This window comes from Marvinbryantia formatexigens DSM 14469 (genome assembly GCF_025148285.1).
In the GTDB taxonomy this organism is placed as follows: domain Bacteria; phylum Bacillota; class Clostridia; order Lachnospirales; family Lachnospiraceae; genus Marvinbryantia; species Marvinbryantia formatexigens.
On record NZ_CP102268.1, the window covers coordinates 2,601,209 to 2,658,879 of the forward strand.

The window sequence follows — 57,671 nt, forward strand, 5'->3', positions numbered from 1 at the left end:
TACAAAAGCCCAGGAAATGCTGGCAAAGCCGGCGGAGGCGAAGCACAAAGAGGCGATGATGCTGATGGGCGAGGTGTATCTTGCGCTGGGCGACAGCGTTCACGCGCGCAATGTATATCAGCAGTATATGGAAGAGTACGGCGAGGCGGCGGAGGCTTACAATGGAATCGTGCTGTGCGAGCTTGCGGACGGAAACTATGACGCGGCAATCTCGTCGGCGGAGACGGGGCTGGCGCTGGAGGCGGACGAGAGCACAAAGCGGGACCTTCTTTATAATGAAATCGTTGCCTATGAGCGCAAGGGAGACTTTGCGACGGCAAAGACGGTAGCGGCACAGTTTGCAGAGCTGTATCCGGATGATGAAGAGGGAAAGAAAGAATACGATTTTCTGAGTACAAGATAAGGAGCGTTTCATGACAGGCATAGAGATTTCAACACCCGAAGAGCGGGTTATTCTGCTGGGGGTCAGTGTGACGGACGCAGACGGGGCAAAGCAGTCTCTGGACGAGCTGGAGGAGCTGGCGAAGACGGCGGGAGCGGTTACGGTCGGAAAAATGCTCCAGAACCGTGAACAGATACATCCGGGCACTTACATCGGCAGGGGGAAAATAGAAGAAGTAAAACAGATGGCATATGCGCTGGAGGCGGATGCCGTCATCTGCGATGACGAGCTGTCGCCCGCCCAGCTTCACAATCTGCAGCAGGAGCTGGATATGAAGGTACTGGACCGGACGCTGATTATTCTGGATATTTTTGCGGCGCGCGCCTCCACCAGCGAGGGAAAAATCCAGGTGGAGCTGGCGCAGCTCAAATACCGGCAGGCGCGTCTGGTGGGACTGCGCAATTCCCTGTCCCGCCTTGGCGGCGGCATCGGCACCAGAGGTCCCGGTGAGAAAAAGCTGGAGATGGACCGCCGCCTGATCAAAGACCGCATCGCACAGCTTAACCGGGAATTGTCAGAGGTGAAGCGGCACCGCGAGGTGACAAGAAGCAGGCGGATGAGGCAGCAGACACCGGTGGCGGCGATTGTCGGCTATACCAACGCGGGCAAGTCGACGCTGCTGAACACACTCACCGGCTCGCAGGTGATGGAGGAGGATAAGCTGTTCGCCACGCTCGACCCGACGACACGCGTGCTGGAGCTGCCCTCCGGGCAGGAAATGCTGCTGACAGATACGGTCGGTTTTATCCGGAAGCTGCCGCATCATCTGATTGATGCGTTCCGCAGTACGCTGGAGGAAGCGAAATATGCGGATATCATTCTGCATGTGGTGGATGCCTCCAATCCGCAGGCGGAGCAGCAGATGGCGGTGGTGTATGAGACGCTGGAGAACCTCGGCGTTTCCGGAAAGACCGTGATTACGCTTTTTAACAAACAGGACAAAACGCTGACGGGGGAGACCCTGCGCGACAGCAGGGCAGACCGGGTGATTCCGGTGTCTGCAAAATATGGCAGCCGTCTGGAAGAACTGAAGGCGGTGCTGGAGGAAATCCTCAATGAGCGGAATGTGCTGATTGAGCGGCTGTATTCCTATAGCGACGCCGGTCTGATACAGCTCATCCGCAGGCACGGGCAGCTTCTTCAGGAGGAATACCGTGCGGACGGCATTTATGTGCGCGCTTATGTGCCGATGGAAATATACGGCGCAGTATCGCCCTAGAGAGATGCGAATTGTACTGATATTCGCAGCACTCCACTCACATGCGCAGTCGTCGCCTCTTTGAGGCTCCAGTTCCGCTCCTTACGGAGCTAAGACTGCTTATGTGGGTGGAGTGTCTGCTTCGCAGACTTGATGTGGCTATACAGCCAGTCTCTTACATGCAAGCATGACGAGCCTGACTGTATAGCCACATCGGCTGCGAATAGTAACTCTTTAGCCAAAAAATTTTCTTGACAATGGTATCCCCGTCGTCATATAATGCAGATGTAGCTACATTCTACAATTTTTTATTTATTTATGGAGGTACCGAAATGAACAAGGGTACAGTTAAGTGGTTCAACGCAGAAAAGGGTTATGGATTTATCACAGGCGAAGACGGAGCAGATGTATTTGTACATTTCTCAGCTATCCAGGGTGAAGGATTCAAATCTCTGGAAGAAGGTCAGGCTGTTTCTTACGATTTGACAGAAGGCGCTCGCGGAATGCAGGCAGCTAACGTTGTTAAATTATAAATGACAGAGTAATTCCTACTAGCGTAAAAAAGGAGCTGCCGCACAGTTGATGAGGTCAACTGCGGCAGCACTTTTTTGTTGCCAGGCATACGACAAAAACGTCCGCTGGACGTTTTGTGGTTGTCATGCATCCGAAAGGAGCTGCCAGCGGCAGGTCCTGCAGGTTCTATTTGATTTTGATAAACAGCCGTATAGGCGGGGAGACATTATGCCGGATATTATATATGAAGATAAGCAGCTTCTGGTCTGCCGAAAGCCTGCCGGGCTTGCCGTGCAGAACGCTTCGTTTGGCAGGATGGATCTGGAGAGCATGGTGCGCAACTATCTTATGGAAAAGAGCGGAAAGCCGAATCCATACCTTGGCGTGGTACACCGTCTGGACCAGCCGGTGCAGGGACTGCTCGTTTTTGCGAAAACACCGGCTGCTGCGGCAGCTCTGAGCGCCCAGGTACAGGACGGGCGGATGACAAAGGAATATCTTGCCGTCGTCTGTGGAAAGCTGCCGGAAAAAGAGGGAGAGCTGGTTCATTTTCTGAAAAAGGAGCCTGCCGGAAACTGTTCGCGCGCGGTGGGAGAAAAGACGCCGGGCGCAAAACGGGCGGAGCTGTCCTACCGGGTGCTTGCGGAGGCGGACGGACGCGCGCTCGTGCGGATAAAATTGAAGACGGGGCGGCATCATCAGATTCGTGTGCAGATGGTGGCCTGCGGCGCGCCGCTTTACGGGGATGCAAAATACAATCCGGGGGCGCAGCGCGGGGAACGGCTGGCACTGTGCGCGGACAGGCTGTCCTTTGTGCATCCGGCGGGCGGAAAGAGAGTGGAATTTACCTGCCGCCCGGATAATTTTCCGGCTCCCTGGGAAGGCTGAAAGCAGGCGCCGGAACCTGGAAAGACGGGCAGGCTGAAAGTAGGTGCCGGAGCCTGGAAAAATGGGAAGGCTGAAAGCAGGTGCCGGAGCCTGGAAAAACGGGAAGATAGAAAACAGGCAATGGAAATCAGAAAAACGGGAAGACAGAAAATAATACCGGCAAGCTGGCGGGAAGGAGAAAGGGAACGATGATAAAACTGGCGGCATCGGATATAGACGGGACGCTGGTCCCGGAGGGAACAAACGAACTGAATGCGGATATTTATGAGGTGATCCGCAGGCTGCAGGAAAAGGGCGTCCTGTTTGCGGCGGCGAGCGGACGGCATTACAGCAGCATGCGGTATCTCTTCAATGAAATTGCAGACGATATCTTTTTTGTCACCGAAAACGGTTCCTGTGTGCTGAAAAATGACAGGATTATTTCTGTGACTTACATTCCGGCGGAGACGGCGGAAGCGATTGTGCGGTATCTGCACAGCCGCGGCGAGACGGAAATCATTCTCTCCACACCGGAGACGCTCTATACAGAATCTCCGAGAAAGGAGTTCCAGGACGGACTGAGAGCGCTTCACATTCATTTGAAAGTGGTCCCGGACCTGCTTCCCTATTGTAAAAAGACAAACAAAATTGCCGTCTACCGGCAGGAAAATCCGGAGGAGCTGGAGGAGGAGCTGCAGAAGCGGTTCGGGGAGGCGCTGAACGTGGTGAAAGCGGGAACCTGCTGGATCGACTGTATGGACAAAACGGCGGACAAGGGCATCGCTCTGCGGCGGCTGCAGGAAACGCTGCATATTACGAAGGCGGAGACGATGGCTTTTGGAGACAACTGCAATGATATCGGTATGATAAAGCAGGCGGGCGAGAGCTATGCAGTGGCGAACGCGCATCCGGCGCTGAAGGCGGCGGCAAGGTACGTGGCGCCCTCGTACAGAGAGGACGGCGTTCTGCGCACCTTAAAAGAAAAAGTGCTGGCAGAGGACGGGAAATAAAAGCCTCTGCTACAATCACGACACATGGCTCATTGCCCGCGGGAATAAAGGAAAGAACCTGCCTTGCGGGAATAAACAGAAAGAATACCGTGCATACTAAGGAAAACGAAAAACGCCGCTTTTGATAAACGCTGCGGAACCGGAAAAGATGGGGGATGAGTATGCACAAGCCATATAAGGATGCCATAAAACTTACGGGAATTGCCATCGCAGTATTTCTTGGAATGAAGTACATACTGCCGGTCGCGATTCCTTTTTTCATTGCCTGGGTGCTGGTGCGCTTTCTGATGCCGGGAGCGGTTTTTCTGGAAGAAAAGCTGCATCTGAAAAAGGTGCTGGCGGGCGGGATTCTGCTGGTGCTGCTGACAGGCGCGGCGGGAATCGCGCTGTATCTGCTCGGAAGCACGCTGATCCGGCAGGTATGCAATCTGGCGGCTAATTTTGACATCTATATGCAGAAAGCGGAAAATCTGCTGAAGGTGTGCTGCAGCGCTGTGGAGAAAAACACCGGCATCCACGCGCAGGCGGTGGAGAATTTTATCTACGACAATATGCTGGTGGTGGAGCAGCGGCTCCAGACCTATGCGGTGCCCGATGTTCTGAAGAATTCTATTTCGTATCTGATGTCAATGCTGGAATGGCTCGGCGTGGTGCTGATTGTATTTGTATCCTACATGCTGATTTTAAAGGACTACGAAAAACTGGGAGAGGTGCTGAAAAAATACGGCATCTACGAGCGGACGCGCAAAATAAATGCGGCGATGATGTCACTGGGCGGCGCCTGGCTGCGCGCGCAGCTTCTGATTATTCTGACGGTCACGATTATCTGTGTGGCGGGTCTGGCGCTCCTGGGATATCCTTACGCGCTGCTGCTGGGAATTGTCATCGGGCTTCTCGACGCGCTCCCCTTTATCGGCACCGGAACCATCCTGGTGCCGTGGGGCGTAATCCAGATGTTTACCGGAAAATTCTGGCTTGGCGTCTGTCTGATCGTATTGTTCCTGATTATCAATACGCTGCGGGAGTTTCTGGAGCCGAAGCTGATTGGCGACCGCATGGGGATTTATCCGATTGCGATGGTAGCCGCCGTCTATGTCGGAATCTGCGTGTACGGCGTTGCCGGGGTGGTGCTTGGTCCCATCAGTCTGATGCTGATAATTGAGATATTCCGGGAAATGCGGGAAGAAAAAGATATGAAATAAAACCGTAAACGAAGGATACCGCCGGAAGCCGGGGAGGTATCGCGAAAATGGCAGATAGACGAAAATGATGATATGCACAATTTTCAGACGAAGAAGCGAAATTATCCGGAGGATTTTTGAAACTTAACTGGACATTTTGCTTAAAATGCATTAGAATGAGAACCAAATGAAAGGGAGGAGCGTGTATGAATTTTAAGAAAGATGTATACCGGAACATCGCAATGATCACCCAGATAGGCATCAGCATGCTTGCCCCTGTTATTTTATGCGTCTTTATAGGGACACAGCTTGATGAGCATTTCGGCTGGAACACGGTGCTGCCGCTTCTGATTCTGGGGATTCTGGCAGGCTGCCGCAATACCTGGATGCTGATGCAGGAAATGATACCGAAGGATAAAAAATCCGGAAAGAGGGATAGAGGCGATGGAGCGGATTAAGCGTTTTTGTAAAAACTTACATCCGACGCTGAAGGAGCTGCTCTGCGGGATATTTCTGTGGGGACTGCTGCTTGCTCTGGTGCTTGTCTGGTTTTCGGATTCGAAGCCGGCGTTTCTGCTCAGTCTCTTTGCGGGTGTCCTTGCAGCCGCAGGCATGGCGTTCCACATGTGTCATTTTATCGAGGATTCCCTGGAGCTTACGCAGGAGGATGCCTCCAGACACATGAAAAAAGGCACTGTTCTGCGCATAGCGGCGGCAATGGTGCTGGCGGTGCTGGTATGGCTGCTCGACGGGGATATCGTCGCGGTATTTCTCGGACTGCTTACGCTGAAGCTGGGGGCTTACACACAGCCACTGATACACAGGCTCACCGGCAGGGCGAAAAAAGCATAATGGCGCATGATTAATTACAGAAAGAAGGTGAGAAGGTGGAAAGTGCTGGTTTTAGCGGAGGATTCCTGCTGTCGGGAGGAAACGATGTAGACTTTATGGTACATGGTCTCATCAAATACGAGCTGTTCGGTCAGGAACTCTGGATTACCACGACCCATGTCAGCGTCCTCATTGTGATGGCGGCGCTTCTGATTTTTGCCATTGCGGCAAACCGCAGAATGAAGCGTGCCGAGGAGATTCCGGGAGGCTTTCAGAATGTGGTGGAGCTGATCGTGGAAATGCTGGACAAGATGGTTGAGGGCAGTATGGGCAAATATGCCGGGAAATTTGTCAATTACATCAGTGCCCTGTTTTTGTTTATCTTTGTCAGCAACATATCCGGTCTTTTCGGACTGCGACCGCCCACTGCGGATTACGGCGTTACATTGCCGCTCGGTCTGATTACGTTTGGGATTATCCAGTACAACAATATCAAGTACAATAAGGCCGGGGCTTTTACAGGGCTGTTTCAGCCGCTGCCGCTTTTGTTCCCAATCAATCTGATTGGTGAAATCGCAGTACCGTTTTCACTGTCCCTGCGTCTTTTCGGCAACATCCTGTCGGGTACGGTTATGATGTCCCTGATCTATCAGTTGCTCACAAAATTCGCAGTTGGCTGGCCGGGCATTCTGCATATTTATTTTGATGTGTTCTCCGGAGCAATCCAGACATACGTATTCTGTATGCTGACGATGGTATTTACCAGAGACAAGATGCCGGGAGAAGATTAAAGGAAAAAATTTAAACAGGAGGAATAAAAAATGATTACAAACGAAGGTTTAATTTTAGCGTGTTCTGCAATCGGGGCAGGTCTGGCAATGATAGCCGGTGTTGGTCCTGGTATCGGACAGGGTATCGCAGCAGGTTACGGTGCAAACGCCGTTGGAAGAAATCCGGGCGCAAAATCCGACATTACCTCCACGATGCTTCTTGGACAGGCTGTTGCCGAGACGACCGGTCTGTACGGTCTTGCAATCGCGTTCATTCTGCTGTTCGCAAACCCGCTGCTGGGCAAACTGTGATGCCAGGGGCAAAGGTCAGAAACCACGTCGTGCCTGCACGAAGGTGGTTGAATGACTCTGGGACCCGCTAAAATATCACAATATATAAAAGCAGGCAGAATTAAAGAAAAACGCTGCCGCAGTTCCGCGAGGTGTTTCGACCGGAAGGGAGAAACCTGAGATATGTGGCGCCGGACGAGGTCCGTGTGCATCGCGAAGCGGTTCTGCGAGCGCAGCGAGCAGAAAGGAGGCGAAACCGTGGAAAGGTTATTTAATCTGGATCCGCAGCTTCTGGCGGATACCGTGCTTCTGATGCTTGCCATGCTGGTAATGTACACGCTTCTGTCCTATCTGCTTTTCAATCCGGCAAGGGATTTCCTGAAAAAGCGGCAGGAGAGAATCAAAAATGACATTGATACAGCGCAGGCGGACAAGGAGCAGGCAAAGCTGCTGAAGGAAGACTACGATGCCAGAATTAAAAATATCAACAAAGAAGCAGACGAGATTTTAAGTCAGGCGAGACAGAAGGCCCTGCAGAACGCGGAGGACATCAAGGCGCAGGCAAATGAAGAGGCGGCGCGCATCATCGCGCGGGCGCAGGCGCAGATCGAGCTTGATAAAAAGAAGGCTGCGGACGATATGAAGAAAGAAATGATTTCCATTGCTTCGCTCATGGCAGGGAAAGTGGTTGCTGCATCCATCAATACGGAGGTGCAGGAATCCCTCATGGAAGAAACCTTAAAGGAAATAGGTGATGATACATGGCAAAGTTAGTATCCAAAACATATGGCGATGCCCTGTTCGACCTTTCCGTAGAGGAAAACAGTGTGGATGCCATGATGCAGGAGGTGCTTGCCGTCCGGGAAGCATTGGCGGAAAATCCGGATCTGGCACAGGTTCTGCGTAATCCGGACATCGGAAAAGAAGAAAAGCTGAACCTGGTGGAAAAGGTATTTAAAGGCCGCGTCAGCGACAATCTGACAGGCTTTCTGCGCATCGTTGTCGACAAACAGCGATACGGCGAGCTGGATGCCATATTGGATTATTTCGTGGCAAGAGTAAAGGAATACAAAAAAATCGGCATGGCACATGTCACCTCGCCGATGGAGCTTTCCGAAGAATGGAAAGCGCGGATCAAAGAAAAGCTGCTGGCGACGACCGGCTATGTGGAAATGGAAATGACCTATGCCGTCGACCCTGGATTGATCGGCGGGCTGGTTATCCGCATCGGCGATACCGTGGTGGACAGCAGCGTCCGCAGCAGGCTGGCAGACGTTGTCCGCAGGCTGCAGAGAACGTCACTGGAACCGCAGAAGGAAATGCGGGAATAAGATAGAAAGGACACAAACCTCATGAATTTAAGACCAGAGGAAATCAGTTCTGTAATTAAGGACGAGATAAAAAAATATTCCTCCAAAATGTCTGTTTCAAATGTGGGAACGGTCATGCAGGTGTCGGACGGGATTGCCCGTATTCATGGTCTTGAGAGCGCAATGCAGGGCGAGCTGCTGGAATTTCCGGGAGAAGTCGAGGGCATGGTGCTCAACCTGGAAGAGGACAATGTCGGCGCCGTACTGCTCAGCGATGCGACCAGCATCAGCGAGGGCGATACGGTAAAGACGACCGGACGGGTGGTTTCCGTGCCGGTCGGCGATGGTATGCTCGGCAGAGTTGTCAACGCGCTTGGTCACCCGATTGACGGAAAGGGGCCCATCCCTTCCGACAAGACAAGGGAAATTGAGCGTGTGGCTCCCGGCGTTATCACCAGAAAATCCGTAGACACGCCGCTGCAGACGGGTATCAAGGCGATCGACTCGATGGTGCCCATCGGACGCGGACAGCGTGAGCTGATTATCGGAGACAGACAGACTGGAAAGACTGCCATTGCGATTGATACGATCATCAATCAGAAAGGGCAGGGCGTAAAATGTATTTATGTGGCAATCGGACAGAAATCTTCTACCGTTGCCAATATTGTAAAAACTTTGGAAGAATACGGGGCGATGGATTATACGACCGTGGTTGCTTCCACTGCCAGCGAGCTTGCGCCGCTGCAGTATATTGCACCGTACAGCGGCTGCGCGATCGGTGAGGAATGGATGGAGAACGGCGACGACGTGCTGATCATCTATGATGATTTATCTAAGCATGCGGCGGCTTACCGTACGCTGTCCCTGCTGCTGAGGCGTCCGCCAGGCCGTGAGGCATATCCGGGAGACGTTTTCTACCTGCACTCCAGACTGCTGGAGCGTGCGGCGAAGCTCTCGGACGAGCTGGGCGGCGGTTCCCTGACAGCGCTCCCGATTATCGAGACGCAGGCGGGCGACGTATCCGCATACATTCCGACAAACGTTATCTCCATCACGGACGGTCAGATCTATCTGGAGACCGAAATGTTCAATTCCGGCTTCCGTCCGGCGGTAAACGCGGGTCTTTCCGTATCCCGTGTAGGCGGCGCGGCGCAGATCAAGGCAATGAAGAAGATTGCGGCGCCTATCCGTGTCGAGCTGGCACAGTACCGCGAGCTGGCGGCGTTCTCACAGTTCGGTTCCGAGCTGGATGCCGACACCAAGGAAAAGCTGGCACAGGGCGAGCGTCTGAAAGAAATTCTGAAGCAGACGCAGTATCATCCGATGCCGGTTGCGGAGCAGGTTATGATTATTTATGCCGCCACCAGAAAGTATCTGCTGGATATTGCGGTGGAGGATATTCTGCCTTTCCAGGATGCGCTGTTTGAACTGGTGCATACCAAGTATCCGGAAATACCGAAGGCGATCAACGAAACGAAGGAGCTTCCGGAGGAGACGGAGAAGCTGCTGGTGCAGGCAATCGGAGAGTGCAAGGAAAATTTTAAAAAGTAAGGGGTGATACCAAATGGCTTCCATGAGAGACATACAGAGGCGTAAAAGCAGTGTATCGAGCATCGGACAGATTACAAAAGCCATGAAGCTGGTATCTACCGTAAAACTGCAGAAGACGAAGCAGCGTGCGGAGCAGGCAAAACCATATTTCGACAAGATGTACCGCACGGTTGCGCATATCCTGTCACATTCCGGACAGATACAGCATCCTTACCTGCAGGGCGGGGAGAGTAAGAAGAAATGCATCATCACCATTACCTCCAACCGTGGACTTGCGGGCGGCTACAATTCCGGCGTGGAAAAGCTTATCACCGGAAGCGGCTTTGCAAAAGAGGATGTGGAGCTGATTACCATCGGAAGAAAGGGCAGGGAGTTCCTGGAGCGGAGAGGCTATACGATTCGCGCCGACTACAGCGATGTCATGAACAACCCGATGTACTCGGATGCGCATGAAATCAGCGAGGCGGTGCTGAAAGCGTTCACGGACGGCGAGATCGGTGAGATTTATGTGGCGTACACGGCTTTTAAAAATACAGTCGTGCATGTTCCGACGCTTATGAAGCTGCTTCCTGTGAAGTTTACCGACGAGGAGCTGGAGGCGGGCACCGAAAAGACCCGCCAGCGCGAGGCGGATATGAATACGCCGATGAATTACGAGCCGGCGGAGGAGCAGTCGCTGGATATCATCATTCCGAAATATGTGACCAGCATTCTGTTCGGCTCGCTGATCGAGGCGGCAGCCAGCGAAAACGGAGCCAGAATGCAGGCGATGGATTCGGCGACCAGCAATGCGGAGGAAATGATAGAAAGCCTGTCTCTGCAGTATAACCGGGCGCGTCAGAGCTCGATTACGCAGGAATTGACAGAGATTATTGCCGGTGCGGAAGCAATCAGCTAGGCACCTGGCGGATAAGGAGTGAGAGAAAAAGAATGTCAGAACAAGTAAAAGGCAAAATCACTCAGATTATCGGTGCGGTACTTGACATTAAGTTTCCGGAGGGCAAGCTTCCGGGTATATACGACGCTATCCATATCCCGACGGCGGACGGCAAAACACTGGTGGTGGAGGTTGCCCAGCATCTGGGCGACGACACCGTAAAGTGTATCGCTATGGGACCGACGGACGGTCTGGTGCGCGGAATGGAGGCAATCTCCACGGGAGCGCCGATTATGGTGCCGGTAGGAGAAAAGACCCTCGGACGCATCTTTAATGTGATTGGTGAGCCGATTGACAATAAGGAAGCGCCGAAGGACGTGCAGTATCTGCCTATCCACAGGGACGCGCCGGATTTTGAGGAGCAGGCTACCTCAACAGAAATGCTGGAGACCGGCATCAAGGTGGTCGACCTGCTCTGCCCCTACCAGAAGGGTGGAAAGACCGGTCTGTTCGGTGGCGCTGGAGTGGGAAAAACGGTCCTGATTCAGGAGCTTATCCGGAACATCGCGACCGAGCACGGCGGCTACTCCGTATTTACCGGTGTAGGCGAGCGTACCCGTGAGGGAAACGATCTGTACCACGAAATGTCTGAGTCGGGCGTTATTAATAAAACCACGATGGTATTCGGGCAGATGAACGAGCCGCCCGGAGCCAGAATGCGTGTGGGACTTACAGGTCTTACAATGGCGGAGTATTTCCGTGATGAGGGCGGCAAGGACGTGCTGCTGTTCATCGATAATATTTTCCGTTTCACACAGGCAGGCTCCGAGGTGTCCGCACTTCTTGGTCGTATGCCTTCCGCCGTTGGCTACCAGCCGACGCTGCAGACGGAAATGGGCGCTCTGCAGGAGCGTATTACATCTACAAAGCATGGTTCCATCACCTCCGTTCAGGCGGTTTACGTGCCTGCGGATGACCTGACGGACCCGGCTCCGGCGACGACCTTCGCACATCTGGATGCGACCACCGTATTATCGCGTTCCATCGTGGAGCTCGGTATTTATCCGGCGGTAGACCCGCTGGAATCCACGTCCCGTATCCTCGACCCGCGCATCGTGGGTGAGGAGCATTACAAGGTGGCGCGCGGCGTGCAGGAGATTCTGCAGAAGTATAAGGAGCTGCAGGATATCATCGCGATCCTTGGTATGGATGAGCTTTCCGAGGATGAAAAGCTGATTGTCAGCCGTGCGAGAAAAATCCAGAGATTTTTGTCACAGCCGTTCTATGTTGCACAGCAGTTCACCGGAACAGAGGGACGTTATGTGCCGATTGCCGAGACCATCCGTGGTTTCCGTGAGATTCTGGAAGGGAAGCATGACGACATACCGGAGAGTATGTTCCTCAATGCCGGTACGATTGACGATGTTCTTGCCCGTGTGAAGTAGGTGAGCGTATGGCAGATGATAAATTGTTTCAACTGAATATCATTTCACCGGAGCGCATTTTCTATGAGGGAAAGGCGGTTATGGTGGAGCTGACGACCAGTGAGGGAGAGGTGGGTATTTACAAAAACCATATCCCGATGACGCTGCTGATCGTTCCGGGCATTGTCACCATCACGGAGGAGGACGGCAGCAAGAGGCTCGCCGCCATTCACAGTGGTTTCATGGAGGTGCTTCCGGATAAGGTCACCATTATGGCGGAGGTGGCAGAGTGGCCGGAGGAAATCGATGTCAACCGGGCGAAGGAAGCGCAGGTCCGCGCGGAGCGCCGCCTGCAGAGAAAAGACCCGATGCTCAACCTCAACCGCGCCGAAATGGCGCTGCGCAAAGCGCTTGTGCGTCAGGAGCTGGCGGACACCGTGAAAAATACAAAATAAAAATACAGTACAGGAATTTAAGGAGGCGGGATAACCGTCTCCTTTTTGCAATGCATACGACAAAAACGTCCGGTGGATGTTTAGTTGCCGTGCATCCGGAGGGCAGTTTTTTAGATATTTTGTGTTGATATTTCAATAGACAGCCCTGGGGATTTTTGCTAAGATAAGTAAAAATCGACATTATAGCAGTTGAGCAGGAGGTGTTTCTTTATGAAGCTTTATGTAGATGTAAATGCAAAATGTGATGGAAACGGAACCGCCGGGATGCCGTTCCGCCGCATCAATGATGCCGCGAGGGTTGCGCAGCCGGGGGATGAGGTGCTGGTTGCGCCCGGCGTTTACCGCGAGTATGTCAACCCGGTTCATGGAGGAACGGAGGACGCGCGGATTACCTACCGCAGTACGGAGCCGCTTGGCGCAGTCATCACCGGCGCCGAGCAGGTGCAGAGCTGGGAAAAATATGAGGGCAATGTCTGGGTATGCCGCATCAGCAACAGCATTTTCGGCGGATACAATCCATATACGACCTTTGTATACGGCGACTGGTATTTTGCGAAGGCGGACAAACATACCGGCTGCGTATATCTGAACGACAGGGCGCTGTATGAGACGGAGAACCTTGAGGACTGCATAAAAGGCGAAGTCTATGAGTGCAGCTGGGTGCCGGAGGAATCGGTATATAAATGGTACACGCAGCAGGATGAAGAGAAGGACGAGACGATTATATACGCGAACTTCCAGGGCAGAAATCCGAATGAGGAAAATGTGGAGATTAATGTCAGACGGGAATGCTTCATGCCGGCGGAAACAGGCGTTGGGTACATAACCGTCAGCGGGTTTAACATTAACAAGGCGGCGACGACCTGGGCTCCTCCCGCCGCATTCCAGGACGGCATGATCGGTCCGCACTGGAGCCGGGGCTGGATTATCGAGGACTGCGATATTTCAAACAGCAAATGCGCCGGCATTTCCCTGGGAAAATATCTGGACCCCGATAACGAGCACTATTTTACCAACAAATATGTCAAGAGCCCGACGCAGATGGAGCGCGACGCCGTATGCCGCGGACAGTATCACGGCTGGCTGAAGGAGAACATTGGCGGTCACATTATCCGCCGCAACAATATCCATCACTGCGAGCAGGGCGGCATTATCGGCCGTATGGGCGGCGTGTTCAGCGTCATTGAGGATAACCATATTCATCACATCAATAACATGATGGAGCAGGGCGGCGCGGAGATCGCCGGCATTAAAATGCACGCGGCGATTGACGTGATTATGCGCCGCAATCATATTCATCACTGCACAATGGGCATCTGGTGCGACTGGGAGGCGCAGGGAACGCGCATCACGCAGAACCTCCTCCACGATAACCAGCGTCCGGAGTTCGCTAAAATTCTGAAGGGCGGCATGATGTCACAGGATATTTTTGTGGAGGTCGGTCACGGTCCGACACTGATCGACAACAATATTCTGCTCTCGGAGGTCAGCCTGCGCATGGCGACAGAGGGCGTTGCTATGGTGCATAATCTGATCTGCGGCGCGCTTACCTGCGTCGGCGACGGAACAGGCCCGCGCTATACGCCGTATCATATTCCGCACCGCACGGAGGTCATGGGCTTTATGACCATCCTTCACGGGGACGATCGGTTCTACAACAATATTTTCGTGCAGAAATGGCCGTCCGGGGATGTTATCATTCCGCACGACAGCGACGATGGAGCGGATGTGGAAAACCGCGCGGCGGGCACCTGGATGTTTGACGAATATCCGACCTACGCGGAATGGATTTCGCAGTTTGACTTCAGCAGACCGGCGGATATGAAAAAGCTGGAGCCCGCCCATGCGGGACATCTTCCGGTATGGACGGAAGGAAACGTATATCTGCGCGGCGCCAGGGCCTGCAAAAATGAGGTCGACGGTCTGGTGGCGGCAGAGGGAGGAGAGGATATCCGGGTAGAGCTGGTGGAAAAGGACGGCGCATATTATCTGGATACCAATCTGTACGATTTCCTGGAGGGCTTTACCGACAGGATGATTAACACGGAGGTGCTCGGACAGGCATTTGAGCCGGAGCAGAAATTTGAAAATCCGGACGGAACGCCGATTCAGTTCGACGCCGATTATTTTGGCACGCACCGGGGAATCCGTGTGATTCCGGGACCGTTTGCGGACGCGGAGGACGCGAAAAAGGGTTACTGTTCACTTTGTTCACAGTAACATTCGAACAATTTTTATAAAAAAAGAACCACGAAAAATAAAAACGTGGTTCTTTTTTTGCGCGCCGGGGAGAAAGAAAAGTGCGGCAGAAAAAACTGGAAAAAGCAGAGAAATCATCGGATATTTTAAGAGTACATCGAAAAGGGGAAATAATGTCGGGCGTATTGACTAATTCTGCGGAAGTAATTTCCTTTTTTAAAGACATTAACAACAAAAATAGCAATAAAACTAAAAAACAGAGCAACAATCGGATTGCGCAGGGGAAAAGAAAAAGTTATACTGAAGTCACCAAACAACGACGGGATGCCGGCGCCGGAGGGGCGGCGGTTTCCGCAGGCAGAAAGTCTGTCGGCCGGGAAAGGACAGACGAATTTTCAGAATGGAGGAAATTAAAATGAAAAAGAAATTAATCAGCATGTTACTGGCTTCTGCAATGGTGGCAGGCATGACAGCAGGTGTGGCTGCAGAGGACGCTGCGGCTGACTACAGCGGCGTAACGCTTACCTTCTGGTCTATGTGGAACTCCACAGAGCCGCAGGGACAGATCATCCAGGAGGCGGCGGACGCTTTCTCAGAGCAGACCGGAGCAACCATCAACATCGAGTGGAAGGGCCGCGATATCAATACGCTGATTCAGTCTTCTCTGGAGGCAGGCGAAAACATCGATATCTTTGAGGATGACTATTCCAGAATCTCAAAAATCTACAAGGATTACTGCTACGACCTCACAGAAATGGCAGAGGCGGCAGGCTATGCAGACCAGAGCTTTGCATGCTTCAACGAAGTGGCAACCGAGTGGGCGGGCTTCCTTCCGTGTATCACAGAGCAGCCTCAGGTTGGCGGCATTTTCTACAACAAGGACATCTTTGATGCATGCGGAATCACCGAGGTTCCGGCTACATGGGAAGATTTCCTTGCAGCATGCCAGACAATGGTAGATAACGGTTATCAGCCGCTGGCACTTGACAGTACATATGCAGACTTCACCTTCGCTTATCACCTTGACAGATATCTGGGTGAGGCTGGCGTTTCCGACCTGGCAGTAAACGGCGGATGGTCCGATAACGAAAGTGCTGTTAAGGCGGCACAGGATATTATTGATTTTATAAATGCAGGATATCTTGCAGACGGCGCTCCGGATGAATATCCGTCCAGCCAGAACAAGATTGGTCTGACAGGTCAGGTTGCAATGGTTGTATGCGCAAACTATGTATGCGCAGAGGTAAACAACAATACTGGTTCCGAGATTAACTGGGGCATGTTCAACTATCCGTCCGTAGAAGGCGGCGCAGACCCGTCCAACGCATATGCAGGCGCAAACTCTCTGGCAATCACTTCCTACAGTGAGAACCCGCAGGCGGCATTTGACTTCCTGATGTTCCTCACCAGCGGCGAGTATGACCAGAAGATGGCGGATACAGCAAGCCAGATTCCGGCAGATCCGAGCAACACAGCTCCGGCTATCATGGATGGAACCATTGAAGCGCTCAACGCAACAGAGAATCCGCTGTCCTGGAATATGGGTCTGAACGACAACTCCGACCTCAAGGCAGCTATCAAGGATGTTATCATCCAGCTTTACGAGGGCAAATTCGCAACAGGTGAAGAGTTCACCGCAGCGGTAGACGCTCTGTACTAAGAGGTATCACAGCCGGGGCATCTGTCCCCGGTATCCTGAAAAATAAAGAAATGATGCTGCGCTCTACGCATCATCCAAACGTAAAAAAGGCGGCGCTGACGTGGTGCCGCCTCTTTTTACCATCGCGCGGCGGATTGGAAGGGATTGCAGCAGGGCAGCCTGGCTGAACTGCTGTATATCCGAAGAAAGGCGGAATGGGAAGTTATGAAAAAAAATAAGACTATGATAGTCTGCTTTATCCTGCCCTGTGTGATTGCGCTGGTAGGTATGTTCTTATATCCGGTGGTACGTACCGTGATAATGAGCTTCTTCAGCGTGGGCAGTGTAACGGCGGACGTCTCGGAGTGGACTTTTAACGGCTTTGGTAACTATTTAAGAATTTTCAACAGCGCGACATGGCGTATCTCCATGTGGAACATGATACGTATCTGGTTTGTCGGCGGTATTCTGACACTGGCGCTTGCCCTGTTGTTTGCAGTAATCCTCACCGGAGAAATCCGTTTTAAGAAGTTTTTCCGGGCGGCCATCTATATGCCGAACGTTATCAGCGCCGTAGCGCTGGCGACGATGTGGATTCAGTACATCTACAACCAGGATTACGGTATGCTCAATCAGATGCTGCGCATGGTCGGACTGGACGGTGTGAAATGGCTTGGCACCGATATGAAATTCTGGGCGATGCTGTTTGCTTTCGTGTTTGGTGCGGTCGGTTATTACATGCTTATCTTCATCAGCGGTATCGAGCGTATCCCGCAGGATATCTACGAGGCGGCGACGATTGACGGAGCCAATAAGATACAGCAGTTTGGAAAAATCACGATGCCTCTGTTAAAAGGAATCACCAAGACGAACATCACCTTCTGGAGCATCAACACGGCGACCTTCTTTATGTGGTCGAAGATGTTCTCGCCGGTAGATACGGAAGCATCCACGATTGCTCCGGTCGTATATCTGTATGACCTCGTATTCGGCGGCAAGGGCGTTACAGAGCGCGACGCGGGCGCGGGCGCCGCTGTCGGTGTGGTTCTGGCACTTATCATCATTGCAGTTTATTTTGCTGTCAATAAGCTGATTAAAGATGACGATCTGGAGTTCTAGGAGGGCGGATGAGATGATGAAAAAAGAAAAGAAAGTGAAAATAAAAAATCCGGTAAACTGGAAAAAAGAGCTTTCCCTGCTGCCCGGTTATCTGATTGTCATAATCTGGATCCTGTTTACGGCGGCATTCCTGTTCTGGATTCTGGCGGCGAGCCTTTCCACCTCGCGGGAAATCTTTTCGGGAAATGTGTTTAAGTTTGAGAGCGGTCTTCATTTTGAAAATTATGCCAATGCATGGAAGGCGCAGAATGTATCGGTATTCTTTGGAAATTCCCTGCTGTATTCGGTGTCTGCCTGCGTGGGCGTGCTTCTGATTTCCGCACCGGCGGCTTATGTGCTTTCAAGATTTGGCTTTAAGGGGAACAAGTCGATAAGAACCGGTCTGATTATTGCGATGAGCGTTCCGGAAATCATGATTATCATGCCGATTTATTCCCTGGCAACGCAGTGGAGCTTAAAGGGCAGACTGCTTCTGATCGTTCTGTATATCTTTTTGAAGGTGCCGTACACCACGACCTATCTGCTGAACTTTTTCGCGACGCTTTCAAAATCGTATGAGGAAGCGGCGGCGATCGACGGCTGCCCGCCGGCGAAAACCTTCCGGGTGATTATGCTCCCGCTGATACAGCCGGCGATTATCACGGTAACGATTTTTAACTTCCTCGGCGTATGGAACGAATTCTTTATCGCCCTCATTTTTGCAAGCAGCTCGGACATGACGCCGGTTGGTGTAGGTCTTCTGCAGATTGTAAACTCCATGAAGTATACGGGCGATTACGGCGGATTGTTTGCGGCAGTTATTATTGTATTCCTGCCCACCTTCCTGCTTTACATCTTTATGTCCGAAAAGATTATTTCCGGTGTTACCGGCGGCGGTGTGAAGGGTTAATTTCTGCGGCAGCATGGGGGCTGCTTTTGCCCCCGCTTTCTGTCACTATATATGCAAAAACAGGAGGAATCACGACATGGAACAGAATAAGGGAAGAGTAACCATTCCGACAGATATTGATGTAATTGCGGATACACTGGAGCTGTCCCGCCGCTGGGGCGCCGACGCGGTACGCGACTGCGACGGAACGGATTTTCCGGTCGAGCTGAAGGACGCCGGAATGAAGGTGTATTCCACTTATTATACCACGAGAAAGGATAATGCATGGGCAAAGGCAAATCCCGATGAAATCCAGCAGATGTATGTGATGACGCCCTTTTATACGGCGGCGGACACCACGCTGCGCATTCGTCTGATGAAGGGGCTGTACCCCGATATGCTGACCCCGAATGTGCGCGACGATATCAGACGCTGGTGGGAGGTAATCGACCGGACGACCGGGGAGGTCGTGCCGGTATCGGACTGGAGCTATGAGGAGGAAGCCGGGGAAGTGGTCATAAACAGCGTACCCTTCCATGATTACACGGTGAGCTTTCTTGCCTATATTCTGTGGGACCCGGTACATATGTACAATGCGGTGGTGAATGACTGGAAGGATGTCGAGCATCAGATGACCTTTGATGTCAGACAGCCGAAGACCCACGACTATACGATGAAGCGGCTGAGAAAGTTTATCGAGGAGCATCCATATGTCAATGTGCTCCGTTTTACCACCTTTTTCCACCAGTTTACGCTGATGTTTGATGAGCTGGCGCGGGAAAAATATGTGGAGTGGTACGGCTATTCCGCATCGGTAAGCCCTTATATCCTGGAGCAGTTTGAAAAGGAAGCTGGCTATCCGTTCCGCCCGGAATATATTATTGACCAGGGCTACTATAACAACCAGTACCGGATTCCGACAAAGCAGTACCGGGATTTCCAGGCGTTCCAGCGCCGCGAGGTAGCGAAGATTGCGAAGGAAATGGTGGACATCTGCCATGAGTACGGCAAGGAAGCCATGATGTTCCTGGGCGACCACTGGATTGGCATGGAGCCGTTTATGGACGAGTTTAAAACCGTCGGGCTGGATGCCGTGGTGGGAAGCGTGGGAAATGGCGCGACCCTGCGCCTTATCAGCGATATTGAGGGAGTGAAGTACACGGAGGGCAGACTTCTGCCGTATTTCTTCCCGGATACCTTCCATGAGGGCGGCGACCCGGTGAAGGAAGCGAAATTCAACTGGGTGACAGCGCGGCGCGCGATTTTAAGAAAGCCGATTGACCGCATCGGCTACGGCGGATATCTGAAGCTGGCGGTGCAATTCCCGGATTTTGTGGATTATGTGGAATCGGTGTGCGCGGAGTTCCGCGAGCTGTATGAAAATATCAAAGGTACGACGCCCTATTGTGTGAAGCGGGTGGCTGTGCTGAACTGCTGGGGAAAGATGCGGGCATGGGGCACTCACATGGTGCACCACGCGATCTACTTCAAACAGAATTATTCCTATGAGGGCATCATCGAAGCGCTTTCCGGTGCGCCCTTTGACGTGAAGTTTATCAGCTTTGATGATATTCTGGAAAACAAGGATATTTTAAAAGATATCGACGTAATTATCAATGTGGGCGATGCCGACACGGCGCAGAGCGGCGGCGAATGGTGGTGCAATCCGGAGATTTCCTCCGCCATCAAGGAGTTTGTTTACCGCGGCGGCGGCTTTATCGGTGTCGGAGAACCGACCGCGCATCAGGCGAACGGTCACTTCTTCCAGCTTGCCAACGTGCTGGGCGTGGAAGAGGAGCGCGACTTTACGCTGGGATACGATAAGTATAACTGGGAAAATCATGACCACTTTATCACGGAGGACGTGAAGGGCGAGATTGATTTCGGCGAGCCCGGAAAGTTTATTTATGCGCTGGAGGATGCGAAGGTGCTGGTATCCAGAGAGCAGAGGGTATATCTGGCGGTGAATGAATTCGGCGAAGGCCGCAGCGTTTATATCAGCGGGCTTCCCTACAGCTTTGAGAACAGCAGGCTTTTGTACCGGGCGATTCTCTGGAGCACGGGGGACGAGGAGAACATCCACAAATGGTTTTCTTCAAATTATAATGTTGAAGTACACGCATACATCAAAAATAAAAAATACTGCGTGGTGAACAATACTTACGAACCGCAGACGACCACGGTATACCGGGGAGACGGAAGCTCCTTTGGGCTGGAGCTGGAAGCAAACCAGATTGTGTGGTACGAGCTTTAATGTGCGAAGGCGCGGGGGACAGGGATGAAACAGAAAAAGCCGAATATTTTATTTATCATGACGGACCAGCTCCGGGGAGACTGCCTTGGCATTGCGGGGCACCCGGACGTAAAGACGCCCTATCTTGACACGCTGGCGGCGAAGGGAGTTTTATTTTCCAATGCCTACAGCGCCTGCCCAAGCTGTATTCCGGCGCGGGCGGCGCTGCACACCGGAATGCTGCCGGAACACCACCGGCGCGTGGGCTACCAGGACGGAATCGCCTGGCGCTATGAGCATACGCTGGCGGGCGAGCTTTCCAGAGCAGGCTATTATACGCAGTGCGTCGGAAAAATGCATGTGCATCCGCTGCGCAATTATCTGGGTTTTCACAATGTGGAGCTGCACGACGGTTATCTTCATTACGCGCGCTATGGGTCCGTTCCTTACCGGGAATCCCAGCACGTCGCGGACGATTATTATTACTGGCTGAAGGAGCAGAAGGGAATCAGCGCGGACCCGATGGAGAGCGGGCTGGACTGCAATAGCTGGGTGGCGCGCCCGTTCCCCTACGAAGAGAAGTATCATCCCACAAACTGGGTGACGGACCGGAGTATTGATTTCCTGCGCCGGAGAGATCCGGACCAGCCGTTTTTTCTGATGGCGTCCTACCTGCGTCCGCACCCGCCCTTTGACGCGCCGGCGTATTATTTCGATTTATACAAGGATAAAAAGCTGACGCCGCCTTATGTGGGGGACTGGGAGGATACAAAACTCCTGAAAGAGCGCGGACGGATTTTTGATTCCCTAACGGGACCGGAGGATGAAGAGCTGATACGGCAGGCGCAGATTGGCTACTATGCCTGCATCACCCATCTGGACCACCAGATTGGGCGGCTGCTTATGGCGCTGACGGAGCATGAGCTGCAGAACGATACGATGATTTTCTTTACCGCCGACCACGGCGAGGAGCTCTGCGACCACCATCATTTCCGGAAGTCGCTGCCCTACCAGGGCAGCATCCACATCCCGCTGATTATTTCGGGAAATCCGGAGCTGACGGGCTTTGCGCCCCATTCTGTCTGCGATGAGGTGACAGAGCTGTGCGACATCATGCCGACGCTTCTGGACATCGCGGGCGCGGACATTCCGGACCGTGTGGATGGAAAAAGCCTGCTGGCGTTTGCAGATGGGGAAGGCAGGGAATATCTGCACGGCGAGCATTCCTATGGCGAGCTGTCGAATCACTATATCGTGACGAAGAAGGACAAGTTCTGCTGGTTCAGCACTTCGGGCACAGAGCATTATTTCGTTCTGGAGGAGGACCCCCACGAGCTGCACGACCGGATAGAGGACCCGGCGTGCCGGGAGCGAATCGCATATCTGCGAAACTGCCTCATCCGGGAACTCACCGGACGTCCGGAGGGATTTACCGATGGAACTTCTCTGATCGCGGGACGGGAATATCCGGTGTATCTGGCGGAAAAATAATATAAGAAAAAATAACGTGAGAAAAAGTCATGCTGGCGGAAAATGCAGCATGACTTTTTTAGCTATTAAATTTTTTATAAAAATAGTGCAAAACCACGCGATTTGTTGTATTATTATTGTAACGTTATAAGAATGGAAAAGGGGTAAATATGGCTACAATTCTTGATGTTGCAAAATTGGCAGGAGTATCGCAGGGGACGGTATCAAATGTATTAAACGGGAAAGGGAATGTGAGCAGCGAGAAAATCCGTATTGTTGAAGAGGCTGCACGGACGTTGGGATATACCATTAATGAACAGGCGCGTATGCTCAGAAGAGGAACGGGAAATACCATTGGAATTATTCTTCCTACGGTTGAATCAAGACAATACAGGGAATTCTATAACAGCTTAAAATATTATGCGGAGAGCAGAGGATATTCTGTGGAGCTGTTTATTTCCAATAACAGTCCACAGACGGAAATGGAAATGATTCAAAAAGCCAGATCCGCCAGAGTATGTGGCGTCGCGGCAATCACATGTCTGAGCGGGAAAGATAATCCGTATCAGGATGCCGAATTAAAGAGAGTATGTTTCGTGGAACGGCGTCCTGCTTTCCAGGCGGATTATTATGGATTTGATTACCGGCTGGCGGGCAGTCAGATGGCAAAAAGGGTGCTGAAAAAGGGATACAGGAATGTGGCGGTTATTACGGAAACCGAAAAGTATTCCAATGAGGCTGAGTTTTTAAAAGGCTTCAACAGTGAAATTGATGAAAACTGCGGATGCAGCGTTCTGAAAATAACAACGGATCTGGGGCGGATTTCTCACAGCATCTTGAATCTCTTTGCTGCGGATGAACGGATAGACGCGATCGTTACAACGAATATTGGTCTGGCAGAGAGCATAAGACAGATTGCCCAATCGCTTTTTGGCAGTAAAAAAATGGATATCCATACACTCTCACCGGTGATTTCTCTGCCGGAAAAGGATTTTATAAAATATGAATTAAATTACAGTCTTCTGGGAAAAAAGGTTGCGTCGCGCATTCTGGAACAATCAGAAGGCACGGGGGACAGGGAGGTTATCCTGGATAATGACGGAGAACGGGACTGGAAGCATATCAGCATTACAGCTAAACCGGCGGAATGCCTCAGAGTGCTGGCGCTGGATGGTCCGGAATCCGTAATTGTTCAGGGAATGTCCCAGCTTTATACGGAAAAGACGGGGACAAAAATAAAAGTGGCAGTATATTCGTACGATGAGATTTATGACCAGTTTGTCAGCTCGGAAATATCGGATTTGTATGATGTGTTCCGGATCGATGTCCGGTGGCTGTCCTGGTTCGCGGAGCGTCTGCTGCTGCCTCTGGAACAGATTGACCCGGATATCAGGACATCGCTTTCAGAGTATCTTCCGGCGCTGGAGGACAAATACTGCTATGTGAGGGGAAAAATATACGCGCTGCCCACCTCGCCCAGCGCCCAGCTTTTATTCTACAGAAAAGACCTCTTTGAAAATGCCGCGATTAAAAGACAATACAGAGAGAAATATAAAAAGGAGTTGCAGATACCGGAAACCTTTGAGGAATACAACAGGATTGCCGCTTTTTTTACGGAAGGGGATGGCTTTGGGACAGATGTTCGTTACGGGACGAATCTGACACTGGGAAATACGGGCGTAGCGGCCACGGAGTTTCTTGCCAGATTTTTCGGTCATAAAAAGAATCTGTACAATGAAAACGGAAAAATTGTAATAAACAATGATGTCGGTAAAAAGGCAATGGAAGAGCTTCTGGAACTGCAGAAATATATTCCGGGCAAACCTGCGAAGTGGTGGACAACGGCCGCCAAGGAATTTGCCGGCGGAAACATTGCAATGATGATTAATTTCAGCAACTATGCATCGGAAATTCTTGGGTATCATTCTAAAATTATTGGAAATGTCGGCTTTGGAATGGTACCGGGCGGAAATCCGATCTACGGCGGAGGCTCTCTTGCGGTATCCAAAAACAGCAGGCATCCTGAGGATGCGCTGGCTTTTATCAAATGGATTACCAGAGAGCCGGTTGCATCCGGCATGGCAGCGCTGGGAAATGTGTCTCCGTGCATCAGAACCTATGATAAATACGATATTATGAAAACATTTCCGTGGCTGGAGCTTTCCAAAAAGTGCTTTTTAATGTCGGAAACAAGAAGGCTGCCGGACGAGGACGGACGACCTTTTGACGAAAAGAAATTTATGAATATTGTCGGGAGTGCGGTGAAAAATGTTATGACAGGGCTGCTCGGCACAGATGAAGCGCTGGCAAGAGCACAGAGCATGATTGACGAGGAAATGTGGTAAGAAAAGTGGAGCCGCAATCATGGGCATCCGGATAAGAATGGAGTAAAGAGCAGAGTACGTGGGGAATACACACTCTGCTCTTTTTTGCAAAATTTTACCAACATTTGATATATGCAAATTTATCTCTTGACTTATGAAAACGATTATAACGCTACAATATTTTTGAAGAAGAATGGTGAATGAATAAAAGAAAACGGGTTTGGTATTTGTGAATTCGTATGGAATGTTTTTGCAAAAAAAGTAAAAATGAAGTAAAAATTATGAAAAAGGAGCGTTAAATTAAAGAAAATCGGGAGAAAATGACTAAAATATATATTGACACGTTATAATAAATATGGTATGGTTTAAATGTAAAAGATAAAAATTAATACGTTATAAAAGGAGGAAATGAAGATGAAAAAAATGTTTGTTGCATTATTGACAGGAGCTACGGTAATTTCGATGAGCGCCGCCCTGGTATGTGCAGAAGAGGCAGACAAAAGCGAAACCATTGTTATTTACACGAACAATGATTCGGATGGTCGGGATGAATGGCTGATTAACAGAGCGGCGGAAGAGGGATTTCATGTAGAGGTAGTTGGTCTTGGGGCTTCAGCGATTACAGAGCGTATGATTGCTGAGAAAAATAACCCCCTTTGCGATGTTGTATTCGGTGCAAATAACATTGAATATGAGAAGATGAAGGCAAGTGGTCTCCTTCAGACATGGGAGCCGGATTGGACAGATGGCGTGGATCAGAGTCTGATCGATGCGGAAGGATATTATTATCCGGTTACGACAACCCCGCTGCTTCTGATTGGAAACGCTGATTACGAGGATATGCCGTCTGACTGGACTGATCTTACAGACGACAAATATGCTGGCTTATATCAGTTGCATGGATTAAGCGGCGGCACCGGAAAAACTGTATACGCAAGTATCATCAGCCGCTATCCGGATCCGGATGGAGAACTTGGTATTTCAGATGAAGGATGGGAAATTGCTGCGAAATTTTTGGGAAATGCTCATAATATCGCAGAAGGAGAGGATTCTATAGGAGAAGTAATAGATGGTACATATCCGATGGATGAACATTGGGCTTCCGGAGTTCTGACAGAGCAGAAGGAACGGGATTATAAATTCCAGATTATGGTTCCGGAGATTGGAGTACCGTATGTGGTAGAATCTGTTGCTATTGCGGAGGGTACTACAAAATATGACCTCTGTGTAGAATTCCTCAACTGGCTTGGAAGCGCGGAGATACAGCTGGAATGGTCAAATAATTTCGGAACGATTCCGTGTCAGGAAGAGGCGCTGGCAAATGTTTCGGCAGATATTTCTGAATTAATGTCAATGCTTACACCGCAGAATCTGGATTGGGAATTCATTGCTGAAAATGTGGATGCCTGGGTAGAAAAAGCAGAGTTGGAATTTGTCCAGTAGTCAGCATTTCAAAGTTCGGTCAGATAGGAGTAAATCATGGTAAAGTTTGAAAATATAGAAATCAGATATGGTGACTTTGTGGCAATGAAAAATCTGGACCTGGAAATCAAGGAGGGTGAGTTTTTCACCTTCCTTGGTCCGAGCGGGTGCGGAAAAACAACCTCGCTGCGTGCTCTGGTCGGGTTTCTTGCACCATCTAGGGGCAGAGTGATTGTAAACGGCAGAGATGTGACGAATTTACCGGTAGAAAAAAGAAACATAGGTATGGTATTTCAGAGCTATGCCCTTTTTCCTACAATGACGGTTTATGAAAATATTGCCTTTGGAATGAAAGTGAAGAAAATGACGAAGACGGAAATAGACAGAAAAGTACATGAAATAGCTGCAAAAATTAAAATCACAGACGAGCAGCTGGCGAAAAATGTTGCTGATCTGTCCGGAGGACAGCAGCAGAGAGTAGCTCTTGCAAGAGCAATCGTTCTGGAACCGAAGATTCTATGTCTGGATGAACCATTATCAAACCTGGATGCAAAATTGAGAATAGACATGCGGCTTGAATTGAAGAGGCTTCAGAAAGATTTGGGCATTACCACATTATATGTCACACATGATCAGGAAGAAGCACTTACCCTTTCTGACAGAATTGCTGTTTTTAATAATGGCTATATTGAACAAGTCGGAACACCTTATGAAATATACAATAGATCCAGCAGCGAATTTGTATGTGACTTTATTGGAGATATCAATCGTCTGGGAGAAGATATTCTGAATCTGATTAATAAACAGATTGGGACTTCGTTTGATACGAAGAAAACCGGCTTTGTGAGAATTGAAAGATGTGTGAATGAATATAAGCCGGATCATGCAAAAATAACAGGAATTGTGACAGATACAGAATTTAATGGTATATTGACAAAATATACGTTGTCCTGTATGGGACAGACGGTAAAGTATCTGGAAAAAAATGACGGTTACAAGTACTATAAAGAAGGCGATGAAGTAGATCTGTATATTGGCGCCCAGGATATTATGCAGTTTTAAAGGAGGAAAATTCTATGGGTAAGATAAAAGCAAAATTCCGGGACGGGACAATCAATATTCCGGGGCTGCTCCTGAAGCTTCTTTTGATATGGTTTATTCTCTCCTTTCTGGTTTTTCCGAATGTAAATCTGATTTTGAAGGTATTTATTAAGGACGGTCAATTTTCTTTGGAAGCTATTCCGAAGATTATGAAATCTGCAAGAGCAATAAAAAGTTTAAAAAACAGCTTTTTATTAGCATTTGATTCTATTGTTACCGTAAATATTTCAGGTATTCTGATCGTTCTGTTTACAGAGTATTTTGACATTAAAGGCTCTAAGCTGTTAAGCATGGGATTTATGACCACCTTGATTTATGGAGGGGTGGTTCTCGTCACCGGTTACAAATTTGTTTATGGAGAAACCGGAATTGTTACAAAGGTACTTCTGCAGTTCTTTCCTGATATGGATCCGCAGTGGTTTGTGGGTTTTTGGGCAGTACTGTTTATTATGACATTTTCCGGCACGTCAAATCATATGATGTTTTTGACAAATGCAATCCGGAATCTGGATTACCATACCATTGAGGCAGCAAAAAATATGGGAGCGTCACAGATGTCCATTCTGTTTAAAATAGTGCTTCCTACGCTGAAGCCAACCATATTTGCTATTACGATTCTGACATTTATTGCAGCATTGAGTACGATGTCTGGTCCGTTGATTGTAGGAGGACCCGATTTCCAGACGATTAATCCGATGATTAAAACTTTTGCCGATATGAATGGTTCGCGTGATATTGCAGCACTGCTGGCAATTATTCTGGGTCTGGCTACGTCGATTCTTCTGTTTATTATGCAGAAAATTGAGAAAAAGGGAAATTACATTTCTGTATCAAAGACCAAGGCAAGAATGGTTAAGCAGAAAATTGAAAATCCGGTACTGAATGTTATTGCACACATTGTGGCTTATGTGATGTTTGTCATCTACATGCTTCCGATTATCAATGTCGTTGTATTTTCTTTTACGGATGGGTTGACTATTAAAACGGGGCAACTGAGAGCGGATTCGTTTACTCTGGAAAACTATGCGAAACTATTTCGTTCTTCGACAGCGTACAAACCATATCTGGTCAGTATCGTGTATTCTCTGGCAGCAGCATTGATTGTCGCGGTAATCTGTATTGCAGTTGCAAGAATTGTGACGAAGGCGAAGCATAAATGGGACAAGCTTTATGAACCGCTTATTCTGATCCCGTGGCTTCTTCCTTCGACCATGATTGCACTGGGTCTGATGATGACATATGACGAACCGCGTATCAACGTAATGAATAAGGTCCTGGTTGCTACTACAGTGATTATGCTGATTGCATATATCATTATTAAGATTCCATTTTCTTACCGGATGATCCGTGCAGCGTTCGTCGGTCTCGATGGAAACATGGAAGAAGCTGCCCAGGTTATGGGCGCAAAGCCGTTTTACACAATGCGCAAGGTAATTTTGCCGGTAATCATGCCGGTTGTGCTTTCAGTTATTGTATTGAATTTTAACAGCCTGTTATCGGAGTACGATTTATCTGTATTTCTGTATCATCCATTGTTTAAGCCACTGGGTATTGTGATTAAATCGGCAACGGATGAAACGGCTACGACGGATGCACAGGCAATGGCATTTGTTTATACAGTGATTCTGATGATTATTTCCACCATTGCTCTCTGGCTTGGTAGGTATGACGGAATCAGTACGATAAAAAAATTTTTTGCAAAAAAGAAAAAGAGGTAAGAGATTATGAGAACTGTGTCTGAATTAAAAAAGGAAAAGGGAATTCTGATTGCGGCTCACAGAGGAACCTGGGGAGGGAATATTCCTCCCAATACGATTGCCGCTTTTGATATTGCGTTAAAAGATGGAGCGGATATTCTGGAGATGGATCTATTTAAGAGTCTGGATGGAGAAATTTTTGTTTTTCATACAGGAAAAGAACCTGCCCATCTGGACCGCCATTTTAATATTGAAACGATGACTGCTGCAGAGATCAGAAAACTGAGACTGTGCAATGGAGATCTGGTAGAAACCTTTGTGCCGCTGAATTCTTTTGACGAAGTGCTGGAGCATTATAAAAATAAATGCATCCTGAATCTGGACAGATGCATAGGATTTGTAGGAGATGTGATACATGCGGTAAAAAGGCATAATATGCTGGATCAGATACTGCTGAAATGCGATCCTTCAGAACAGGCGCTGAAGCTGGTGGAAAACTACGCGCCCACTGTGGAATTTATGCCTATTTTTAAAGAAGAGGATACGGCCTCGGAGAAAATTGAACATATGAATATTAATTATATCGGTGCAGAGCTTGTATTTGAAAAGGAAACATCGCATCTTGCACAGGATTCTTACATTGAAATGATGCACAAAAAGGGCAGAATTTTATGGGGAAATGCCATTGTATATTCCAGCCGCGTGTTGCTGGCAGCGGGGCATAACGATGATGTTTCGCTTGCCGGAAATCCGGAAAGGGGATGGGGATGGCTGGCGGACAAGGGCTTTGACATTATCCAGACGGACTGGACACGTCACTGCGCAGATTATCTGAATAATCGTATGTAGCAGAGGTCTGAGATGGAAAGAATTCGGTTTCTGGGATGCGGGTCAGCGTTTAATCCGCTGTTGGGAAATACAAGCGCCTATTTTATAATGGAAGATTCTCTGGTTTTAATTGATGCGGGAGAGACGGTTTTTTCAAAGCTGTATAAAATGAAATTACTGGAATCCTGCCCGGAAATCTTTATCATCATTACACATACGCATAGTGATCATGTGGGGAGCCTGCCTTCAATCATTTCTTATACATACTATGTGTTGGGAAAAAGGGTAAATATCTTCTATCCGGAAAAATCTTTAGCTGTCCTGTTAGATATGATGGGAATTGTGCGGGAGGCATACGTGCTGTCGGTTGACAGGGATTTTTGTATCGGAAGTGTTGCGGTTCATGCGCTTTCTGTAAAGCATGAGGAAAACATTGGCTGTTATGGCTATTTGCTGGAATTTCCGGACGCAAAAATCTATTACAGCGGTGATTCTTATGAAATCCCGGATAGGGTGATTAAGGGATTTCTTGCAGGCGAAATAAAAAAGATTTATCAGGATACGACAGAATATGAGACAGAGCGTCTGTCTCACTGTCCGTTGAGTATGCTGGAATCGCTTTTTCCTGTTCAGATGAGAAAGAATATTTATTGTATGCATTTCTCGAATGATTTTATGAAAAAGCTTGAAGAAAAAGGTTTTAATTATGTGAAAGTGGAAGAAACCTAAGATGAGAGGATTCCGGATAAGAGGTTTTATAAAATGAGTATAGAAATATGGGGGAATTCTGTAAATAATCTGAGTATAGTCACAATGCTCCTGCGCATCGCGTTGTCAATGATTTGCGGTGGAGTGATAGAACTGGAACGGGGAAAAGCGAACCAGCCTGCCGGGATGAGGACCTATATGCTGGTTAGTCTGGGAGCCTGCATTGTTATGATTACGGGAGAGTTTGTGTATTACAAGTTTGCTACCGGAGACCCGGCGCGGCTTGGGGCGCAGGTAATCAGCGGAATCGGTTTTCTCGGAGCCGGTAGTATTGTTATATCCGGGAAATTAAGAATACGCGGACTGACGACAGCGGCAGGGCTGTGGGTATCCGCCTGCATCGGACTTGTTATCGGGATTGGCTTTTTTGAATGTGGAATTGCCGCTACACTTGCTGTTTATGTGACAATGGGAACCTTTAAAAGAGTGGAGGACAGGATTACTTTTCATAATGGATGGTTCAGCGTTTATGTCCAGCTCGGAGATATCTCAAATCTTACGGATTTTTACAATGGAATCAATGCTCTGGGTATGAAGATTGGAGAAGTACAGATATTTGAGAAAAAACATGAATTTAAAGGTGCGGTTATATCCATTCAAAATTGTATACATGAGGACAGAGAGGATGTGCTGGGGAAAATTGAAATGATACATGGGGTGGAAAAGGTAAACTTTATATCCTGACGATAGCAGAGCAGAAGCGGTTCGATTATTTTAGAAGTAAAATAAGGAAACCGCTTCTTTTGTTCATAATGTATCATGCAATATTTCTGGCGGTATGACATATGTGGCATACGGGAAAAACATTGCTTCTGCGTGTCCGGGATTTATACCGGGGAGCATACTTTGCCATACAGCCACAAATCATATACACGATTGTTTTTAAAGACAGCGCTGCGCTGTACCCCCTCTTTTAAAAAGCCATTCTTTTCCAGCACCTTCTGCGATGCGATATTGGGGGCATATACCAGACCGGTAATGCGGATAATGTCCAGCGTGGAAAAGGCTTCTTCGCAGATTATCCGGACGGCTTCCGTCATGATGCCCTTTGAGCGGTAAGCATCCAGCAGCATATATCCGATTTCCGCGTCTTTGCGGTAGACATCCGCCTTCTGCTCCACCGAGATATTTCCGACGATTTCTCCGTCTGCGACGATTGCGCGGAACACGCCGTCTTTTCCCTCATGCTCAGATACTATTTCAAGCCACGATACCGCGTCGGCCTCTGTATATGGGGAGGGCAGGCGGTCAGATAAATAAGAACGGTCCGCTTCATCACATATTTTCGCCAGAATGTGCTTATCCTCTAAACTCCATTTTTTCAGTTCGATGTGCATGAATCATCCACCTCCGTCTTCATGAGCTGTATTTCATATTTCTTATTTTACTCGCGGGAAGCAGATAAAGCAAGGAAAACATGGAATTTCCTGTGGATGGAGCGAACAGTAATCAGAAATATATGTTTAAAAAGCCTGATGCGTATGCTACAATAATTCTATATGAAGTAAGTGCATACCTTGTTTTATTTCCGGGAGAGGATATTGCTATGGTAGATGCCATTGAATTTAGAAATGTGACGTATGCGTATAAAAGAGTACCGGCACTGGATAACCTGTCATTTCGGATACCAGAAAATAGTATTGTTGGAATGATTGGCGCTAACGGAGCGGGAAAAACAACTGCTATCCGTCTTATGATACGTTATTTGCAGCCGGACAGGGGAAGTATTTTATACAAAGGGCAGGATATTTATTCGTTGTTGGGGAAAAACCATATGTTACATGGAAAATGGAACTGTGGGAATAAGAAAAGCAGAATGCAGTCCGGTGGGGGATATCCAATTACATATATTCCGGATTTGCCGGTTGTTTTTGAAGAACTGACGGTGCTGGAGCATCTGGCATTTATTGGAGCTATGTATCATACAGAAGAAAGAATAGATGATTTGACGGATTTATTTGAGCTGAAAGCACATCTGGATAAGGTGCCGGGCATTTTGTCAAAAGGGACACGTCAGAAGCTTTCTATTGCCTGTGCATTGCTGAGAGAATATGAAATATTGCTGGCTGATGAACCGTTTTCTGGTCTTGACCCGAAGCAGATCAGTGTTCTGAAGGAGAGGATACTGGAAGAAAAGTGCAAAGGAAAAACGGTGATTCTATCCACTCATTTATTAAGTTTGATTGAAAGCATCTGTGATTATTATGTGCTGATTGACAGAGGAAGGCTGTTATGCCAGGGAAGCCTTGCAGAACTGATGGAATTGCAGGGCTTGTCGTCATTGGAAAAGATTTATCTGCAGTTGTCCAGCCAGGAAGTCGGGGAAACAGAAGAAACAGAGACAGAAGATTGAGGGAGCGTGTGAGAACAATATGTTCAGATATTTTTGGCTGGAATCGTTCAGGGAAACAAAAATCCAGATAAAAAATTATCGGTTAGAACTGCTTGGTCTTGTCCTGTCAGGTGGAATATTTTTGAAGATAATTCTTACGTGGGGAACAGTAGCTGCTGCTTTATCTGGTGAGAAAAAGACAGTAGTCTGGGGAGTTTTTTGTCTGGTTTGCTTTTTTTATCTTATCCAGCATAAGAATCCAGTATTTTCCATAAATCCGGCGGCAATCCATTACTTTTTTAATTCTCCCTTTTTAAAATATGTGATGTTGCTTGCGGTATTAAAAACCGTATGCGTAAGGGCGGTTATTTCGATGGCTCTGGCAAGTGTGCTTTATAGGAAGGATATTTTAGGAAACCTGTTGCCATTGCTGTGCATATTTACCTACCTGATACTTATTGCGTGTGTTCAATGGCAGAAATTTAATGGCAGGCATCCGGTGATTCTCTGTGGGATTTATTTGTGTTCCAGCGGGCTGTTTCTCTGGATACAGCAAATGGAAAACCCGGCATTTGTAATAGTTATGCTTTTATGGCTTGTTCTGGTGGGAATCTATACGTGCAGAACAGATATAAAATGGGGGAAATATTTTGCGGCACTGTCTTATATGGAAAAAGTGAATTTTGCCGGAAGACACCGGAATACTGCAGCAATGCAGCAGCTTGCGGCGGAGCATTCTGCACGAAAAGAGCATTACATATATCTGTATTCTCTTCCATTATGCAGGCGAACAGCTCTGATTTGTAAAGCGTTTATAGAAACTATCAGGACGGGGAAAAATGTAATTCTGGTGATGGCGTTTTTACTTTTTTGTTCGGTAATTCTCACAAAGACGATGGTTTTTGCAGATGTGCCGCTTCTTGGTGATCCGTATGCTGCACGTCTGATAGCAATGTTTATATTTTCTACTTTCATTGCAAATATAAAAGAGGTATATGCCAGGCAGATTCTGTCAATTACAGAAAAGCATAAAAAAGGTTTTTTTATTCCATATTCTTTTACAGAAATCGTTGCAAGCTATGCACTGGTCTGTTATATGAGTATGGTGATGCTTGTAGTGCCATTTGGCATGATAATGGAAGCTGGATGCAAAAATATTCTGCTTTTTCTTATGGTGCTTCTTGCAGTAATGCTTCTGTTTTTTTCAGCCATGCGCCGGGAGCGGATGCTTCGGCTGTGCAATATACTGACCAATATTGTTATTTTTGCCTGTTCTGGGATGCTGTTTTAAGAATGAAATCTGGGGAATATTTAATGAATGAATAATATTCATTGACAAGCCATGAATTCTTTAAACAAGAAAAGAGAAATGAAATTTCTATGAAAAATAATTAATCGGGAAAAATGGGAAAACAGACCGCACAGGTTTCCTGTTAAGGGCTGTTTTCTCATTTTTACGGATGTGCAAGCAACATCAGCCGCAACTAAGGAAAGGTCCTCCGGACCTTTTTACACATACACGGCAGGCGTAATCGGCGTTTTACCAGCGCCTGCAGCCGCGGTGACGGCATCTTCTGTGGTGCATTTCCTGGAAAAGAAGCACCTGGATAAAGTCGCCGAGCCAGTTCTGTCCGGGCGGGTAGCGGCGGCGACCCTCCTGGTTCATAGAGAACATGTCGTCCTGGTCGTCTGTTTCTTCGACCGGATACCTGTCTTTTACCTTGTCGTAGATGTCGTCGGTTAGCATACGGATGCGCACGCGGTCCGGCATGGTGTCGAACATCATGCTGCCCTCATACTCCATGCTGTCGCAGACGCGTTCCACCTCCGCCATAATAATTTTGGCGATTTCCGGATACATTTCCTTCAGACGCTGCCAGTCGCGCTCATTTTCCTCCTCCAGAAGAATATCGTCGCTTATGCGGGTGCGGGAATCCAGGCGCGCCCCGGTCCCCGTCTGTGGCATGGCAGAATCCATGCGGGAAGCGCCGGGCAGCGGCATATCATCAGAATCCATACGCGCCATGCCGTTCTGCGGCATAGTCTGCTCCATATTTTTCATGGGACGCGGCATCTCTGAACGCAGCCAGGAGGGCGGGATGGCGCCGGGAAGCTGCCCGTCATCCATCATCTGGTCGCATCTGGGATAGCAGGGGCATTGCCTTATACAATTACAGGATTTTTTCCTATCCACAATAAAAGGCTCCTTTTGAGTGCTCCCTACATTATATGATTCCGAAAGATATTTGCTCCATGATGCTTTCGGATTTTTCTGCGCAGGGTGCTCTCAAAATCCTGGCATTCTGGCACTATATGCACTCAAACTGGCTTTGATAAAGCCTGTAGTAGGCGCCTTTTTTCGCCATCAGCTCTTCATGGCTGCCGGATTCGAGAATCTGTTTTCCATCCACATAGAAAATTCTGCTGGCTCCGCGGATGGTAGAAAGGCGGTGCGCGATAATAAAGGAGGTCCGGTTCTGCAGCATGGCGGCGATGCCGGACTGCACCAGAAGCTCCGTGTGCGTGTCGATGCTGGAGGTCGCCTCGTCCAGAATAAGGATGCGGGGGTCGGAGAGCATGGTGCGCGCAAATGCCAGAAGCTGGCGCTGACCGATGGAAAGCTGCGAGCTGCGCTCGCTGATTACGGTGTCGTAGCCGTGCTCCATTTTCATGATAAAGTCGTGGGCGTTGACTGCCTTTGCCGCGATTATCATTTCTTCCTCTGTCGCATCGCTCTTTCCATAGCAGATATTTTCGCGCACGGTTCCGGTGAACAGGAAGGTGTCCTGTGTCATTACGCCCATCTGCCGCCGCAGGCTCTCCAGCGTGACATGGCGGGTGTCAAAGCCGTCAATGCAGATTCTGCCGTCCGTGACATCGTAAAAACGGCTGATAAGACTGACAATGGTGGTTTTTCCGGCTCCGGTAGGTCCCACAAGCGCAATCGTTTCGCCGGGTTGTACCGTAAAGCTGATATTTTCCAGAACCGGCTTGTCCGGCTCGTCGGGGTAGGCAAAGCTGACATGTTCAAAACGTACCTCGCCCTTTACCGGCGGCAGCGCCGTGCTGCCTGGCAGACTGGTGATTTCCGCCGGGGTATCCAGAATATCAAAAATACGCTCCGCGGCGGAAATATTTGTCACGATTTTATTATAAAAGCTCGACAGATTGCGAATCGGGCTCCAGAACATTCCCAGATAAGTCGAAAATGCCAGAAAGGTGCCGATGCCGATTTCGTCCGCGCCGATGATGCGGATGCCGATAAAATACAGCAGAAATCCGCCGACGCCCCAGGTGATTTCTACCAGAGCGCCAAAGGTATCGCCAATGCGCACCGCATCGATAAAGCTGTCGCGGTATTCCATCGCGCAGCGCTCAAAATCCTGCTGACGCTCCGGCTCCGCGGCAAAGCTCTGCACAATGCGGATACCGGAAAAGCTTTCGTGGATAAAAGCGTTCAGATTCGAGTTTTTCTTGCGATGAATCTGCCACAGTTTATGCGCGGAAATCTGGATAAGAAACATTCCGGCGACCAGAAACGGCAGCGTGAGCAGCGCTGCCAGGGCAAGCCGCCAGCTTTTCACCAGCATGATACAGGCGACGCCGGCAACGGTGAGCAGGTCGGGCAGCAGCTTTGTCACACTGTCCGACAGCACATCCTTCAGAGAATTGACGTCTCCGATGACGCGCGCCAGTATTTTTCCGGTGGGACGGCTGTCGAAAAAGTGAAAGCTCAGTGTCTGGATATGCTCATAAAGCTGGCTGCGGATAGTCAGGAGCACTTTGTTTGTGACATCCGCCATCATGCGCATCCAGCATCTTGTGCAGACCATATGCACAAGAAACAGCAGAAGTCCAACGGCGGCGAGGCGGCAAAGTCCGGCGGCATCGCTGTTTGCAACATAGGTATCGATGGCAAGCTCGATCATCAGCGGCGTCGCCAGTGTGATGAAAAGCGTGACGAGCAGCAGCAGCGCCACAGCCGCCAGCATCTTTTTATAAGCGAAAAGATAGCGGTAAAGACGCAGAAGCGTCGCTGTTTTGGGGACATCATGCATAACCTCGTCTTCGCGGACGGAATTTACGGACATGGGAGTTCCTCCTCTCTGCGGAGCACAGAATTTCCGGGAGCAGAGACCGCGGCCTCCGGCGGTGACACAGTTTCCGGAGACAATGCAGTTTTCGGCGGCGATGCAGTTTCTGGCGGCGATACAGTTTCCGGCGGCAGTGCAGCATCCAGCGGCGACACAGTTTTCGGCAGGTTGTCAGCACCGGCTTCTTCACCGTACTGCACGCACCAGGTCCGGTAATAGCGCCCTTTCTGCGCCATCAGCTCCGCGTGGGTGCCGCGCTCCGCAATGGTATTATTCTCCAGCACAATAATTTCGTCCGCAGAGCGGACAGCCGAAATACGGTGCCCGATAATAATCTTCGTGGAATGCTTCATTTCTTTTAAATTTTTCTGGATGATCTTTTCCGTTTCCATATCAAGCGCAGAGGTGGCATCGTCCAAAATCAGAATAGGAGCCTGCTTTGCAAGCGCGCGGGCAATGCTGATGCGCTGCTTCTGCCCGCCGGACAGACCGACGCCGCGCTCGCCGATGACAGTCTCATATTGATTTCCGAGACGGCTGATAAAACGGGAAGCGCCCGCCTGCCGGCACGCCCATTCGACCGTCTGCTGATTCATTTTTTCGCGGCAGCCGGTTTTTACGTTTTCCGTCACGGAATCGGAGAACAGAAATACCTCCTGCATCACGACGGAGGAGGAGGCGCGCAGCTTTGCCAGAGGCAGCTCGCGGATATCTGTTCCGTCCAGCAGAATGCGCCCCTCGGTCACATCGTAGAAGCGCTGTATCAGATTGACGATGGTGGTCTTTCCGGTGCCGGTCATGCCCATGATGCCAAGCGTCTGCCCCGGTTTCAGTGTGATATTAATGTCTCTTAATATTTCATGTCCGTCCAGAGAAAAGCCGACGTGCTCAAAAATAAGCTCCCCGGCGACTATATCTCCCGGACGTATTGCCGCAGCGCCGTCCTTCTGTGCGCTCCAGGTCGGGTCGGACGTTTCAGAGGAGCTGGCGTTCTGCGCTGCCGCAGCAGGGTCCGTAATCTGCGGCGTCTGCTGCGCCACCTTTTTGATTTTTCTCCAGGAGGCGAACGCCGATGCGATATCGTTGCTCAGCCAGCCGAGAATCTCCATCGGCCAGATGACATTATTTGCATATTCGGAAAACGCGCCGAGCGCGCCAATCGTCATCCTGCCGGAAATCACCATCAGACCACCGATAATCACAACTGCCAGCAGCATCACCTTTCCGAGAAAGGTAATCAGCGGCTGGTATCTGGCAAGCAGCTTTGCCTGCTCCATATTCAAATCGTAAAACAGCCGGTTGTGACGGCTGAACTTGCTGATTTCATAATCCTCCCGCGCAAAGGCTTTGACGGTACGCACACCGGCGATGCATTCCTGCGCGACAGTATTCAGCTCGGCGGTCTCCTCGCTGATCTGGTCGTACACTTTGCCGAGCCCATTTTCCATGCGCACGGCGCAGAAACCAATCAGCGGCAGCAGCGCCAGCGGAACCAGGGTGAGATACGGATTCAGACGGAACATGCAGACCAGCACGAGGATGGTATGCGTAAGCGCCTCAACGGCGAGGATGCCGACGAAGCCGACGGCTGCCCAGACCTTATCGACGTCCTCTTTTGTGCGTGTCATCAGCTCGCCGGTGTTGTGCCGGTCGAAGAAATCCATTGACATGGTCTGGAGATGCCGGAACAAATCGCGGCGCATATGATAGCCGACGGAAACGCCGATATAATCATAGGTAAATTCCTTAATGTACTGAAAGACGGCGCGTCCGATGCCGATGCCAAGCAATCCGAACAGAAGCCGCATCAGCAGCTCCATCTGTCCGCCGACGATTACATCATCAATAATGCGCCGGGTAATCTGCGGCGCCATCATATCCAGCGCAATGCTGATGAGCATCGCGGCAAAGCCGAGCAGGTACAGAAAGCCGTAGCGCTTCATATAAGTACCCAGTTTTTTCATGATTTGTTGCTTCCTTTTTTTTCAATTAGTTTTTTATCCTGGCGGTTCTGCATCCGGTACTGCATGGGACTGATGCCTTGTATCCGGCGGAAGCTCTGCGAAAAATAGCTTGGCGAGGAAAAGCCGAGCATCTGGGAAATCTCGGAGAGCGTCAGGTCGGTCTCTGTCAGCAGATAAAGGCTTTCCTGTATCCGGCAGGAAAGAAGATAGCTGATGGGCGAGGTATCGTATGCATGGCGGAACAGGTGCGCCAGATAATATTTGCTCACATGGGCAACGGCGGCGAGGTCGTCCAGCGTAATATTTTCTTTAAAATGATTGTCAATATAGCGGCGGACGATGGCGGCCTCCCGGCTTGATTTGCGGGAGGAGGGCACGAAGGTGACGGTAAACTGGCTGCGGCGCATCAGCAGAAGCAGCACGACCTCCAGCAAATCCTGGCAGACAGTATTGTAGCCGGGCTGTTTGCTTTCAATCTCCTTTAAAAGATTGTTCAGATAGAAAAGGAGCAGCTCGCTGTTTGCCTGGAAATGCACGATGGAATAGCCGTCCTCCCCGGAATCCCCGGCGACCGCCTCCAGACCGTCGATGCCCAGAACAATATATTCCAGAGGAAGCTCGTCGGAGCTGACCTCTGTGTGCTCCACATTGGAGTTGACGGTGATAACATCGCTTGTCGTAATGGGAATGCTCTGGCTGGCAAGCTGCAGATAGCCGCATCCGCCGGTAATAAAAAAGAGCTCGGCGCAGGGATGGGTGTGCAGCGTGGAATGCCACTCGGCGCTGTAGCGCGCCGTACTGACGTAGAGCAGCCGGGTGACAGAACGGTCTACCGGATTGGTGGCGAGAGAATCAAGAACATAGCGGCTGGTACTCATACAAAAAACTCCTTTTCCATAGGGGATCTTCTGAAAAATGCTTATATCTGGGAGGGCCAGGGTCTTTCCCCATTTATGAGCAGGCTCATGCGGGTCCGGATCTTTTGCTCCTGGCATCATTATATGTCAAAATGTATGGACAGGCAAGAAACGATTGCTGATTTTAATGGAATGTAGTAAACTACAAATGGCAGCTTTGTCATCTGACGCCAGCGCTGCTCTGCAAATGGCGCGGACGGAACTGTTACAATTAAAATGATGAAAATTTATCCGAGGTGAAAAATACGTGAGTGCAATCGTTACATTGAAAAAAGGAGAAGGAAGAACCGTAAAATCCGGCGGAATGTGGATTTATGATAACGAAATCGCGTCCATTGCCGGAAGCTTTGCGGACGGAGATATCGTGCTGGTGCATGACTTTGACGGGTATCCGCTGGGACGCGGTTTTATCAACCGTCATTCAAAGATACGCATCCGCCTGATGACCAGAAACGCGGCACAGGAGATTGACCGGGATTTTATCCGTATGCGCGTGCAGAACGCCTGGAATTACCGCAAAAAAACGGTGGATACCGGGAGCTGCCGCCTGATTTTCGGCGAGGCGGATTTTCTTCCGGGCATTGTGATTGATAAATTCTCCGATGTGCTGGTGGTGGAATCGCTGGCGCTCGGTATTGACCGTCTGAAGGAGACGATCGTGGAAGCGCTGAAGGAGGTGCTGGCAGAGGACGGCGTCATTATCCGCGGCGTTTATGAGCGCAGCGACGCCAAGGTGCGCGAGCAGGAGGGCATGGAGCGCTGCAAGGGGTTTCTCGGCGAGCCGTTTGATACGAATGTGCTGATTGAGGAAAACGGCGTGAAATATATGGTGGACGTGGTAAACGGGCAGAAGACCGGATTTTTCCTCGACCAGAAATATAATCGGCAGTCCATCCGGCGGCTCTGTCCGGGCGCGCGGGTGCTCGACTGCTTTACCCATACGGGCTCTTTTGCGCTGAATGCCGGAGCGGCAGGCGCGGCGGAGGTGCTTGGCGTGGATGCATCGCAGACGGGCGTGGAGCAGGCAGAGCTGAACGCGCGGCTGAACGGTCTGGAAGACCGCGTAAAATTTGTCTGCCGCGATGTCTTTGAGCTGCTGCCGGAGCTGGAGGAGAAGGGGGAAACCTTTGATTTGGTAATTCTCGACCCGCCGGCGTTCACAAAGTCGCGCAGCTCCGTGAAAAATGCCGTCAAAGGATACCGGGAGATTAATCTGCGCGCTATGAAGCTGGTGAAGGATGGTGGCTTTCTTGCCACCTGTTCCTGCTCGCATTTCATGACGTACGAGCTGTTTACCCAGACGATCCGGCAGGCGGCGCAGAATGTCCACAAACGCCTGCGCCAGGTGGAATTTCGCACGCAGGCGCCCGACCATCCGATTTTGTGGGCGGCGGACGAATCCTATTATCTGAAATTTTATATTTTCCAGGTCTGTGACGAAAAGTAGAAAATAAAGGAAAAGGGGATACGGAAGATGACACTGAAGGAACTGGAGATCGGGAAATCTGCGGTAGTCACAGCGGTCGGCGGTGAGGGCGCGCTGCGGCAGCATTTCCTGGATATGGGCGTGATTCCGGGTGCGGAGATCACACTGGTAAAATATGCGCCGATGGGCGACCCGATGGAGCTGCGGATTCACGGCTACGAGCTGACGCTGCGCCTGGCGGATGCGGAAAAAATAGAGATAGAAAAGAAGAAAGCGGCGGCGAAAGCGCCGGAAGGGAAATCCGGGGCGCGCGCGGATTCCCGGAAAAAAGTGGAGCATCCGGGGCTTGGCGAGGGCGGACGTTATCACGTGAAGGCGGACGAGCATCCGCTGCCGGAGGGCACGAAGCTTACATTTGCGCTGGCGGGCAATCAGAACTGCGGAAAGACAACACTTTTTAATCAGCTCACCGGCTCCAATCAGCACGTCGGCAACTTTCCGGGAGTGACGGTGGACAGAAAAAGCGGCTCCATCAAGGGCTATCCGCAGACGGAGATTACCGATTTGCCGGGCATTTACTCGATGTCGCCGTACAGCAGCGAGGAGCTTGTCACGCGGCAGTTTATCATCGGGGAAAAGCCGACCGGCATTATCAACATTGTCGATGCGACCAATATTGAGCGTAATCTTTATCTGACGATGCAGCTTATGGAGCTGGACGTGCCGATGGTGCTGGCGCTGAATATGATGGACGAGGTACGCGGAAACGGCGGCTCGGTGCGCATCAATGAAATGGAGGAGCTGCTGGGGATTCCGGTGGTGCCGATCTCGGCGGCGAAAAATGAAGGCGTGGATGAGCTTGTCCGCCATGCGATCCATGTGGCGCAGTACCAGGAGCGTCCGGGAAGGACGGATTTCTGCAGCCAGGATGAGCACGGGGGCGCGGTGCACCGCTGCCTGCACGGCATTATGCATCTGATTGAGGACCACGCGAAGGCGGCGGGGATTCCGGTGCGCTTTGCGGCGACGAAGCTGGTGGAGGGCGATGAGCGGATTTTAAGTGCGCTGGCGCTTTCGCAGAATGAAAAAGAAATGATTGAGCATATCATCTGCCAGATGGAGGAAGAGCGCGGTCTGGACCGTGCGGCGGCGATCGCCGATATGCGGTTTGATTTCATACAGAAGCTGGTGGATGAGACGGTGGTAAAGCCGCAGGAGAGCAGGGAACATGTGCGCAGCAGAAAGATTGACCGCGTTCTGACCGGAAAATATACGGCGATTCCGGCGTTTGTCGGCATCATGGGACTGGTGTTTTATCTCACATTCAATGTGATCGGCGCGTGGCTGCAGGGGCTTCTGGAGTTGGGAATCGGTTATCTGACGGATGCAGTGGACGTCTGTCTTACCTCGTGGAATATTAATGAGGCCATCCACTCGCTGATTATCGACGGCATTTTTAACGGCGTTGGCAGCGTGTTGAGCTTCCTGCCGATCATCGTGACGCTGTTCTTTTTCCTGTCGCTCCTGGAGGACACGGGTTATATGGCGCGGGTGGCGTTCGTGATGGATAAGCTGCTGCGAAAGATCGGCCTTTCCGGCAGAAGTATCGTGCCGATGCTGATCGGCTTTGGCTGTACCGTTCCGGGCGTTATGGCGAGCAGGACGCTGCCGTCCGAGCGCGACCGTAAAATGACGATCATGCTCACGCCGTTTATGAGCTGCTCGGCAAAGCTGCCGATTTACGGATTTTTTGCGTCCGCCTTTTTCCCGGAGCACGCCGCGCTGGTGATGGTGGGGTTGTATTTTATCGGTATCCTTGTGGGAATCCTGGTGGCGCTGATTTCCAAAAACAGTATGTTTAAGGGTGAGGCGGTGCCGTTTGTGATGGAGCTTCCGAATTACCGCCTTCCGGGAGCAAAGAACGTGGCGCAGCTTCTGTGGGAGAAGGCAAAGGACTTTCTGCAGAGAGCCTTTACGGTCATTTTTATGGCGACCATCATCATCTGGTTTTTGCAGACCTTTGACTTGCACTTCCAGATGGTGAGCGATTCGCAGAACAGCATCCTGGCGGTTGTCGCCGGATGGATTGCGCCGCTGTTTGCGCCGCTCGGCTTTGGCGACTGGCGGATTTCCACGGCGCTGATTACCGGCTTCATGGCAAAAGAAAGCGTTGTGTCTACGCTTAACGTGCTCTTTGGCAGCACAGAGGCGGTGCTGGCGGCAATCTCACCGCTGGCGGCGGCTTCCCTGCTGGTGTTCTGCCTGCTGTACACTCCGTGCGTTGCCGCGATTGCTTCCATTAAAAGAGAGCTTGGCGGCAAATGGGCGGCAGGCGTGGTCATCGGGCAGTGTGCGATTGCCTGGGTGTGTGCGCTCCTTGTCCGTCTTATCGGGATGCTGTTCGGGCTGGGATAAGCGGCAGTACGTGAACAGGAATGCGATATTAATTCTGCGAACATGGAGGAAACTATGCAATACTATGTCGCCCCGCTGGAGGGCATTACGGGCTATATTTTCCGCAGCGCCCACCACAAATATTTTCCGGGTGCGGACAAATATTTTATCCCGTTCATCGAGCCGAAGCCAAACTCAAAAAAGATTTTTTCCGCGCGGGAATTAAATGATATACTGCCGGAACATAACCGGGGGATGCGGACCGTGCCGCAGATTCTCACAAACAAATGGGAAGATTTTGTGTGGACGGCGAAGCATCTGCAGGAATATGGCTATGATGAGGTAAATATCAACCTGGGATGTCCGTCGAAAACGGTGGTTTCTAAGAAGCGGGGAGCAGGCTTTCTCGCCGATCCGGAGGGTGTGGATGATTTTCTTGCACACATTTTTGACGCGCTGGACATGAAAATTTCCGTGAAGACACGTCTCGGCAGGGAGGATCCGGTGGAATTTCGCTGGCTTTTGGAGATTTACAACAAATATCCATTAGCGGAGCTGATCATCCATCCGCGCACGCAGAAAGAATTTTACGGCTTTACGCCGCACTATGAGATGTTTGCGGAAGCGTTGGAGGAAACCAGCCTGCCGGTGTGCTACAACGGGGATGTAAATACAAAAGAGGACTGCCGGGAAATAGAAAAACGTTTCCCGCAGATAACCGGTGTGATGATGGGAAGAGGGATTCTGCGAAATCCGGGACTGATTGGAGAGATACGTGGGGAAGAAAAGGCGGACATCCGGCGGCTGCGCAGCTTTCACGATGAGCTGTACGCCGCCTATCAGCAGGAAATGCCCGGCGATACGCAGGTATTATTTAAAATGAAGGAGCTGTGGACCTACCTGCGCCATTCTTTTTCATAGATGAGAAAACAGCAAAAAAATTATTTAAAGCGAAGCGTCTTGCAGAATATGACGCCGCTGTCGCCGCAGTTTTTGCGGCGACCTCAGGCGTTCGTACCTGAAAGGCGATTATCGTAGATACAATGCACACCCTGGTGTGCCATCATTCCGCCGAGGCAGCGCTTATTGCAGCGCACGCACCGGCGGATTTTTCCGGTCTCCCCGGCGGCGACCTTATTCATCCACTGCGGGTCGGCGATGAGCTGGCGGCTCATGGCGGCGCACTGTATCCTGCCGTCGGCAAGCTGCTGTTCTATGAAATCGGGATGCACCAGGCCGCCGACGCCGCAGATGGGAAGCTTTGTATATTTGCACACCTGGTCGCAGAATTTTAAGAAACAGCCTTCCTCAGAAAAATAAGGATGCTTTGCGCCGGGGATGGTGTCCTCCAGGCTGGAATGATTTGCGAGCGTTACGTGAAAGCTGGTGACGCCTGCCGCTTCCAGCATCGGCACAAACAGTGGCAGCTCCGTATCGAGTACCCCGGCGTTTCCGTAGTGGGGGTTTTCCTGGCGGACGGCGAGCTTAAAATCAATGGGAAAGTCTGCAAGCTGCGAGCGGATTGCAGAGACGGCTTCTACGGCAAAGCGGAAGCGGTTTTCGGCGCTTCCCCCGTAGCAGTCTGTGCGGTGATTGAACACGGCGGAGCTGAAGCTTCCGCACATGCGGTCGCCGTGCACCTGCACCATATCAAAACCTGCTTTTTTCGCAAGTACCGCTGCCGTCCCGAATGCGGCGGTGATTTTTTTCACCTTTTTGACGGGAAGGCCGCTGATGTAAGGGGCAACCTGCGCGTTCAGCAGTGGGCGCAGCTCCTGCTGTGAAATTTTCTTTGTCAGAACACCCGGAATGTATTTTATCATCCCCTTCAGATTGGTATCCGTCTGATGAAGCTGCGCGCAGATCAGACAATCGTGCCGGTGCACAGTTTCCGCTAATTTCTGATAATACGCAAAACCTTTTTTACTGTAAAGGCTGTGTCCGAAGCGGGCGGGCAGAACCGGGACATCTCCGATGATAATCATACTGCAGCCGCCTGCCGCGATGTCCTCTATCTTTTTAAAATAGTCCTCATCAGAAAGTCCCATTGTGGTGGGCGCAAAGATAAGGCGGTTTTTCAGAGTTACATTTCCAAGCGTTATGGGACTGCACAGCGTTTCATACATAAATATCACTTATCCTTTCTGAGAGCAACAGTTTAAGAAAGCCTAAACTGTGCCGTTTCCAAGCATCTTTTTTAGGGCGCTCTCCAGGCAGGTCTGCTCCTGGGGCGTCAGCAGCGCAAGCTTTTCTTCGTTCCATGAAACAATGATATCGTGGCTCTTCTGAAATACCTGCAACCCTTCTTTAGTCAGATTTAGACTAAAACGACGGCGGTCCAGGGGATTTTTCTCCCTGCTGATCAGATGACTGGCGACCAGCCGGTCCAGAGTACGCTGCGACAGCCCCCAATCCATATGCAGAGCCTCGGTCAGCTCTTTGGGAGAGCAGCCGGGATGCCTGCCGATGTAAAGCACCGGGTAGAGAAGACCTGGCGTCAGGTCGTCCTCCTGCAGCTTCCGGCTGCATTCTTTCACAAAATCCCGTCGCAGCTCTGAGATGTAATACGCTAATTTAACCTTCATATTCCCTCCGTTAAATAAATTACTTGACTAAATCAAGTGTAATGCAATTACTTGATTTAGTCAAGTAATTTTTAAAAAACTTCAAAATTAAAAGGAATAAATCAGCCGCTGTGTATGCGGACGAAAGAACGCCTAATGCCTTATTTTACGCGACTTTCCTAACGGTCGAGCCGGAAAATGGACGCTTTTTATTGACATTTTTTCAAGGCGTCGTTATGCTGAAAGCAGTCTTGCAGGATGAAACAGTAACATGGTCAGGGAGGATTTCAATATGGAAAATAAGAAAACATTCGGGGCGTTTGTTTTGCGCCGGAGAAAAGAGCTTGGCATGACGCAGAAGGAATTTGCCGCCAGGCTGTATGTGACGGAATCGGCGGTGAGCAAGTGGGAGCGGGGTATGAGTTACCCGGACATCACGCTTATCCGCAGTATCTGCAGCGTGCTGGAGGTTTCAGAGCATGAGCTGCTCACAGGGAGCGAGGACACGGAAAAGCGTACCTCGGAGAAGCTGGCGGAAAAGTATCTGCGGCTGACGCGCAACTACCGGCTTGCGCAGTACCTTTTATATGGCGCGATACTGCTGGGGTGCGCCATCGGAAATCTGGCGTCGGCGCATACGCTGGACTGGTTTTTCATCGTGCTCATGGCGGTACTGATGAGTGCGTCGCTGACACTGGTCCCGGCACTCGCCGCGCTGCATCCCGCGCTCTGCCGATGTAAGGCGGCAGTCTCGCTGGGGAGCTTTCTGGTTTCGCTGGAGCTTCTGCTGCTGGTGTGCTGCCTGCAGACTGGCGGAAGCTGGTTTCCGATGGCGGGAGTGAGCGTGCTGTTCGGGTTCGCGCTGGTGCTGCTGCCGTTTCTGCTCCCCACCCTGCCGCTGCCGGCATGTCTGGCGCGCAGGAAAACATCACTTTATCTGATAACCGTTATGGCGCTGCTGATACTGCTGCTTCTGACAGGCTGTGTGACAAGCGGCGGTGACTGGTTTTTTACCGCGGCGGTGGGCACGCTTTTTGGAACCGGTTTTCTGATTCTGCCGGTTCTGCTGCGGCAGCTTCCGCTGCCGGAAACGCTGCGCCCGCATAAAACACTGCTTTATTTTGCAATCCAGACGGCTCTTTTGTTTCTGCTTCTGCTGATTGTTGCCCTGGAAGAGGGCGGCGGAGCAGACGGACTGCGCGTATCGCTGCCGACCGCCGCGCTGCTTGCGGCGCTTCCGTGGGGAGAAATGCTGCTTATCCGTTATCTTCCGGCAAACGGCTGGTTTAAAGCGTCCGCCTGCGCAGCGTTTGCGGCGCTCTGGGTCTGGCTGTTCCCGGCGGGGCTGGATGCGATTATGACGCTGGAGTACGGACCGGCTATCAATAGCTGGGAGCTGTGGCTTCCTTATGATTTCAGCAAATGGGGCGGCAATCAGACTGCAATTAATGTCTTTGCCATTATCCTGTTTACCCTGCTGGCGATCGCGGCAGTGCTGGCCGGCGTTGGGATATGGAGGAAAAAGAAAGGCCGCTAAGGTGGAATCCGGCGTGCTTTGCATAGAATTTCATTTTTCAGACACAATAGTGGTAAACATCCATGCCTGCCTGCGCAGGCACCATTATGCATGAAGGAGAAGAATGGAATGAAGGACAAAGTGTTTGGTGTTTTACAGCGCGTCGGGCGCAGCTTCATGCTGCCGATTGCGATTCTGCCTGTGGCGGGGCTTTTGCTTGGCGTTGGCAGCTCTTTTACCAATGAGACAACGATTGCCACCTACCGCCTGCAGCGGCTTCTGGGAGAGGGCACGCTGCTGCATGTACTTCTGGTGATTATGAACAAGGTGGGCAGCGCGGTTTTCGACAATCTTCCGCTGATTTTTGCGGTGGGCGTGGCAATCGGCATGGCGAAGCGGGAAAAGGAGGTAGCCGCTCTTTCCTCTGTGATTGCATATTTTGTGATGAATACCGCGATTAACGCAATGCTGGTGTTAAATGGCGATATTCTGGAGGACGGCGGCATTGCGGGGCATGTGCTGGAGGGGACGGTTGCGTCCGCCAGCGGAATCCTTACGCTGCAGACGGGCGTGTTCGGCGGCATTATTGTGGGGCTGGGCGTGGCGGCGCTGCACAACCGGTTTTACAGAATCGTACTGCCAAATGCCCTGTCCTTTTTCGGCGGCACCCGATTTGTGCCGATAATTTCCACACTTATTTATATGCTTGTGGGCATCCTGATGTACTTCATCTGGCCGCCGGTGCAGAACGGCATCCATGCGCTGGGCGCTCTGGTGACGGGCAGCGGCTACATCGGGACGCTCATTTTCGGTCTGATTAAACGGGCGCTGATTCCGTTTGGTCTGCATCATGTCTTTTATATGCCGTTCTGGCAGACCGCGCTCGGCGGTACGATGGAAGTGGGCGGACAGCTCATCCAGGGCGGACAGAACATTTTCTTTGCCCAGCTTGCGCATTCCGCGGAAATTACGCATTTCAGCGCGGACGCGACCAGATACTTTTCGGGCGAATTTATTTTCATGATATTCGGGCTTCCGGGCGCCGCTCTTGCCATGTATCACTGCGCAAGACCGGAGAAGAAAAAGGCGGCGAAGGGGCTGCTTCTGTCGGCTTCGCTTACCTGCATTCTGACCGGCATCACGGAGCCGCTGGAATTTTCCTTTCTTTTCGTGGCGCCGGCACTGTTCGCTGTGCAGGTGATCCTGGCGGGAACGGCGTATATGATTGCGCACATGCTGAATATCGCGGTCGGACTGACATTTTCGGGCGGACTTCTGGATTTGTTCCTGTTCGGTGTTCTGCAGGGAAATGCCAAGACAAGCTGGCTTCTGATTATTCCGGTGGGAATCGTGTATTTCTTTTTGTACTATTTTATTTTCCGTTTTCTTATTTTGAAATTTGACTTTAAGACGCCGGGACGTGAGGAGGACGACGGTGAGGTCCGCCTGTATACAAAATCCGATGTCCGCGCGCGCCGGGAAGGTGCCGGAGAGGGGCAGGGCGATAAGGCGGAGAGCGCGGATTTTCTGGATCCGGTCAGCGCCGTTATCACGCGCGGTCTTGGCGGAAAGCGCAACATCAGCGACGTGGACTGCTGCGCCACCCGTCTGCGCTGCAGCGTCCACGATGAAACACTCGTCAGCGACGCCCTGCTGAAATCCACCGGGGCTTCGGGCGTCATTCACAAGGGAAAGGGCGTGCAGATTGTATACGGTCCGCAGGTCGCTGTTATCAAATCCGAGCTGGAGCAGTACCTGGAGACCGCGCCGGATGAGCTGTATAGGGCGGTCGGGGCGGGAAATGCCGGGACAGACGATGCGGGAGCAGAAAATGCCGGGATGACCGGGACAGAGGCGGGAACTATCGGGATGCCCGGAGCGGGAGCAGAAAATGCCGGGATGACCGGGACAGAGGCGGGAACTATCGGGATGCCTGGAGCGGGAGCAGAAAATGCCGGAATAACCGGGATGGAAGCGGAAAAGAACCGGACGGAAGCCGGCGGGGAGAGAACGGTGCAGTCCATCATCATTTCCAGCCCGATTACCGGTATGGCGGGCGACCTTACAATGGTCCCCGATGAAGCCTTTGCCGCCGGTATGATGGGTGACGGCGCGGCGGTCCTGCCGACAGATAATATCGTAGTGGCGCCGGAGGATGGTATCATCGGATTTGTATTCGACACAAAGCACGCCATCGGCTTTGAGACAGATTTTGGCATCAGCCTTCTGATTCATGTGGGCATCGACACCGTAAAGCTGGAGGGAGCAGGCTTTGAAGTGCTGGTAAGAAACGGACAGAAGGTGAAAAAAGGAGAACAGCTTTTAAAGCTCGACCTGGAATATCTGAATAAACATGCCGCCTCGCTCGTCTCGCCGGTTATCTGCACGGAGCTTGCGGCAAATCAGAAAATCCGTCTTCTGAGAGAGGGCAAGATAGAGGCGGGCGAGGCGCTGTTCGCCGTCGACATCCAGGAAGAAACTGTGTGAGACAGAAAGCCCGGCGCACCGCTTCAGTGAAAGAGGCGGAGAAAAGATAAATGAGGGATGGAAAGCCCGGCGCGCCGCTTCAGCGAAAGGGACGGAGAAAAGGTAAATGGAGGATGGAGAGTCTGGCACCGTTCCCAGTGAAAGGGGCGGCGCGAGACAGGATAATTGGGAAAGGAAGGAGTCATCTATATGAGAAAATTTGAATATGTGATAAAGGACCAGTTTGGAATCCACGCAAGACCGGCGGGGCTGATTGCCCGCCATGCGGATAAATACAAAAGCCGGATTACCCTGCGCATCGGGGGACGTCCGGCGGACGCCGGAAAAATCATGAGCATCATGATGCTCGGCGCCAGATGCGGACAGACGCTGGAGGTGGAAATGGAAGGCAGCGACGAGGACGCAGCGTATGAGGGAATGAAGGCGCTGCTGGAAGAGATTCTGTAATCCTTTCATCACGTTCTTACACTTCAAATCAATGGACCGGTTTCGTGCTGCAGCAGGTAACAGGGCAGCTGACTTGAACTGCTACACATCATTACGCCAGATGGGAGATTCTTCCATCTGGCGAATTGATTTTCCGGCGAATTTGTTTTATACTAAAGAAATGTGAAACAGAAGGAGGAAACGGCATGGAATTACTGGATGTGGTAGATGAAAATGGCTGTCCGACCGGAAGGGCAGTGGACAGGGAAACGGCGCACAGGGAGGGTATCCGCCACCGTACCGCCCACGTCTGGCTGATGCGTGAGGGCAGAAACGGCGTGGAGGTGCTTCTGCAGAAGCGCAGCGCTAATAAGGATTCCTATCCGGGATGCTACGATATTTCCAGTGCCGGGCACATTCCGGCAGGCGTGGATTTCCTTCCGTCCGCACTCCGGGAGCTGCGTGAGGAGCTGGGGCTGACGGCAAAGCCGGAAGAGCTGATTTACTGCGGACAGCGCCGGTTTTCGTTTTCGACAGAATTTCATGGAAAGCCATTTGTGGACCGGCAGGTGAGCAATGTATACTGTATCTGGCGGGACGTAGAGCCGGAGAATCTGGTGCTCCAGGAATCCGAGGTAGAAAGCGTGCGCTGGATGAATCTGGAGGAATGTAAGGCGGCAGTACGTGAAAGCCGTATACCGAACTGTATTTTTTTGGAAGAATTAGATATGCTTCCGAATGAGAATTGATATAAGCTGTGCAGATAATTTTTCAGGTATCGTGCGGTCGCGAAGAATGCGAAAAGGATTTTATCACGGGCACAAAATCGCGCGAGCTCTTCGGGATACAAAATGCAGAAAGCAGGCTTGACAATGCCGCTTTGCAGTCTGTATACTAGACTGTAAGAAGAATCCTGCAAAGGATAAGAATGGGGCAGACAATGATAGCTTTCTTAAACTCTCTGCTGGAATTTCTGGTAGAATGCGGCATTTTAATCTTTGAATATATCGGCGTCGGAGTGATTATCTGGACCAGTCTGGTAAGTCTTTATAAGTATGTGACACGCAGACCGGACACCAGAATCTATCTGGCAAAGGGACTGGCTATGGGGCTGGAATTTAAGCTGGGCAGCGAGATTCTGCGCACGGTCGTTGTGCGCGAGTGGAAAGAAATCGCGATTGTAGCCGGTATTATTGTGCTGCGCGCTGCGCTTACCTTCCTCATTCACTGGGAAATCCGCCAGGAGGAAAAGGAAGAAGAAAAGAAAGTGTGAGTAGAAACGCGCATAGAATCATATACGGGAAAATCATCACGGAACGGACCGTGTACAGCGCGAGAGCCTGCCCTGGCAGGCTCTTGTTTCGCTATGTTTAAGGAAAGGGGATATGGACATGACACAGACAGAAAAGCAGCAGATGATGGCGACGGCGCCGATACCGGGGCTGATCGCGCGACTTTCGGTACCGACGATCATCAGTATGCTGATTACATCTTTTTACAATATGGCAGATACGTTTTTTGTGGGAAAGCTTGGTACCAGCGCCACTGCGGCGGTAGGCGTGGTTTTTCCGCTGATGTCTATTATCCAGGCGCTTGGCTTTTTCTTTGGTCACGGTTCCGGAAATTCCGTATCGCGCAAGCTTGGCGCACAAAAGTTGGATGAGGCGGAGCATATTGCCTCCTGCGGCTTCTTTTCGGCACTTATCTGCGGCGCGGTTATCCTGGTCTGCGGGCTGCTTTTTCTGGACCCGCTGTCGCGCGCGCTCGGTTCCACCGAAACCATTCTGCCGTATACAAAGCAGTATCTGAGCGTGATTCTGCTCGGCGCTCCGTACATGACGGCGGCGCTGACGCTGAACAATCTGCTGCGCTTCCAGGGCAGCGCGTTTTATGCAATGATTGGCATTACGACCGGCGCGGTGCTCAACGTCATCCTGGATCCGATATTCATTTTCGTATTTGACATGGGAATTGCGGGCGCAGCCTGGGCGACGATTCTCAGCCAGCTCCTGTCGTTTATTATGCTGCTGATCGGAATTAAGGTGTCCAACTGCATTCCGCTGCGCATACGGCATATGAAATACCTGCCGCAGACAATCCGGCAGATTTTCGGCGGCGGACTGCCCTCGCTCTGCCGCCAGGGGCTGGCAAGTCTTGCCACGGTGGCACTGAATCTGGCGGCAGGTCCATACGGGGATGCGGCGATTGCGGCAATGTCAATCGTGATGAGAATCTCAATGTTTGCAGGCTCTACCATGATTGGCTTCGGTCAGGGCTTTCAGCCGGTCTGCGGCTTTAATTACGGCGCTGGCAACATTAAGCGCGTAAAAGAAGCGTTCTGGTTCTGTGTAAAAACGGCGACGGTGGTGCTGGTGGTACTTGGCGTGCTCGGCTTTATTTTCTCCGGAGACCTCGTCGCCATTTTCCGGAAGGAGGACCTGGAGGTTATTGAAATCGGCACCCTGGCGCTGCGCACCCAGTGCGTTACGCTGCCGCTCACAGGCTGGATCGTACTGAACAATATGCTGTTTCAGACCATCGGGCGTACGCTTCCGGCAAGTGTGCTCGCCTCCGCAAGACAGGGTATCTTCTTCCTGCCCGCCGTGCTGATACTGCCGTATTTCTTTGGAATCCTCGGCGTCCAGTGCGCACAGGCAGCGGCGGATGTGGCGGCATTTGTGCTGGCGCTGGTTCTGAACCGGAAGCTGATGCCGACACTGTAAAGAAACGGCAGGCTGCAGACGGGGAGCATAGGAGCGGAGGCCCGTCTGACGTTGATGAGGGGAAGCAGATGCCCGTCCGGCGCTGATGAGGGGAAGCAGATGCCCGTCTGGCGCTGACGAGGAAGAAGGGACGGATGCCAGTTCGGTGCTGCCTGGGAGCGCCGGGCAGGCTGGCTGAAATATTGCCGGAGATAACGTACAAAGGAGAAGGAAAAATGATAAAGAAGGAACTGGCGCTGGAAATTATTGAGCGCTTAAAGAAGGAATATCCGGATGCAGGCTGTACGCTGGATTATGATGAGGCATGGAAGCTGCTGGTAAGCGTGCGCCTGGCGGCGCAGTGCACCGACGCCAGAGTGAATATTGTCGTGGCGGATTTATTTGTAAAATATCCGGGAGTGAAGGAGCTGGCGGAAGCGGACGTGGAGGATATCGAGCGGATTGTAAAACCGTGCGGTCTTGGGCACAGTAAAGCGCGCGACATCAGTGCCTGCATGAAAATGCTGCAGGAGCAGTATGACGGAAAAATCCCGGAGGACTTTGACGCATTGCTGAAGCTGCCGGGCGTGGGGCGCAAAAGCGCCAATCTGATTATGGGGGATGTGTTCGGCAAACCGGCAATCGTAACAGATACGCATTGCATCCGCCTTGTAAACCGCATGGGTCTGGTGGATGGCATAAAAGAGCCGAAAAAGGTGGAAATGGAGCTCTGGAAAATCATTCCGCCTGAAGAGGGAAGCGATTTCTGCCACCGGCTGGTTTATCACGGCAGAGAAATCTGCACGGCGCGGACGAAACCGTACTGCGACCGCTGCTGTCTGCAGGATATCTGCAAGAAAAAAGGAGTTGACTAAATGAAAGAAAACGAAGAAAGATATGCACTTTTAATTGATGCGGACAATGTGTCTGCAAAATATATCAAACCGATACTGGACGAGCTTTCCAAATACGGAAACGTAACCTACAAGCGCATTTACGGAGACTGGACAAGCACACAGCACGCGAGCTGGAAGGAGGTGCTGCTCCAGAACTCTATCAGCCCTATCCAGCAGTACAGCTATACGCAGGGAAAAAATGCTACTGATTCGGCAATGATTATTGACGCGATGGATATTCTGTATACGGGCAATGTGGACGGCTTCTGCCTTGTTTCCAGCGACAGCGATTTTACCAGACTGGCGAGCCGCCTGCGCGAGAGCGGACAGAATGTTATCGGAATGGGCGAGGCCAAAACGCCGATTCCTTTCCGCCAGGCATGTAATATTTTTACGACCCTGGAGCTGCTTTTAGAGGACAGCACGTCGGAGAAAGAGGAGAAGGCGCCGGTAGTATCCGCGGCGGAGCAGACTGCGCAGAAAGCCGGGGAGAGCGATGTGGTGAGCCGCGAGCAGGTGGAGGAAGCGGTTGTCAAGATTATAACGGAAAATCAGAACAACGATAAGGAAACCGGACTTGGCGAGGTTGGAAGCCGCCTGGTAAAGCTTTATCCGGATTTTGATGTGCGTAATTATGGATACAGTATGCTGTATAAGTTTCTGGAAACCTTCCCGAAGCTGAAGGTCATCCGTGAAGGCTCCAAAATGTCTGTGGCGCTTTACGAAGACCCTGGCAGGAGAGAAAGTCTGGAAAAATATATCGTGGAACAGGTGCAGAACAGCGGCAGCGTCGGCATTGCGCTCGGTCCGCTCGGCAATAAAATTCATCTGCAATTTAAAGACTTCAAGGTGCGCGACTATGGTTATTCGCGTCTGAAGGAATATATCAGCAGCATCCCAAGCATCCGCACGAAAGGCGAGGGCAAGCAGATTCGGGCGGTCTTTGAAGATGCAAAAGAGAAGGACAAAGAGAAAGAAAAGGAAAAAGAGAAGGAAAAACCGAAAAAAAGAGCGGGCAGCAGAAAATGAAAGAGAAAAAAGTAGAAGAGAAAAAAGCGGCAGGGGAAAAAACGGTAGAGACACTGACCTGTCCGGTGCAGAAAAAGTGCGGCGGCTGTCAGTTCCTGGGAATGCCCTATGCGCAGCAGTTGAATATCAAACAACATCAGGTAGAGAAGCTGCTCCGACCCTTTGGCAGAGTCTGTCCGATTATCGGCATGGAAAATCCATATTACTACCGTAATAAAGTGCACGCTGTTTTTGGAAGAACCCGCACCGGAGAAATTATCTGCGGCACTTACCAGGAAAATACGCATAAGATTATCCCGGTGGAGCAGTGCCTGATAGAGGACCGGAAATCAGAGGAGATAATCCGCAGCATCCGCGGGCTTTTGAAATCCTTTAAGATAAAAACGTATGACGAAGACACCGGCTACGGTCTTCTGCGCCACGTGCTGGTCCGCCGGGGCTTCCAGAGCGGGCAGATTATGGTGGTGCTGGTACTGGCAGACCCGATTTTCCCCTCCAAAAATAATTTTGTGTCTGCGCTGCGCAGACTTCATCCCGAAATCACAACCATCATTTTAAATATAAATGCCAAAAAGACCAGTATGGTATTGGGTGAAAGAGAGAAGACGCTTTATGGTCCCGGCTATATCGAGGACACCCTTCTCGGAAAGACCTTCCGGATTTCCGCAAAATCTTTCTACCAGGTAAATCCGGTGCAGACGGAAGTCCTTTATCAGACTGCCATCGGATACGCCGCCCTTACCGGCAAAGAGCGCGTCCTGGATGCATATTGCGGAATCGGTACCATCGGTCTGCTTGCGGCGTCGCAGGCAAAAGAAGTCATCGGCGTGGAACTAAACGCTGATGCAATCCGCGACGCGCGTATAAACGCCAGAAGAAACAGCATAACAAATGTAAAATTCTATAATGCGGATGCCGGGAAATTCATGACCGGTCTTGCAGAACAGAACATAAACGTGGACGTGGTATTCATGGATCCGCCGCGGGCGGGAAGCGACGAAGCATTTCTCTCTTCTGTAGTAAAACTGCAGCCAGGAAAGGTAGTGTATATCTCATGCAATCCGGAGACACTGGCACGGGATTTAAAATATCTGACGGGAAACGGGTATAAGGTGGAGAAGATACAGCCGACAGATATGTTCTGTTTTACGGAGCATGTTGAGTGCGTGGTATTGATGTCAAAAGTCGAGAAGTAGATGTACGGAAAAGGCTTGAAAACAAGGGATTTCCGGGGTGGAGTAGATTTTGGACACGGGACAACACGTCCGAAAAATGAGAAGTTTGCTGTTAGAGGGAACATATCTACATGAAAAAATGACGGAGGGTTGAGTTGACAGCTTGCAAAATGGGTAGGTTGAGTAGACAAGTTGGATATTTGCAGGTCGAGTTGACGGAATGATAATTTGTTATAAAAAAATGGGAGATTTGGCACCTTATAGATATATGAGGTGCCATTTGTATGGTAAGGACTTAGCGTTTACCAATAAAAAGCCGATCAAGTGATCGGTTTTTTATTTTACCATTCTATTTCTTCTTTTATTTTATCAAAATAAGCACAGATTGCTACGCCGATTGAAGGAGAGGTGGCCCCTAAACTAGATGATTTCAATTCACACGCATTTGCAATGTAAGAAAGTTTATTAGAGTTTATTTGTTTATATAAAAAAGGCCACATTTGATCCGCCACTTCTCTAAATTTACCTGTAAAAATTATCAGATCCAAATTAAGAAGGTTAATTAGCAAGTTAGTAACTTTCCCTAAATAATACGAGAATATTTCAAATTTTTCAGGGTGTGTAGCAAAAAATTCTTTGATTGCTTTAGAATCAAGTTCTGAAAATTCTGCTTTACTCATTTCAAACACATCATTTCTGATTCGGTAATCCAGACATTCGCAACTACCACAAGAACAACATGGCTCTATGGTTTTGAAGTGTTCATTTGAATATGTTGGTAATTCCAAATGACCAAGTTCGCCTACGAAATTGGATGCTCCGTGGTAAAGCTTATTATTAAATACCATTCCGGCTCCAATTCCAGCTCCTAGATAAATAGTTAGAATATTTTTTTTGTTGCGATATTTGTAATTAATGTTATTAGGTATATACATATTATATTTTTCGGCAACAACAGAAGTATTTGAGTTATTATCCATATAGATATTAATATTTTTTTGCTCAAAATAGTCCAATCTATTGGGATAAATGATATTATTTAAAGGTTTATCTGAAAGATATTCAAGGTTATGGGATTTAATTATTTTTTTGCCTATGTTATCAATTGCTCCAGTAAATGCAATACCAAGAGAAATAACATTTAAATTTAGGCTATTTTGGCAATCGATTATTTTAATAATATCAGCCATAATTGAATCTAATTGAGTTTGTAGTTCAAAAAGAGTACCAGGTGTTTTGAAAAAGATATAATTACTAATTTTTTTCCCTTTCTCTTCCATGTGTTTTCTTGCATCAGCAAATATTCCTAAAGTTTCAATTATTTGCTTAAATTGAACGCTGCTGATAGGTGAGAAATTCAT

52 protein-coding genes (2 of these 52 running past the window's edge) are annotated in these 57,671 nt (G+C 50.3%); 44 read left to right on the forward strand and 8 right to left on the reverse strand.

What is annotated here, in order from left to right:
• The 30 genes from NQ534_RS12265 to NQ534_RS12410 all read left to right on the forward strand — a co-directional run.
• Nucleotides 1–403, forward strand: the 3' end of a protein-coding gene (locus NQ534_RS12265) for a tetratricopeptide repeat protein (protein WP_006860449.1). 554 nt of this gene lie to the left of the window's left edge; only the last 403 of its 957 coding nucleotides appear in the window; its start codon lies beyond the left edge, outside the window; its stop codon occupies nucleotides 401–403.
• A gap of 10 nt (nucleotides 404–413) precedes the next feature.
• Nucleotides 414–1,661, forward strand: coding sequence for a GTPase HflX (hflX, locus tag NQ534_RS12270; RefSeq protein WP_006860448.1), 1,248 nt, complete (start codon nucleotides 414–416; stop codon nucleotides 1,659–1,661).
• A 311-nt stretch (nucleotides 1,662–1,972) separates the two neighbouring features.
• Nucleotides 1,973–2,173, forward strand: a complete 201-nt coding sequence (locus tag NQ534_RS12275) for a cold-shock protein (RefSeq protein WP_040781595.1) — start codon at nucleotides 1,973–1,975, stop codon at nucleotides 2,171–2,173.
• 208 nt (nucleotides 2,174–2,381) lie between these two features.
• Nucleotides 2,382–3,041, forward strand: coding sequence for an RluA family pseudouridine synthase (locus NQ534_RS12280; protein ID WP_040781593.1), 660 nt, complete (start codon nucleotides 2,382–2,384; stop codon nucleotides 3,039–3,041).
• Nucleotides 3,042–3,229: 188 nt separating this feature from the next.
• Nucleotides 3,230–4,030, forward strand: coding sequence for an HAD family hydrolase (locus NQ534_RS12285; protein ID WP_006860445.1), 801 nt, complete (start codon nucleotides 3,230–3,232; stop codon nucleotides 4,028–4,030).
• Nucleotides 4,031–4,191: 161 nt separating this feature from the next.
• A complete protein-coding gene (gene ytvI, locus NQ534_RS12290; protein ID WP_157200714.1) occupies nucleotides 4,192–5,232 on the forward strand; it encodes a sporulation integral membrane protein YtvI in 1,041 nt (346 codons plus the stop codon).
• 185 nt (nucleotides 5,233–5,417) lie between these two features.
• Nucleotides 5,418–5,669: an AtpZ/AtpI family protein gene (locus tag NQ534_RS12295; protein WP_006860442.1), complete on the forward strand. Its 252-nt coding sequence runs from the start codon at nucleotides 5,418–5,420 to the stop codon at nucleotides 5,667–5,669.
• On the forward strand, nucleotides 5,656–6,063 hold the full coding sequence (locus tag NQ534_RS12300) for an ATP synthase subunit I (RefSeq protein WP_006860441.1): 408 nt from the start codon (nucleotides 5,656–5,658) through the stop codon (nucleotides 6,061–6,063). Before NQ534_RS12295 ends, NQ534_RS12300 begins: the two co-directional genes overlap by 14 nt.
• Nucleotides 6,064–6,158: 95 nt before the next feature.
• Nucleotides 6,159–6,833 carry a F0F1 ATP synthase subunit A gene (atpB, locus tag NQ534_RS12305; RefSeq protein ID WP_050778263.1) on the forward strand — a complete coding sequence of 225 codons (675 nt, stop codon included), beginning with the start codon at nucleotides 6,159–6,161 and terminating at the stop codon, nucleotides 6,831–6,833.
• A 30-nt stretch (nucleotides 6,834–6,863) separates the two neighbouring features.
• A complete protein-coding gene (atpE, locus tag NQ534_RS12310; protein ID WP_006860439.1) occupies nucleotides 6,864–7,124 on the forward strand; it encodes an ATP synthase F0 subunit C in 261 nt (86 codons plus the stop codon).
• 237 nt (nucleotides 7,125–7,361) lie between these two features.
• Nucleotides 7,362–7,877: a F0F1 ATP synthase subunit B gene (gene atpF / locus NQ534_RS12315; protein WP_040781809.1), complete on the forward strand. Its 516-nt coding sequence runs from the start codon at nucleotides 7,362–7,364 to the stop codon at nucleotides 7,875–7,877.
• Nucleotides 7,865–8,434: an ATP synthase F1 subunit delta gene (atpH, locus tag NQ534_RS12320; protein WP_006860437.1), complete on the forward strand. Its 570-nt coding sequence runs from the start codon at nucleotides 7,865–7,867 to the stop codon at nucleotides 8,432–8,434. The genes atpF and atpH overlap by 13 nt, the downstream gene beginning before the upstream one ends.
• A gap of 21 nt (nucleotides 8,435–8,455) precedes the next feature.
• A complete protein-coding gene (atpA, locus tag NQ534_RS12325; RefSeq protein WP_006860436.1) occupies nucleotides 8,456–9,964 on the forward strand; it encodes a F0F1 ATP synthase subunit alpha in 1,509 nt (502 codons plus the stop codon).
• A 13-nt stretch (nucleotides 9,965–9,977) separates the two neighbouring features.
• On the forward strand, nucleotides 9,978–10,862 hold the full coding sequence (atpG, locus tag NQ534_RS12330; RefSeq protein WP_006860435.1) for an ATP synthase F1 subunit gamma: 885 nt from the start codon (nucleotides 9,978–9,980) through the stop codon (nucleotides 10,860–10,862).
• 32 nt (nucleotides 10,863–10,894) lie between these two features.
• Nucleotides 10,895–12,286, forward strand: a complete 1,392-nt coding sequence (gene atpD / locus NQ534_RS12335; RefSeq protein ID WP_006860434.1) for a F0F1 ATP synthase subunit beta — start codon at nucleotides 10,895–10,897, stop codon at nucleotides 12,284–12,286.
• A gap of 8 nt (nucleotides 12,287–12,294) precedes the next feature.
• Nucleotides 12,295–12,720 carry an ATP synthase F1 subunit epsilon gene (atpC, locus tag NQ534_RS12340; RefSeq protein WP_006860433.1) on the forward strand — a complete coding sequence of 142 codons (426 nt, stop codon included), beginning with the start codon at nucleotides 12,295–12,297 and terminating at the stop codon, nucleotides 12,718–12,720.
• Between the two features lie 210 nt (nucleotides 12,721–12,930).
• On the forward strand, nucleotides 12,931–14,940 hold the full coding sequence (locus NQ534_RS12345; protein WP_006860432.1) for a right-handed parallel beta-helix repeat-containing protein: 2,010 nt from the start codon (nucleotides 12,931–12,933) through the stop codon (nucleotides 14,938–14,940).
• Between the two features lie 80 nt (nucleotides 14,941–15,020).
• The gene (locus NQ534_RS12350) at nucleotides 15,021–15,338 is read left to right on the forward strand and encodes a hypothetical protein (protein WP_006860431.1); all 318 of its coding nucleotides are present in this window, start codon (nucleotides 15,021–15,023) and stop codon (nucleotides 15,336–15,338) included.
• On the forward strand, nucleotides 15,335–16,579 hold the full coding sequence (locus NQ534_RS12355; protein WP_040781586.1) for an ABC transporter substrate-binding protein: 1,245 nt from the start codon (nucleotides 15,335–15,337) through the stop codon (nucleotides 16,577–16,579). Before NQ534_RS12350 ends, NQ534_RS12355 begins: the two co-directional genes overlap by 4 nt.
• Nucleotides 16,580–16,783: 204 nt before the next feature.
• Nucleotides 16,784–17,677 (forward strand): carbohydrate ABC transporter permease, encoded by an 894-nt coding sequence (locus NQ534_RS12360; RefSeq protein ID WP_040781807.1) that lies wholly within the window; start codon nucleotides 16,784–16,786, stop codon nucleotides 17,675–17,677.
• Between the two features lie 16 nt (nucleotides 17,678–17,693).
• Complete coding sequence (locus tag NQ534_RS12365; RefSeq protein WP_040781803.1) at nucleotides 17,694–18,566, forward strand: carbohydrate ABC transporter permease; 873 nt, start codon at nucleotides 17,694–17,696, stop codon at nucleotides 18,564–18,566.
• Nucleotides 18,567–18,642: 76 nt separating this feature from the next.
• Nucleotides 18,643–20,799 carry a 1,3-beta-galactosyl-N-acetylhexosamine phosphorylase gene (gene gnpA, locus NQ534_RS12370; RefSeq protein ID WP_040781584.1) on the forward strand — a complete coding sequence of 719 codons (2,157 nt, stop codon included), beginning with the start codon at nucleotides 18,643–18,645 and terminating at the stop codon, nucleotides 20,797–20,799.
• 24 nt (nucleotides 20,800–20,823) lie between these two features.
• Complete coding sequence (locus NQ534_RS12375) at nucleotides 20,824–22,269, forward strand: arylsulfatase (RefSeq protein WP_006860426.1); 1,446 nt, start codon at nucleotides 20,824–20,826, stop codon at nucleotides 22,267–22,269.
• A gap of 149 nt (nucleotides 22,270–22,418) precedes the next feature.
• Nucleotides 22,419–24,593 carry an extracellular solute-binding protein gene (locus tag NQ534_RS12380; RefSeq protein ID WP_006860425.1) on the forward strand — a complete coding sequence of 725 codons (2,175 nt, stop codon included), beginning with the start codon at nucleotides 22,419–22,421 and terminating at the stop codon, nucleotides 24,591–24,593.
• A gap of 393 nt (nucleotides 24,594–24,986) precedes the next feature.
• Nucleotides 24,987–26,015: an extracellular solute-binding protein gene (locus NQ534_RS12385; RefSeq protein ID WP_242655302.1), complete on the forward strand. Its 1,029-nt coding sequence runs from the start codon at nucleotides 24,987–24,989 to the stop codon at nucleotides 26,013–26,015.
• A gap of 36 nt (nucleotides 26,016–26,051) precedes the next feature.
• Nucleotides 26,052–27,056 carry an ABC transporter ATP-binding protein gene (locus tag NQ534_RS12390; protein WP_006860423.1) on the forward strand — a complete coding sequence of 335 codons (1,005 nt, stop codon included), beginning with the start codon at nucleotides 26,052–26,054 and terminating at the stop codon, nucleotides 27,054–27,056.
• Between the two features lie 14 nt (nucleotides 27,057–27,070).
• On the forward strand, nucleotides 27,071–28,813 hold the full coding sequence (locus tag NQ534_RS12395; protein WP_006860422.1) for an ABC transporter permease: 1,743 nt from the start codon (nucleotides 27,071–27,073) through the stop codon (nucleotides 28,811–28,813).
• 6 nt (nucleotides 28,814–28,819) lie between these two features.
• The gene (locus NQ534_RS12400) at nucleotides 28,820–29,641 is read left to right on the forward strand and encodes a glycerophosphodiester phosphodiesterase family protein (RefSeq protein WP_006860421.1); all 822 of its coding nucleotides are present in this window, start codon (nucleotides 28,820–28,822) and stop codon (nucleotides 29,639–29,641) included.
• Between the two features lie 12 nt (nucleotides 29,642–29,653).
• Nucleotides 29,654–30,349 (forward strand): MBL fold metallo-hydrolase, encoded by a 696-nt coding sequence (locus tag NQ534_RS12405; RefSeq protein ID WP_006860420.1) that lies wholly within the window; start codon nucleotides 29,654–29,656, stop codon nucleotides 30,347–30,349.
• Between the two features lie 33 nt (nucleotides 30,350–30,382).
• Nucleotides 30,383–31,072, forward strand: coding sequence for an MgtC/SapB family protein (locus tag NQ534_RS12410; protein ID WP_006860419.1), 690 nt, complete (start codon nucleotides 30,383–30,385; stop codon nucleotides 31,070–31,072).
• A gap of 143 nt (nucleotides 31,073–31,215) precedes the next feature.
• Here the strand turns inward: NQ534_RS12410 and NQ534_RS12415 are convergent, their stop codons facing one another.
• Nucleotides 31,216–31,725 (reverse strand): GNAT family N-acetyltransferase, encoded by a 510-nt coding sequence (locus NQ534_RS12415; RefSeq protein ID WP_006860418.1) that lies wholly within the window; start codon nucleotides 31,723–31,725, stop codon nucleotides 31,216–31,218.
• 209 nt (nucleotides 31,726–31,934) lie between these two features.
• Between NQ534_RS12415 and NQ534_RS12420 the strand changes: the two genes are divergently transcribed.
• Together NQ534_RS12420 and NQ534_RS12425 are read left to right on the forward strand one after the other, a co-directional pair.
• Nucleotides 31,935–32,741, forward strand: coding sequence for an ABC transporter ATP-binding protein (locus tag NQ534_RS12420; RefSeq protein WP_074680100.1), 807 nt, complete (start codon nucleotides 31,935–31,937; stop codon nucleotides 32,739–32,741).
• Nucleotides 32,742–33,276: 535 nt separating this feature from the next.
• A complete protein-coding gene (locus NQ534_RS12425) occupies nucleotides 33,277–34,011 on the forward strand; it encodes a hypothetical protein (protein ID WP_260042659.1) in 735 nt (244 codons plus the stop codon).
• A 249-nt stretch (nucleotides 34,012–34,260) separates the two neighbouring features.
• Here NQ534_RS12425 and NQ534_RS12430 read toward each other — a convergent pair whose 3' ends face one another.
• The 4 genes from NQ534_RS12430 to NQ534_RS12445 form a co-directional block, all read right to left on the reverse strand.
• Complete coding sequence (locus tag NQ534_RS12430) at nucleotides 34,261–34,914, reverse strand: hypothetical protein (protein WP_143115822.1); 654 nt, start codon at nucleotides 34,912–34,914, stop codon at nucleotides 34,261–34,263.
• Between the two features lie 115 nt (nucleotides 34,915–35,029).
• Nucleotides 35,030–36,811 (reverse strand): ABC transporter ATP-binding protein, encoded by a 1,782-nt coding sequence (locus NQ534_RS12435; protein ID WP_006860413.1) that lies wholly within the window; start codon nucleotides 36,809–36,811, stop codon nucleotides 35,030–35,032.
• Complete coding sequence (locus tag NQ534_RS12440; protein WP_006860412.1) at nucleotides 36,802–38,778, reverse strand: ABC transporter ATP-binding protein; 1,977 nt, start codon at nucleotides 38,776–38,778, stop codon at nucleotides 36,802–36,804. The genes NQ534_RS12435 and NQ534_RS12440 overlap by 10 nt, the downstream gene beginning before the upstream one ends.
• Complete coding sequence (locus NQ534_RS12445) at nucleotides 38,775–39,656, reverse strand: AraC family transcriptional regulator (protein WP_040781582.1); 882 nt, start codon at nucleotides 39,654–39,656, stop codon at nucleotides 38,775–38,777. Before NQ534_RS12445 ends, NQ534_RS12440 begins: the two co-directional genes overlap by 4 nt.
• Nucleotides 39,657–39,999: 343 nt before the next feature.
• Here NQ534_RS12445 and NQ534_RS12450 point away from each other — a divergent pair, with 343 nt between their 5' ends.
• From NQ534_RS12450 to NQ534_RS12460, 3 genes are read left to right on the forward strand one after another with little or no spacing between them, the layout of a single operon-like run.
• Complete coding sequence (locus tag NQ534_RS12450) at nucleotides 40,000–41,142, forward strand: class I SAM-dependent rRNA methyltransferase (RefSeq protein ID WP_006860409.1); 1,143 nt, start codon at nucleotides 40,000–40,002, stop codon at nucleotides 41,140–41,142.
• Nucleotides 41,143–41,169: 27 nt separating this feature from the next.
• Entirely contained in the window at nucleotides 41,170–43,536 is a 2,367-nt protein-coding gene (gene feoB, locus NQ534_RS12455; RefSeq protein WP_006860408.1) for a ferrous iron transport protein B, read from the forward strand.
• Between the two features lie 54 nt (nucleotides 43,537–43,590).
• The gene (locus NQ534_RS12460) at nucleotides 43,591–44,436 is read left to right on the forward strand and encodes a tRNA dihydrouridine synthase (RefSeq protein ID WP_242655301.1); all 846 of its coding nucleotides are present in this window, start codon (nucleotides 43,591–43,593) and stop codon (nucleotides 44,434–44,436) included.
• An 83-nt stretch (nucleotides 44,437–44,519) separates the two neighbouring features.
• On the opposite strand, the gene bilR is transcribed toward NQ534_RS12460, so the two are convergent.
• Entirely contained in the window at nucleotides 44,520–45,641 is a 1,122-nt protein-coding gene (gene bilR, locus NQ534_RS12465) for a bilirubin reductase (RefSeq protein WP_006860406.1), read from the reverse strand.
• Nucleotides 45,642–45,683: 42 nt separating this feature from the next.
• Nucleotides 45,684–46,100 (reverse strand): bilirubin utilization transcriptional regulator BilQ, encoded by a 417-nt coding sequence (bilQ, locus tag NQ534_RS12470; protein ID WP_006860405.1) that lies wholly within the window; start codon nucleotides 46,098–46,100, stop codon nucleotides 45,684–45,686.
• A 271-nt stretch (nucleotides 46,101–46,371) separates the two neighbouring features.
• Here bilQ and NQ534_RS12475 point away from each other — a divergent pair, with 271 nt between their 5' ends.
• The 9 genes from NQ534_RS12475 to rlmD all read left to right on the forward strand — a co-directional run bounded on the left by NQ534_RS12475 (nucleotide 46,372) and on the right by rlmD (nucleotide 56,331).
• Nucleotides 46,372–47,616 carry a helix-turn-helix domain-containing protein gene (locus tag NQ534_RS12475; RefSeq protein ID WP_081455557.1) on the forward strand — a complete coding sequence of 415 codons (1,245 nt, stop codon included), beginning with the start codon at nucleotides 46,372–46,374 and terminating at the stop codon, nucleotides 47,614–47,616.
• Between the two features lie 108 nt (nucleotides 47,617–47,724).
• Nucleotides 47,725–50,082, forward strand: coding sequence for a PTS sugar transporter subunit IIABC (locus NQ534_RS12480; RefSeq protein ID WP_074680097.1), 2,358 nt, complete (start codon nucleotides 47,725–47,727; stop codon nucleotides 50,080–50,082).
• Between the two features lie 189 nt (nucleotides 50,083–50,271).
• Nucleotides 50,272–50,529 (forward strand): HPr family phosphocarrier protein, encoded by a 258-nt coding sequence (locus NQ534_RS12485; protein WP_006860401.1) that lies wholly within the window; start codon nucleotides 50,272–50,274, stop codon nucleotides 50,527–50,529.
• Nucleotides 50,530–50,714: 185 nt separating this feature from the next.
• Nucleotides 50,715–51,257, forward strand: a complete 543-nt coding sequence (locus NQ534_RS12490) for an NUDIX hydrolase (RefSeq protein WP_006860400.1) — start codon at nucleotides 50,715–50,717, stop codon at nucleotides 51,255–51,257.
• Between the two features lie 194 nt (nucleotides 51,258–51,451).
• A complete protein-coding gene (locus NQ534_RS12495; RefSeq protein WP_416388630.1) occupies nucleotides 51,452–51,781 on the forward strand; it encodes a DUF1622 domain-containing protein in 330 nt (109 codons plus the stop codon).
• A 112-nt stretch (nucleotides 51,782–51,893) separates the two neighbouring features.
• On the forward strand, nucleotides 51,894–53,231 hold the full coding sequence (locus NQ534_RS12500; protein WP_006860397.1) for an MATE family efflux transporter: 1,338 nt from the start codon (nucleotides 51,894–51,896) through the stop codon (nucleotides 53,229–53,231).
• 215 nt (nucleotides 53,232–53,446) lie between these two features.
• On the forward strand, nucleotides 53,447–54,085 hold the full coding sequence (locus NQ534_RS12505; protein WP_040781778.1) for an endonuclease III domain-containing protein: 639 nt from the start codon (nucleotides 53,447–53,449) through the stop codon (nucleotides 54,083–54,085).
• Nucleotides 54,086–55,135 (forward strand): NYN domain-containing protein, encoded by a 1,050-nt coding sequence (locus tag NQ534_RS12510; RefSeq protein WP_006860395.1) that lies wholly within the window; start codon nucleotides 54,086–54,088, stop codon nucleotides 55,133–55,135.
• Nucleotides 55,132–56,331 (forward strand): 23S rRNA (uracil(1939)-C(5))-methyltransferase RlmD, encoded by a 1,200-nt coding sequence (rlmD, locus tag NQ534_RS12515; RefSeq protein ID WP_006860394.1) that lies wholly within the window; start codon nucleotides 55,132–55,134, stop codon nucleotides 56,329–56,331. Before NQ534_RS12510 ends, rlmD begins: the two co-directional genes overlap by 4 nt.
• A 320-nt stretch (nucleotides 56,332–56,651) precedes the next feature.
• Here the strand turns inward: rlmD and NQ534_RS12520 are convergent, their stop codons facing one another.
• On the reverse strand, nucleotides 56,652–57,671 hold the 3' portion of the coding sequence (locus NQ534_RS12520) for an ROK family protein (protein WP_006860393.1). Its footprint extends 252 nt past the window's final position; the window shows 1,020 of its 1,272 coding nt (coding positions 253–1,272); the start codon falls outside the window, past its right edge; it ends in the stop codon at nucleotides 56,652–56,654.

Bases quoted from the DNA above. Each gene is read 5' to 3' on its own strand.
- hflX (WP_006860448.1), top strand. From the start codon at position 414: ATGACAGGCATAGAGATTTCAACACCCGAAGAGCGGGTTATTCTGCTG.
- NQ534_RS12275 (WP_040781595.1), top strand. From the start codon at position 1,973: ATGAACAAGGGTACAGTTAAGTGGTTCAACGCAGAAAAGGGTTATGGA.
- NQ534_RS12280 (WP_040781593.1), top strand. From the start codon at position 2,382: ATGCCGGATATTATATATGAAGATAAGCAGCTTCTGGTCTGCCGAAAG.
- NQ534_RS12285 (WP_006860445.1), top strand. From the start codon at position 3,230: ATGATAAAACTGGCGGCATCGGATATAGACGGGACGCTGGTCCCGGAG.
- ytvI (WP_157200714.1), top strand. From the start codon at position 4,192: ATGCACAAGCCATATAAGGATGCCATAAAACTTACGGGAATTGCCATC.
- NQ534_RS12295 (WP_006860442.1), top strand. From the start codon at position 5,418: ATGAATTTTAAGAAAGATGTATACCGGAACATCGCAATGATCACCCAG.
- NQ534_RS12300 (WP_006860441.1), top strand. From the start codon at position 5,656: ATGGAGCGGATTAAGCGTTTTTGTAAAAACTTACATCCGACGCTGAAG.
- atpB (WP_050778263.1), top strand. From the start codon at position 6,159: ATGGTACATGGTCTCATCAAATACGAGCTGTTCGGTCAGGAACTCTGG.
- atpE (WP_006860439.1), top strand. From the start codon at position 6,864: ATGATTACAAACGAAGGTTTAATTTTAGCGTGTTCTGCAATCGGGGCA.
- atpH (WP_006860437.1), top strand. From the start codon at position 7,865: ATGGCAAAGTTAGTATCCAAAACATATGGCGATGCCCTGTTCGACCTT.
- atpA (WP_006860436.1), top strand. From the start codon at position 8,456: ATGAATTTAAGACCAGAGGAAATCAGTTCTGTAATTAAGGACGAGATA.
- atpG (WP_006860435.1), top strand. From the start codon at position 9,978: ATGGCTTCCATGAGAGACATACAGAGGCGTAAAAGCAGTGTATCGAGC.
- atpD (WP_006860434.1), top strand. From the start codon at position 10,895: ATGTCAGAACAAGTAAAAGGCAAAATCACTCAGATTATCGGTGCGGTA.
- atpC (WP_006860433.1), top strand. From the start codon at position 12,295: ATGGCAGATGATAAATTGTTTCAACTGAATATCATTTCACCGGAGCGC.
- NQ534_RS12345 (WP_006860432.1), top strand. From the start codon at position 12,931: ATGAAGCTTTATGTAGATGTAAATGCAAAATGTGATGGAAACGGAACC.
- NQ534_RS12355 (WP_040781586.1), top strand. From the start codon at position 15,335: ATGAAAAAGAAATTAATCAGCATGTTACTGGCTTCTGCAATGGTGGCA.
- NQ534_RS12360 (WP_040781807.1), top strand. From the start codon at position 16,784: ATGAAAAAAAATAAGACTATGATAGTCTGCTTTATCCTGCCCTGTGTG.
- NQ534_RS12365 (WP_040781803.1), top strand. From the start codon at position 17,694: ATGAAAAAAGAAAAGAAAGTGAAAATAAAAAATCCGGTAAACTGGAAA.
- gnpA (WP_040781584.1), top strand. From the start codon at position 18,643: ATGGAACAGAATAAGGGAAGAGTAACCATTCCGACAGATATTGATGTA.
- NQ534_RS12375 (WP_006860426.1), top strand. From the start codon at position 20,824: ATGAAACAGAAAAAGCCGAATATTTTATTTATCATGACGGACCAGCTC.
- NQ534_RS12380 (WP_006860425.1), top strand. From the start codon at position 22,419: ATGGCTACAATTCTTGATGTTGCAAAATTGGCAGGAGTATCGCAGGGG.
- NQ534_RS12385 (WP_242655302.1), top strand. From the start codon at position 24,987: ATGAAAAAAATGTTTGTTGCATTATTGACAGGAGCTACGGTAATTTCG.
- NQ534_RS12390 (WP_006860423.1), top strand. From the start codon at position 26,052: ATGGTAAAGTTTGAAAATATAGAAATCAGATATGGTGACTTTGTGGCA.
- NQ534_RS12395 (WP_006860422.1), top strand. From the start codon at position 27,071: ATGGGTAAGATAAAAGCAAAATTCCGGGACGGGACAATCAATATTCCG.
- NQ534_RS12400 (WP_006860421.1), top strand. From the start codon at position 28,820: ATGAGAACTGTGTCTGAATTAAAAAAGGAAAAGGGAATTCTGATTGCG.
- NQ534_RS12405 (WP_006860420.1), top strand. From the start codon at position 29,654: ATGGAAAGAATTCGGTTTCTGGGATGCGGGTCAGCGTTTAATCCGCTG.
- NQ534_RS12410 (WP_006860419.1), top strand. From the start codon at position 30,383: ATGAGTATAGAAATATGGGGGAATTCTGTAAATAATCTGAGTATAGTC.
- NQ534_RS12415 (WP_006860418.1), bottom strand. From the start codon at position 31,725: ATGCACATCGAACTGAAAAAATGGAGTTTAGAGGATAAGCACATTCTG.
- NQ534_RS12420 (WP_074680100.1), top strand. From the start codon at position 31,935: ATGGTAGATGCCATTGAATTTAGAAATGTGACGTATGCGTATAAAAGA.
- NQ534_RS12425 (WP_260042659.1), top strand. From the start codon at position 33,277: ATGGAAAACCCGGCATTTGTAATAGTTATGCTTTTATGGCTTGTTCTG.
- NQ534_RS12435 (WP_006860413.1), bottom strand. From the start codon at position 36,811: ATGTCCGTAAATTCCGTCCGCGAAGACGAGGTTATGCATGATGTCCCC.
- NQ534_RS12440 (WP_006860412.1), bottom strand. From the start codon at position 38,778: ATGAAAAAACTGGGTACTTATATGAAGCGCTACGGCTTTCTGTACCTG.
- NQ534_RS12445 (WP_040781582.1), bottom strand. From the start codon at position 39,656: ATGAGTACCAGCCGCTATGTTCTTGATTCTCTCGCCACCAATCCGGTA.
- NQ534_RS12450 (WP_006860409.1), top strand. From the start codon at position 40,000: ATGTGGATTTATGATAACGAAATCGCGTCCATTGCCGGAAGCTTTGCG.
- feoB (WP_006860408.1), top strand. From the start codon at position 41,170: ATGACACTGAAGGAACTGGAGATCGGGAAATCTGCGGTAGTCACAGCG.
- NQ534_RS12460 (WP_242655301.1), top strand. From the start codon at position 43,591: ATGCAATACTATGTCGCCCCGCTGGAGGGCATTACGGGCTATATTTTC.
- bilR (WP_006860406.1), bottom strand. From the start codon at position 45,641: ATGTATGAAACGCTGTGCAGTCCCATAACGCTTGGAAATGTAACTCTG.
- bilQ (WP_006860405.1), bottom strand. From the start codon at position 46,100: ATGAAGGTTAAATTAGCGTATTACATCTCAGAGCTGCGACGGGATTTT.
- NQ534_RS12475 (WP_081455557.1), top strand. From the start codon at position 46,372: ATGGAAAATAAGAAAACATTCGGGGCGTTTGTTTTGCGCCGGAGAAAA.
- NQ534_RS12480 (WP_074680097.1), top strand. From the start codon at position 47,725: ATGAAGGACAAAGTGTTTGGTGTTTTACAGCGCGTCGGGCGCAGCTTC.
- NQ534_RS12485 (WP_006860401.1), top strand. From the start codon at position 50,272: ATGAGAAAATTTGAATATGTGATAAAGGACCAGTTTGGAATCCACGCA.
- NQ534_RS12490 (WP_006860400.1), top strand. From the start codon at position 50,715: ATGGAATTACTGGATGTGGTAGATGAAAATGGCTGTCCGACCGGAAGG.
- NQ534_RS12500 (WP_006860397.1), top strand. From the start codon at position 51,894: ATGGACATGACACAGACAGAAAAGCAGCAGATGATGGCGACGGCGCCG.
- NQ534_RS12505 (WP_040781778.1), top strand. From the start codon at position 53,447: ATGATAAAGAAGGAACTGGCGCTGGAAATTATTGAGCGCTTAAAGAAG.
- NQ534_RS12510 (WP_006860395.1), top strand. From the start codon at position 54,086: ATGAAAGAAAACGAAGAAAGATATGCACTTTTAATTGATGCGGACAAT.
- rlmD (WP_006860394.1), top strand. From the start codon at position 55,132: ATGAAAGAGAAAAAAGTAGAAGAGAAAAAAGCGGCAGGGGAAAAAACG.